57 protein-coding genes and 1 tRNA gene (1 of these 58 cut by a window edge) are annotated in these 55,315 nt (G+C 70.0%); 30 read left to right on the plus strand and 28 right to left on the minus strand.

Translation table 11 applies throughout. The annotated features are described in order from the left end of the window. Nucleotides 1-606: 606 nt before the first annotated feature. Nucleotides 607-683, minus strand: a tRNA-Pro gene (locus tag KLK06_RS44230). Nucleotides 684-774: 91 nt separating this feature from the next. Here KLK06_RS44230 and KLK06_RS44235 point away from each other — a divergent pair. The 4 genes from KLK06_RS44235 (at nt 775) to KLK06_RS44250 (ending at nt 2,864) form a co-directional block, all read left to right on the plus strand. After that, the gene (locus tag KLK06_RS44235) at nt 775-1,200 is read left to right on the plus strand and encodes a hypothetical protein (RefSeq protein WP_214641729.1); all 426 of its coding nucleotides are present in this window, start codon (nt 775-777) and stop codon (nt 1,198-1,200) included. Between the two features lie 69 nt (nt 1,201-1,269). Next, nucleotides 1,270-1,815 carry a hypothetical protein gene (locus KLK06_RS44240; protein ID WP_214641730.1) on the plus strand — a complete coding sequence of 182 codons (546 nt, stop codon included), beginning with the start codon at nt 1,270-1,272 and terminating at the stop codon, nt 1,813-1,815. Nucleotides 1,816-1,820: 5 nt separating this feature from the next. Then, nucleotides 1,821-2,663, plus strand: a complete 843-nt coding sequence (locus KLK06_RS44245) for a hypothetical protein (protein ID WP_214641731.1) — start codon at nt 1,821-1,823, stop codon at nt 2,661-2,663. A gap of 6 nt (nt 2,664-2,669) precedes the next feature. Further along, a complete protein-coding gene (locus KLK06_RS44250) occupies nt 2,670-2,864 on the plus strand; it encodes a hypothetical protein (RefSeq protein WP_214641732.1) in 195 nt (64 codons plus the stop codon). Between the two features lie 97 nt (nt 2,865-2,961). Here KLK06_RS44250 and KLK06_RS44255 read toward each other — a convergent pair whose 3' ends face one another. Further along, on the minus strand, nt 2,962-3,318 hold the full coding sequence (locus tag KLK06_RS44255) for an ATP-binding protein (protein ID WP_308168721.1): 357 nt from the start codon (nt 3,316-3,318) through the stop codon (nt 2,962-2,964). A 72-nt stretch (nt 3,319-3,390) separates the two neighbouring features. Further along, nucleotides 3,391-4,161 (minus strand): SigB/SigF/SigG family RNA polymerase sigma factor, encoded by a 771-nt coding sequence (locus tag KLK06_RS44260; RefSeq protein WP_214641734.1) that lies wholly within the window; start codon nt 4,159-4,161, stop codon nt 3,391-3,393. 176 nt (nt 4,162-4,337) lie between these two features. On the opposite strand from KLK06_RS44260, the gene KLK06_RS44265 reads away from it, so the two are divergent. After that, complete coding sequence (locus KLK06_RS44265; protein ID WP_214641899.1) at nt 4,338-4,694, plus strand: STAS domain-containing protein; 357 nt, start codon at nt 4,338-4,340, stop codon at nt 4,692-4,694. A gap of 13 nt (nt 4,695-4,707) precedes the next feature. On the opposite strand, the gene KLK06_RS44270 is transcribed toward KLK06_RS44265, so the two are convergent. Beyond that, a complete protein-coding gene (locus KLK06_RS44270) occupies nt 4,708-5,412 on the minus strand; it encodes a GAF and ANTAR domain-containing protein (protein ID WP_250906974.1) in 705 nt (234 codons plus the stop codon). Nucleotides 5,413-5,485: 73 nt separating this feature from the next. Here KLK06_RS44270 and KLK06_RS44275 point away from each other — a divergent pair, with 73 nt between their 5' ends. From KLK06_RS44275 to KLK06_RS44285, 3 genes are all read left to right on the plus strand, one after another. Next, the gene (locus KLK06_RS44275) at nt 5,486-7,318 is read left to right on the plus strand and encodes a SpoIIE family protein phosphatase (protein ID WP_250906975.1); all 1,833 of its coding nucleotides are present in this window, start codon (nt 5,486-5,488) and stop codon (nt 7,316-7,318) included. Between the two features lie 108 nt (nt 7,319-7,426). Beyond that, complete coding sequence (locus KLK06_RS44280; protein ID WP_214641736.1) at nt 7,427-8,530, plus strand: glycosyltransferase; 1,104 nt, start codon at nt 7,427-7,429, stop codon at nt 8,528-8,530. Between the two features lie 10 nt (nt 8,531-8,540). Further along, on the plus strand, nt 8,541-9,131 hold the full coding sequence (locus KLK06_RS44285) for an FMN-binding negative transcriptional regulator (RefSeq protein WP_214641737.1): 591 nt from the start codon (nt 8,541-8,543) through the stop codon (nt 9,129-9,131). Here KLK06_RS44285 and KLK06_RS44290 read toward each other — a convergent pair. Continuing rightward, on the minus strand, nt 9,118-10,185 hold the full coding sequence (locus KLK06_RS44290; RefSeq protein ID WP_214641738.1) for a CdaR family transcriptional regulator: 1,068 nt from the start codon (nt 10,183-10,185) through the stop codon (nt 9,118-9,120). The genes KLK06_RS44285 and KLK06_RS44290 overlap by 14 nt on opposite strands. A 76-nt stretch (nt 10,186-10,261) precedes the next feature. Between KLK06_RS44290 and KLK06_RS44295 the strand changes: the two genes are divergently transcribed. Both KLK06_RS44295 and pruA read left to right on the plus strand, forming a co-directional pair. Continuing rightward, nucleotides 10,262-11,179: a proline dehydrogenase family protein gene (locus KLK06_RS44295; protein WP_214641739.1), complete on the plus strand. Its 918-nt coding sequence runs from the start codon at nt 10,262-10,264 to the stop codon at nt 11,177-11,179. Further along, nucleotides 11,180-12,853 carry an L-glutamate gamma-semialdehyde dehydrogenase gene (gene pruA / locus KLK06_RS44300; RefSeq protein ID WP_214641740.1) on the plus strand — a complete coding sequence of 558 codons (1,674 nt, stop codon included), beginning with the start codon at nt 11,180-11,182 and terminating at the stop codon, nt 12,851-12,853. It abuts the gene before it with no gap. A gap of 58 nt (nt 12,854-12,911) precedes the next feature. On the opposite strand, the gene KLK06_RS44305 is transcribed toward pruA, so the two are convergent. Beyond that, nucleotides 12,912-13,826 carry a helix-turn-helix transcriptional regulator gene (locus KLK06_RS44305; RefSeq protein WP_214641741.1) on the minus strand — a complete coding sequence of 305 codons (915 nt, stop codon included), beginning with the start codon at nt 13,824-13,826 and terminating at the stop codon, nt 12,912-12,914. A gap of 335 nt (nt 13,827-14,161) precedes the next feature. Beyond that, nucleotides 14,162-14,755 carry a PadR family transcriptional regulator gene (locus tag KLK06_RS60655; protein ID WP_250906976.1) on the minus strand — a complete coding sequence of 198 codons (594 nt, stop codon included), beginning with the start codon at nt 14,753-14,755 and terminating at the stop codon, nt 14,162-14,164. A 65-nt stretch (nt 14,756-14,820) separates the two neighbouring features. Between KLK06_RS60655 and KLK06_RS44315 the strand changes: the two genes are divergently transcribed. From KLK06_RS44315 to KLK06_RS44355, 9 genes are all read left to right on the plus strand, one after another. Then, entirely contained in the window at nt 14,821-16,029 is a 1,209-nt protein-coding gene (locus KLK06_RS44315; RefSeq protein WP_214641743.1) for an NAD(P)/FAD-dependent oxidoreductase, read from the plus strand. A 98-nt stretch (nt 16,030-16,127) separates the two neighbouring features. Continuing rightward, nucleotides 16,128-17,645: a circularly permuted type 2 ATP-grasp protein gene (locus tag KLK06_RS44320; protein ID WP_214641744.1), complete on the plus strand. Its 1,518-nt coding sequence runs from the start codon at nt 16,128-16,130 to the stop codon at nt 17,643-17,645. Nucleotides 17,646-17,670: 25 nt separating this feature from the next. Beyond that, complete coding sequence (locus KLK06_RS44325) at nt 17,671-18,561, plus strand: alpha-E domain-containing protein (RefSeq protein ID WP_214641745.1); 891 nt, start codon at nt 17,671-17,673, stop codon at nt 18,559-18,561. Beyond that, nucleotides 18,546-19,358, plus strand: a complete 813-nt coding sequence (locus tag KLK06_RS44330) for a transglutaminase family protein (protein WP_214641746.1) — start codon at nt 18,546-18,548, stop codon at nt 19,356-19,358. Before KLK06_RS44325 ends, KLK06_RS44330 begins: the two co-directional genes overlap by 16 nt. Before the next feature lie 7 nt (nt 19,359-19,365). Next, nucleotides 19,366-19,791, plus strand: a complete 426-nt coding sequence (locus tag KLK06_RS44335; protein ID WP_214641747.1) for a nucleoside deaminase — start codon at nt 19,366-19,368, stop codon at nt 19,789-19,791. After that, nucleotides 19,788-20,696 (plus strand): isopenicillin N synthase family oxygenase, encoded by a 909-nt coding sequence (locus KLK06_RS44340; RefSeq protein ID WP_214641748.1) that lies wholly within the window; start codon nt 19,788-19,790, stop codon nt 20,694-20,696. The genes KLK06_RS44335 and KLK06_RS44340 overlap by 4 nt, the downstream gene beginning before the upstream one ends. Continuing rightward, nucleotides 20,693-22,051, plus strand: a complete 1,359-nt coding sequence (locus tag KLK06_RS44345) for a cytosine permease (RefSeq protein ID WP_214641749.1) — start codon at nt 20,693-20,695, stop codon at nt 22,049-22,051. Before KLK06_RS44340 ends, KLK06_RS44345 begins: the two co-directional genes overlap by 4 nt. A 58-nt stretch (nt 22,052-22,109) precedes the next feature. Beyond that, a complete protein-coding gene (locus KLK06_RS44350) occupies nt 22,110-22,604 on the plus strand; it encodes a hypothetical protein (protein WP_214641750.1) in 495 nt (164 codons plus the stop codon). 120 nt (nt 22,605-22,724) lie between these two features. Next, nucleotides 22,725-23,888: an FAD-binding oxidoreductase gene (locus KLK06_RS44355; protein WP_214641751.1), complete on the plus strand. Its 1,164-nt coding sequence runs from the start codon at nt 22,725-22,727 to the stop codon at nt 23,886-23,888. 9 nt (nt 23,889-23,897) lie between these two features. On the opposite strand, the gene KLK06_RS44360 is transcribed toward KLK06_RS44355, so the two are convergent. From KLK06_RS44360 to KLK06_RS44410, 11 genes are all read right to left on the minus strand, one after another. Beyond that, nucleotides 23,898-25,007 carry a LacI family DNA-binding transcriptional regulator gene (locus KLK06_RS44360; RefSeq protein WP_214641752.1) on the minus strand — a complete coding sequence of 370 codons (1,110 nt, stop codon included), beginning with the start codon at nt 25,005-25,007 and terminating at the stop codon, nt 23,898-23,900. 20 nt (nt 25,008-25,027) lie between these two features. Continuing rightward, nucleotides 25,028-25,999 carry an ornithine cyclodeaminase family protein gene (locus KLK06_RS44365; protein WP_214641753.1) on the minus strand — a complete coding sequence of 324 codons (972 nt, stop codon included), beginning with the start codon at nt 25,997-25,999 and terminating at the stop codon, nt 25,028-25,030. A gap of 1 nt (nt 26,000) precedes the next feature. After that, entirely contained in the window at nt 26,001-26,765 is a 765-nt protein-coding gene (locus tag KLK06_RS44370; protein ID WP_214641754.1) for an amino acid ABC transporter ATP-binding protein, read from the minus strand. Then, nucleotides 26,765-27,694, minus strand: a complete 930-nt coding sequence (locus KLK06_RS44375; protein ID WP_214641755.1) for an amino acid ABC transporter permease — start codon at nt 27,692-27,694, stop codon at nt 26,765-26,767. The genes KLK06_RS44370 and KLK06_RS44375 overlap by 1 nt, the downstream gene beginning before the upstream one ends. Before the next feature lie 33 nt (nt 27,695-27,727). Beyond that, nucleotides 27,728-28,612 (minus strand): transporter substrate-binding domain-containing protein, encoded by an 885-nt coding sequence (locus KLK06_RS44380; protein WP_214641756.1) that lies wholly within the window; start codon nt 28,610-28,612, stop codon nt 27,728-27,730. Next, nucleotides 28,609-29,454 carry a PfkB family carbohydrate kinase gene (locus KLK06_RS44385; RefSeq protein ID WP_214641757.1) on the minus strand — a complete coding sequence of 282 codons (846 nt, stop codon included), beginning with the start codon at nt 29,452-29,454 and terminating at the stop codon, nt 28,609-28,611. The genes KLK06_RS44380 and KLK06_RS44385 overlap by 4 nt, the downstream gene beginning before the upstream one ends. Further along, on the minus strand, nt 29,454-30,485 hold the full coding sequence (locus KLK06_RS44390; RefSeq protein ID WP_214641758.1) for an SIS domain-containing protein: 1,032 nt from the start codon (nt 30,483-30,485) through the stop codon (nt 29,454-29,456). Before KLK06_RS44390 ends, KLK06_RS44385 begins: the two co-directional genes overlap by 1 nt. Before the next feature lie 104 nt (nt 30,486-30,589). Beyond that, complete coding sequence (locus KLK06_RS44395; protein ID WP_308168722.1) at nt 30,590-31,309, minus strand: ATP-binding cassette domain-containing protein; 720 nt, start codon at nt 31,307-31,309, stop codon at nt 30,590-30,592. 2 nt (nt 31,310-31,311) lie between these two features. Continuing rightward, nucleotides 31,312-32,241: a branched-chain amino acid ABC transporter permease gene (locus tag KLK06_RS44400; protein WP_214641760.1), complete on the minus strand. Its 930-nt coding sequence runs from the start codon at nt 32,239-32,241 to the stop codon at nt 31,312-31,314. Continuing rightward, nucleotides 32,238-33,095 carry a branched-chain amino acid ABC transporter permease gene (locus KLK06_RS44405; protein ID WP_250906978.1) on the minus strand — a complete coding sequence of 286 codons (858 nt, stop codon included), beginning with the start codon at nt 33,093-33,095 and terminating at the stop codon, nt 32,238-32,240. The genes KLK06_RS44400 and KLK06_RS44405 overlap by 4 nt, the downstream gene beginning before the upstream one ends. Next, nucleotides 33,092-34,348 carry an ABC transporter substrate-binding protein gene (locus tag KLK06_RS44410; protein ID WP_214641761.1) on the minus strand — a complete coding sequence of 419 codons (1,257 nt, stop codon included), beginning with the start codon at nt 34,346-34,348 and terminating at the stop codon, nt 33,092-33,094. The genes KLK06_RS44405 and KLK06_RS44410 overlap by 4 nt, the downstream gene beginning before the upstream one ends. 119 nt (nt 34,349-34,467) lie before the next feature. Here KLK06_RS44410 and KLK06_RS44415 point away from each other — a divergent pair, with 119 nt between their 5' ends. From KLK06_RS44415 to KLK06_RS44435, 5 genes are read left to right on the plus strand one after another with little or no spacing between them, the layout of a single operon-like run. Beyond that, on the plus strand, nt 34,468-35,460 hold the full coding sequence (locus KLK06_RS44415; protein ID WP_214641762.1) for a helix-turn-helix domain-containing protein: 993 nt from the start codon (nt 34,468-34,470) through the stop codon (nt 35,458-35,460). A 10-nt stretch (nt 35,461-35,470) separates the two neighbouring features. Beyond that, nucleotides 35,471-36,220: an SDR family NAD(P)-dependent oxidoreductase gene (locus tag KLK06_RS44420; protein WP_214641763.1), complete on the plus strand. Its 750-nt coding sequence runs from the start codon at nt 35,471-35,473 to the stop codon at nt 36,218-36,220. A 41-nt stretch (nt 36,221-36,261) separates the two neighbouring features. Further along, complete coding sequence (locus KLK06_RS44425; protein ID WP_214641764.1) at nt 36,262-37,122, plus strand: NAD(+)/NADH kinase; 861 nt, start codon at nt 36,262-36,264, stop codon at nt 37,120-37,122. 43 nt (nt 37,123-37,165) lie between these two features. After that, nucleotides 37,166-37,879, plus strand: coding sequence for a DUF72 domain-containing protein (locus tag KLK06_RS44430; RefSeq protein ID WP_214641765.1), 714 nt, complete (start codon nt 37,166-37,168; stop codon nt 37,877-37,879). Next, on the plus strand, nt 37,879-38,847 hold the full coding sequence (locus KLK06_RS44435) for a magnesium transporter CorA family protein (protein WP_214641766.1): 969 nt from the start codon (nt 37,879-37,881) through the stop codon (nt 38,845-38,847). Before KLK06_RS44430 ends, KLK06_RS44435 begins: the two co-directional genes overlap by 1 nt. Nucleotides 38,848-38,854: 7 nt before the next feature. Here KLK06_RS44435 and KLK06_RS44440 read toward each other — a convergent pair whose 3' ends face one another. Beyond that, the gene (locus KLK06_RS44440; protein ID WP_214641767.1) at nt 38,855-39,802 is read right to left on the minus strand and encodes a TAXI family TRAP transporter solute-binding subunit; all 948 of its coding nucleotides are present in this window, start codon (nt 39,800-39,802) and stop codon (nt 38,855-38,857) included. Beyond that, nucleotides 39,799-41,727 (minus strand): TRAP transporter fused permease subunit, encoded by a 1,929-nt coding sequence (locus KLK06_RS44445; protein ID WP_214641768.1) that lies wholly within the window; start codon nt 41,725-41,727, stop codon nt 39,799-39,801. Before KLK06_RS44445 ends, KLK06_RS44440 begins: the two co-directional genes overlap by 4 nt. A 223-nt stretch (nt 41,728-41,950) precedes the next feature. Here KLK06_RS44445 and KLK06_RS44450 point away from each other — a divergent pair, with 223 nt between their 5' ends. Further along, complete coding sequence (locus KLK06_RS44450) at nt 41,951-42,922, plus strand: helix-turn-helix transcriptional regulator (RefSeq protein WP_214641769.1); 972 nt, start codon at nt 41,951-41,953, stop codon at nt 42,920-42,922. A gap of 5 nt (nt 42,923-42,927) precedes the next feature. On the opposite strand, the gene bla is transcribed toward KLK06_RS44450, so the two are convergent. Continuing rightward, nucleotides 42,928-43,881 (minus strand): class A beta-lactamase, encoded by a 954-nt coding sequence (bla, locus tag KLK06_RS44455; RefSeq protein WP_214641770.1) that lies wholly within the window; start codon nt 43,879-43,881, stop codon nt 42,928-42,930. A gap of 112 nt (nt 43,882-43,993) precedes the next feature. Beyond that, nucleotides 43,994-44,455, minus strand: coding sequence for an ATP-binding protein (locus KLK06_RS44460; RefSeq protein WP_308168723.1), 462 nt, complete (start codon nt 44,453-44,455; stop codon nt 43,994-43,996). 159 nt (nt 44,456-44,614) lie between these two features. On the opposite strand from KLK06_RS44460, the gene KLK06_RS44465 reads away from it, so the two are divergent. Genes KLK06_RS44465 through KLK06_RS44475 form a run of 3 tightly spaced genes read left to right on the plus strand, consistent with a single transcriptional unit; the run spans nt 44,615 to nt 46,507 of the window. Further along, nucleotides 44,615-45,082 (plus strand): adenylyltransferase/cytidyltransferase family protein, encoded by a 468-nt coding sequence (locus KLK06_RS44465; RefSeq protein ID WP_214641771.1) that lies wholly within the window; start codon nt 44,615-44,617, stop codon nt 45,080-45,082. A gap of 30 nt (nt 45,083-45,112) precedes the next feature. Then, on the plus strand, nt 45,113-45,700 hold the full coding sequence (locus KLK06_RS44470) for a hypothetical protein (RefSeq protein ID WP_214641772.1): 588 nt from the start codon (nt 45,113-45,115) through the stop codon (nt 45,698-45,700). A 51-nt stretch (nt 45,701-45,751) separates the two neighbouring features. Beyond that, nucleotides 45,752-46,507 carry a DUF427 domain-containing protein gene (locus KLK06_RS44475; RefSeq protein WP_250906980.1) on the plus strand — a complete coding sequence of 252 codons (756 nt, stop codon included), beginning with the start codon at nt 45,752-45,754 and terminating at the stop codon, nt 46,505-46,507. 7 nt (nt 46,508-46,514) lie between these two features. On the opposite strand, the gene KLK06_RS44480 is transcribed toward KLK06_RS44475, so the two are convergent. Beyond that, nucleotides 46,515-47,555 (minus strand): hypothetical protein, encoded by a 1,041-nt coding sequence (locus KLK06_RS44480; RefSeq protein WP_214641773.1) that lies wholly within the window; start codon nt 47,553-47,555, stop codon nt 46,515-46,517. Between the two features lie 136 nt (nt 47,556-47,691). Between KLK06_RS44480 and KLK06_RS44485 the strand changes: the two genes are divergently transcribed. Further along, a complete protein-coding gene (locus KLK06_RS44485) occupies nt 47,692-48,093 on the plus strand; it encodes a GntR family transcriptional regulator (protein ID WP_250906981.1) in 402 nt (133 codons plus the stop codon). 139 nt (nt 48,094-48,232) lie between these two features. On the opposite strand, the gene KLK06_RS44490 is transcribed toward KLK06_RS44485, so the two are convergent. Then, entirely contained in the window at nt 48,233-48,829 is a 597-nt protein-coding gene (locus KLK06_RS44490) for a TIGR03086 family metal-binding protein (protein WP_214641775.1), read from the minus strand. Nucleotides 48,830-48,868: 39 nt separating this feature from the next. Continuing rightward, complete coding sequence (locus tag KLK06_RS44495) at nt 48,869-49,519, minus strand: TetR/AcrR family transcriptional regulator (RefSeq protein WP_214641776.1); 651 nt, start codon at nt 49,517-49,519, stop codon at nt 48,869-48,871. Between the two features lie 94 nt (nt 49,520-49,613). On the opposite strand from KLK06_RS44495, the gene KLK06_RS44500 reads away from it, so the two are divergent. Then, nucleotides 49,614-51,095: an FAD-dependent monooxygenase gene (locus KLK06_RS44500; RefSeq protein ID WP_214641777.1), complete on the plus strand. Its 1,482-nt coding sequence runs from the start codon at nt 49,614-49,616 to the stop codon at nt 51,093-51,095. Here KLK06_RS44500 and KLK06_RS44505 read toward each other — a convergent pair. The 3 genes in view from KLK06_RS44505 to KLK06_RS44515 are tightly spaced (at most 3 nt apart) and all read right to left on the minus strand, a layout consistent with a single transcriptional unit that may run on beyond the window. Beyond that, nucleotides 51,088-52,350, minus strand: coding sequence for a M20/M25/M40 family metallo-hydrolase (locus tag KLK06_RS44505; protein WP_214641778.1), 1,263 nt, complete (start codon nt 52,348-52,350; stop codon nt 51,088-51,090). The two genes, KLK06_RS44500 and KLK06_RS44505, sit on opposite strands and share 8 nt — an antisense overlap. After that, nucleotides 52,347-54,272, minus strand: coding sequence for a prolyl oligopeptidase family serine peptidase (locus KLK06_RS44510; protein ID WP_214641779.1), 1,926 nt, complete (start codon nt 54,270-54,272; stop codon nt 52,347-52,349). The genes KLK06_RS44505 and KLK06_RS44510 overlap by 4 nt, the downstream gene beginning before the upstream one ends. A 3-nt stretch (nt 54,273-54,275) precedes the next feature. Then, nucleotides 54,276-55,315, minus strand: the 3' portion of a protein-coding gene (locus KLK06_RS44515) for a C39 family peptidase (RefSeq protein WP_214641780.1). Its footprint extends 13 nt past the window's final position; 1,040 of the gene's 1,053 nt are visible here — the last part of the coding sequence; its start codon lies beyond the right edge, outside the window — the gene reads right to left on this strand; its stop codon occupies nt 54,276-54,278.

Consider the following 55,315-nt stretch of genomic DNA (forward strand, 5'->3'; position numbering starts at 1 on the left):
ACTGCTCAGGGGCATGCCTGTCCCCAAGACACACCGGCGAGCACACGCGGGCGTGGGGACTTAAATCTGGCCACCAGTGGTGACCTCAACCCGGCCACCTGCGGCTACCTTTGCACGGCCACGGACATGCGCAATGGCCATTGCGGTCAGCAACTTGACTCTTGGCCTAGGAGGGCTGTCCTCCGATAAGGCTTCCATTCGGCATGATCAAGTGTGCCACGCGCCATCATCGCGGCACGACGAAAACTGCACCGATGTCCGATGAAGCCAAGAAGGTAGCCAAACGTCGTCGATGACGGCCTGGATCGGTAGCGGCACTGCTGCCGGAAGATCGTCAAGAACGCCGGGATGCCCGCGTACTAACTGGACCCCGCGCGAGATGCGCCACAGCTTCGTCTCGCTGCTGTCCGATTCCGCCGTCCCGCTGGAGGACATCGCCCGCCTGGTCGGCCACAGCGGTCACCGAAGCCGCCTACCGCAAGCAGACCCGCCCCGTACTCCTGCAAGGAGCTGCGGCGATGGACGGTCTCTTCACCCGCTGGTCACTCACCCATGCAAAAGGGTGCCACCCTAACGAGTGACACCCCGATCGACCAGTGAAAAACCTGGTCGGGACGACAGGATTTGAACCTGCGACCCCTTGACCCCCAGTCAAGTGCGCTACCAAGCTGCGCTACGTCCCGGTTGTGTCGATCACCCCCTGCGGGGCGAGACGTCATAACCTTAGCGCACATCAGAACCGCACGTGTACTCAGCAGGAGGCAGGAGGGGCTCGTGGGGCGCAGGCCGACCGTCGATCGGGGTGAGCTGGCCAGGCTCGTCGCCGAGGGGATGAGCGTGCACGAGTTGGCCGCGCATTTCGGGGTGAGTGAGTCCGGGGTGCTGCAGGCCAAGCGGGCCGCGGGCCTGGCCAAGCCGATGCTCGATCACAGCCGGGCCGTACCGTGGAAGCTGGAGCGCGGGCACGCGCAGTCCGGGCCCGCCACGAACCTGCGGAACCTGTCCGCCGCCGCGCAGGGGAAGCCGCCGGCGGCAGAGCGGTTGAACACCGCGCTGCGGTGGGCGCAGCGGCTTGTCGATGCCGGGCTGGATGTCGATTACGACAGTGTCAGTGGGTTCAGGGAGGTCGCTGCGGCCCCTGGCGGCTCTCACGTCGCAGCGGTGCTCGAAAGCGCCAGGAAAGCGCTGGAAGGCCGCTGAAGCCTGCGTTTCGGATGCTCGCAGGGGGGCAGTCGCTGGTCTCGACAATAGAGACCGGAGGCGAACATCATGTCCACCTTTATCTGGGTGGTCGTCGTCGTGGTCGCGGTGGTGGCCCTTGCCGCAGTCGGCTACGTGGTGTTGCAGCAGCAGCGCCGCAGCCGCCTCCGCGCGCGTTTCGGCCCTGAGTACGAACGTCTGATGGCTGAGCACGACAGCAAGCGCGACGCGGAGCAGGAGTTGCTCGCCCGTGAGCAGCGCCACTCCGAGCTGGACATCCGGCCCCTGCCGGAGGAGTCGCGTGACAGCTACGCCACTCGGTGGACCGAGGTGCAGGAGCGCTTCGTCGACGCCCCGGGGTTCTCGGTGACCGAAGCCGACCAGCTGGTCACGGCGGTCATGGCCGAGCGGGGCTACCCGACGGACGACTTCGAGCAGCGGCTGTCAGACCTGTCCGTCGGGCACGCGGCCACCCTGGACCACTACCGGACAGCCCACGAGATCAGCGGGCGCGCCGCCAGGAAGGAGGCCTCCACCGAGGACCTCCGCCAGGCGATGGTGCACTACCGCGCGCTCTTCGAGGAACTCCTGCAAGAGACCACGCGAGGACGGTGACAGATATGACGAGCGACAGCGACGAGCTCAAAGTGCCGTCGCAACGGGCGGACCATGCCAACGACGAGGACGAGCGTGAGGACAACCCTTCACGCGAGCACCTCGACGAGCGCGCCTCGAGCAGCGGGTACGGCCCGGCGGACGACTTCCGTACGGACGACCCTTCAGACCGAGACGACCTTTCGGACCGAGACGACCTTTCAGGCCGAGAAGATCTTTCAGAGCGGGACGACCGGGACGACCTCCGCGCGAACGACACCCCCACGGCCGACCTCACCAGAGACGACGAGAACGACGATAACGACGGCGCCCGCCACCACGAGCCGTACGCCCCGACGGGCGGCGACATGCTGGCGGACCCCGAGCCGAGCCTGGGCGCGGACCCGGCACACGCCGAGCCCGAGTCCGAGTACGGCGACGAACAGGACGACGTCCACGGGCTCGTGGCGGTGGAGGGCGCGCCGGCCCACGCGGCGCCTCCTGAGTCCGTCATCCTGTTCGACCAGGACCCGGCCGAGGTGCAGGCCCGCTGGCGCGAACTGCAGACCTCGTTCGTGGACGACCCCGGCGACGCCGTCCAGCGGGCCGAAGGGCTCGTTGACGAGGTTGTCGAGGCGCTGACCAGCAGCTTGACGGCCCGCACCGGCGAGCTGCGCGACCGCTGGAAGGGCGCCGGCGACACCGAGCAGCTACGGCTGGCTCTGCGCGAGTACCGAGTCGTGCTGGAGCGGCTGCTCACCCTCTCAGGCCCCGAATCGGCCCCCGAATCGGTCCACGCATCGACTCCCGACTCGGTCCACGAATCGGCTCACGCATCGGCCTTCGAATCTGGCCACGGAACGAGGTAACGGGACATGCTGGCGATAGTCGCGGCGATCATCTTCGGTCTGGGTTTCCTGCTCGACCTGCTGAACGTGAGCATCGGGTCGGGGATCTCAGGCACGACGTTCATGCTGCTCGGTCTCACGCTGCTGGCGCTGCACCAGGCCGGCATCGGTACGGCCACCATCAAGAGCAACGGCGGCTGGCGGGGCCGCACCCGTCGATAGTCAGACAGCCGAAGCACACCAGACAGGCGCGCGGCGCACTCGGTCACGAGGCGCCGCGCGTACACGTCACAAGCAGTCACGTCACAAGCAGTGCAGTTCAGGTCTTGCCGGGGAAACGCATGGTGACCGTGCTGCCCTCGCCGCCGACCCGCAGTGACAGGTCGGAGGAGAGCAGGCGGGCCACCCAGAGCCCCATCCCGCCCACGGAGCCGGGCATCGGCCCAGGCTTCCAGGTGCCTTCGTCGTGTACCTCGACCACCAGCTCGCCGTTGTGTACCCAAGTGCGGAGCTGTGCGTCGACCGTGCCGTGCGTGACGGCATTGGTGGCCACCTCGTTGACGGCGATGACGAAATCGCCCACCGCCTCCTCCGCCATGCCCACCCCCCGGGCCTCGGACGCGGCGAACTGCCGGACCCGTGGCAGGTCCGGCAGCCGGAAGCTCAGCTCTTTCACGGGCGCGCCAGGGGGCGGACTGATGGAGCCCGCCTGAGGATCAACATCCCCGTTCACCCGGTAACCGCCTTATCAGCCGACTAGCTCACTACGTAGCTGGTCCAGCACTTTACGGAGGATTCGCGATACATGCATCTGAGAGATGCCGAACTCTGCCGCTATTTCGGCTTGAGTCATGTTCCCAAAGAAGCGAAGGAGCAGGATGTGCTTCTCCCGGGACGGGAGAGCGTCGATCAGCGGCTTGACCGCCTCCCGATCGACCAACTTGCTCAACGTGTCGTCGTCCTCCGGGATGACGTCGCCGAGCGAGGCGGCGTCGTCGTCGGTCCCGAGCGGCGCGTCGAGCGACAGCGTGCTGTAGGCGGCGGAGGCGTCGAGCGTGAGCAGGACGTCCTCCTCGCTGATGTTCATCTTCGCGGCCAGCTCGGCCACGGTGGGGGAGCGGCCGAGGTCCTGGCTGAGGTCGGCGACGAGCCGGTTCAGCTCGGAGCGGCGCTCCTGGTAGAGGCGCGGCACCCGGATGGCCCAGGTGCGGTCGCGGAAGTGGCGCTTGACCTCGCCGGTCATCGTGACGACGGCGTACCCCCTGAAGGCGTGGCCGAGGGCGGGGTCGAAGCCGTTGATGGCCTTCATCAGGCCGACGTACGCGGCCTGCAGGAGATCCTCCATGGGCTCGCCGCGGTAGCGGTAGCGCCTGGCGATCTCCATGGCGAGCGAGCGGTGCATCTCGACGATGCGTTCGCGCAGGCGTTCCTGGTGGCTGTCGGGAGTGGCTTCGCTGACCATCTCGGCCAGCAGTTCTTCGGCGGTCAACTCCTCGAGGACGTATTCCTTTACAGCCATCGCTGCTCCTCATATGGGTCGCAGGGCGGCCTCCACCTGCAAAAAAAGCCCAAGCAGAGGCATGCCTCGCTCTACATCCGAGACGGAAGCCCTCTGCTGGACTTCGGATCCAGTGTCCCCCCTAACGGCGGAAGTATTCCTCCTTCGCGTGGTGACAGTAAGGTTGCCCCGTGACAATGCCGGAGAACGGCGAAGGGGCGGTGACGGCCCTGAGCCTTACGTCGTCGACCGTGGACGAGATCACGGTGATCAAGGTCGATGGCATACTCGACGCCACGACGCGCGAGCAGTTCGCCGACTACCTCTCCCTGGCGGGCTCCGAGCTGATCCTGGACCTGGCCGGGGTGACGTTCATGGACTCGCGCGCGCTCGGCCTGATCGTCCATCATTGGCAGACCAGCCTGGCGTCGGGGGCCAGGTTCGCGCTGGTCGGCGTGGAATATTCGAAGTCGAAGGTGATGTGGATCACCGGGCTCGCGCAGCGGCTGCCGCTGTACGACACGCTCGACGACGCCTTGGCCGCCATTGGCTGAGCGCGATCCGACATCACTTGCGGCGGGATTTCTTCTGGTGCTCCTCGACCAGGAGCCTGGCCAGATCCGCCACCTTGACCTGATGGTGCTGTGAGATCCGGCGCAGTTCCTCGAAGGCGGCCTCGGCCGAGCATCCGCTGGTCTTCATGATGATGCCCTTGGCCTGGTCGATCACCGATCGTCCGGCCAGGGCCTCATGGAGCTGGGCGGCGTCGGTACGCGCTTCCTCGAAGTCCCAGAGGTTGGCCATGGCCACGCCCACCTGCTCGGTCAGCATGTCGGCCAGCGCCTGTGCGGCCTGCGGGGAGAAGGCGGACGGCCGTACCGAATACAGGCCGATGATCAGCAGGGCGGGGTCGAGCCGGACCGGCACGGCCAGCACCGAGCGCACGCCCCAGCGGGCGGCGAGCGGGGCGTAGCGCGGCCAGCGCGAGTCGCTCAGCACATCCATCATGACCACGCGGCCGCCGGTCAGCCGGGCCTCGGTCGACGGGCCCTCGCCGAGGTCGCGCTCGCCTTCGACCAGCATGATCAGCTCGCTGTGCGAGCCCGACACCAGCACCCGCTGGTCGCGCCAGTGCTCGGCGGAGCCGCCCGAGCAACCGGGCACTCCGTCGGCGAGCGCGGTGGTCAGACCGCGCAGCACACTTTCCGTTGAGTTGTCTTCGCCCAACCGCCCGAGAGTCGCCAGGTTGCGGGCAAGTCCGGGGGTGATCATCGCCGTAGATTTCATAACGAGAACGCCCTACCCCTTATGGCTAGCATTATCCAGCGTGGCGTAGCGTCAGAGGATGACCATGCCCGGCCTCGAACATGCCCTGGACGCTCTGTCCGGACGTGTTTCCTCCCTGCGCGAGGCGCGGGCGGCCTACCCCTCAGACCTGGCGCCGACTCTAGACGCCGCGCTCGCGGAACTCGACACCGCCGCCGAGTTGCTCGCCGAGGCGCGCGAAGCACTCAAGAACGCGTCCAAGCGGCAGGGGGGCAAGAAGGACGGGACCCAGCGGGAGCTGAAGCTGCTGCGCCAGGTCTACCGGGCCTTCCCCGTGCCGGTGATCGTGCTCGACGGCGGCGGCGTCGTCAGGCGGATCAATCCCGAGACCTCGCGGATGCTGGGCAGCCCCGACGGCTACCTGGTCGGCCGGTCGTTCCCGCTGCTGGTGGACGTGTCGCGGCGGGCGGCGTTCCGCTCGCACCTGACGTCGGTGCTGCAGACCGGGCAGCCGGCGGCGTTCGAGTCGCGGCTGGCGCACCAGGGCAGGACCCACACGGTCCAGGTGGCGCTGACCCGCCTGACGATGCCCGGCGAGCCGCAGCAGATGGTGGCGGCCGTGGCGCTGCCGACCGAGGTGCAACTGCCCGAGCCGGGCGCGCGGCGGCCCGAGCAGTCGGACGGCGCGCTGCTGCTGGCGGCGGCCAAGCGCCAGGACCTGCTGGCCACGATGACCACGCTGCTGCTGGACGAGGAGGCACTGCGGCAGCCGGTGGCGCTGCCGAGGGCGACGCGGCTGCTGGCGGCCGGCTGGGCCGACTGGGTGATCGCCGACGTGGTGCGCGACGGGCTGACCCGCCGCGCGGCCGTGGTGGCGCCCAAGGACCACCCGCTGGGCGATCTGGTACGGCAGGTCGAGTCCGCCGCCCCGGCCGCGAGCCAGGTGGTGACCCAGGTGCTGGAGCGCGGCTCCGGCGTGGTGCACGAGATGGTCGACGACGAGACGCTGCTGGGCTTCTGCGCCGACGGGCCGCTGCTGACCGCGATGGGCGCGGGTTCGATGCTGTGCGTGCCCATCGGCCGGGCCGACGGCGTGCTGACGCTCGTCAGGGCGCACGACCGGCCCCCGTTCACGCTGGCCGACCTCGGGGTCATGCAGGAGGTCGGACTCCAGCTCGGGCTCGCGGTGCGTGCGCAGAGCAGCTTCCAGAGCCGTTCACGGGCCGCTGACGCGCTGTCGGCGACCGTCGCGCCGCGCAATCTGCCGGATGTGCCCGGGTACGAGGCCGCCGCGATCTACAACCCCGGCGCGTCGGTCGGCGCCGAGTTCTACGACGTGTTCCCCGTCGCGGACGGCTGGGCGTTCGCGCTCGGCGGCGCCGCGGGCAAGGGCGAGGAGGCGGCCTCGGTCAGCGCGATGGTCAGGGGCGGGGTGCGGGTGCTCAGCGTCTGGGAGTCCGATCCCGACGTGGTGCTGCGCAAGGTGAACGAGGCCCTGGTGTCGCAGGGGACCGGCATGTTCGTGATGGTCGTGGCCGGGTTCGTGCGGGGCCGCAGGATTCGCCTGTCGTCCGCGGGGCATCATCCGGCCGCGCTGCTGCTGCCCGACGGGAGCGTCCGGTTCGCCGCGGGTGGTGGCGTGCCGTTGGGCATCTCGCCGGAGGCCGAGACCGAGGCCGAGGAGCTCAACGTCGCGGTGGGTGAGACGCTGCTGCTCTACTCCGAGGGGCTGATCTCCTCCAGGAACGACGTCGGTGAGCCGTACGGCGAGGAGCGGCTGGCCGACGTGCTGGGCAGATGCGCGGGTCAGGCGCCGACGACGATCGTGAAGGCGGTCGAGGCGGACCGGCACGCGTTCTCCGGTGGGCAGGTTTGGGATGAGATCGTGGTGCTGGCTCTCCGTGGTGTCTGATCTGCGGGGGTTTGCGGATCAGCCATCTACGGGTAAGGTCATGTCCAGAGAACGACGTGCCTAAGACGCAGGCACACCTTGAAGGCTGTTTTAACGCTGAGGTGTGCCATGAATATCGCGATCGTCGCTTCCGCCGCAGGAAACAAGCGTCATCAGATTCTCTCCGTCGCACGTGAGCTGGGACGCGATCATCACGTCACGATCTACTCCCGCCGTGACAGCGCTGAAGGAAAGCCCAGAACGCGAGTGGCCCCGGGCGTCATGCTGGAGCACATCGATGTGGGCCCGCTCCGCGATCTCACCCCCACCGACGTCATGCCGTACCTCAAGGATGTCGGCCAGTACCTCAGCCGGCGGTGGAGCCAGGAACGGCCGGACGTGATCCACGCCCACTCCTGGACCGGCGGCCTCGCCGCCGTCAGCGGCGCCAAGGGCCTGCAGGTGCCGGTCACCCAGACCTTCCACTCGGTCGACACCACCCACCTGAAGCTTGAGCTCGCGCTTGGCCGGAACGCCAGAGCGGTCATCGTCGGCTCCGGTGACGAGGAGTCGGCGCTGATCCGGCTCGGCGTCCCGCGCCACAACATCGCCGTCGTGCCGTACGGCGTGGACACCGAGCGCTTCCACCGCCAGGGCCCGGTGGCCACGCGCGGCAGCCGCAAGCGCCTGCTGCACCTCGGCCCGCTCACTCCCGAGCGCGGCGCCCCCACGATCATCCGCGCGCTGCAGGGCCTCCAGGACGTCGAACTCGTGCTGGCCGGCGGCCCCGAGCCGGAGCTGCTCGACGAGGACCGGGAGGCGCGCCGCCTGCGCGCCCTGGCGGAGCAGCTCGGCGTGTCCGACCGCGTGACCCTGCTCGGCCAGGTCAAGCGGGCCGCGGTGCCCAAGCTCATGCGCAGCGCCGACGCCGTGGTGTCGCTGCCGCGCGAGGCCACGACGGGCGTCGTCGCGCTGGAGGCCATGGCCTGCGGCGTACCGGTCATCGCCTCGGCCGTCGGCGCGCACCTCGACTCGATCATCGACGGCGTCACCGGCCTGCTGGTGCCGCCGGACCGTCCCGCGCGGACCGCGCGCCTGGCCCGCGAGCTGCTGACGGACCCGACGCTGCGCACCGCGCTCGGTTACGCGGGCGCTGACCGCGCCCGTTCGCGCTACTCGTGGGAGCGGGTCAGCCAGGAGCTGGTGCGGGTGTACGAGCTCGCCTGCGCTTAAAGTTCCTTTTATGCTGATTCATCCTTGGGACGCCGGCACCGACGAGCAGTCCCTGGCGTACGTGAAGGACAACCAGTTCGGGCACCTCATAGCCGCGGGCCGCGGTCGTGAGGTGCCCGTCGTGGTGCCGACGCAGTTCCTGCTCGTGGACGACCGGACGATCGTGCTCCACCTGGCCAGGCCCAACCCCGTCTGGGCGGCGATCGGCGAGAACCCCAAGGTGGTCATGTCGGTGGCGGGGCCCTGGTCCTACATCCCCGGACAGTGGCGGGCCGAGCCCGGTGTCGAGCCCGAGCTCGGTGTGCCGACCACGTACTACTCCTCCGTCCAGCTCATCTGCCAGGCGGAGATCGTCACGGAGGTCGAGGGCAAGCTGGAGATCCTGCGTGAGCAGCTCGACGACCTCGAACCCGGACACGGCGATCCGGGCCGGATGCCGCGGCTGATGTCCGGCATCCAGGGGATCCGGCTGGCGATCGAGGAGATCCGCGGCAAGTTCAAGTACGACGGCCACAAGGACGCCGCCCACCGGGAGCGGGTCGCCAAGGGGCTGACCGAGCGCGCCGGGCCCGGTGACTCGTCAGCCCTCAGCCATCTGTGACCGGCAGGAGGCGGGCCGCCTTGAGGCCCAGGTGGACGGTCAGGCGGTCGTCGCCGTCCGACAGGTCCCGGTGCAGCACCCGCTCGGCCTTGCCCAGCCGGTAGTACAGCGTCTGGCGGTGGATGCCCAGCTCGGCGGCCGTCTTCTGGGCGTGGCCGCCGTGGTCCAGGTAGACCTCCACGGTGTGCGCCAGCTCGTGGTCGAGCGCCGCGGTCTCGGCCGCCAGCTCGCGCAGGTCGCTCTGGCCGAGCCGGGCCAGCAGCCGGTGCACGCCCAGGTCCTCCCACCGGGCGACGGGCGCGAAGCGGGGGAAGTGCTCGGCGACACGCAGCGCCTGCCGCGCCTCGCGCCAGCTCTGCCAGGCGTCCGCCGGGTCCACCCGCGGGGCGCCGAGGCCGGCCGCCGTGCCGTAGGCGCTCTGGAGGGTCTGGGCGACCTCGGCGGCCAGGTGCGCCGGGGCGAGCAGCGCGATGGGCGAACCGGCGCGGGCCAGGACGCCGCGCGGCAGCGTCCAGAGGGCGGCGACGCGCTCCTCCGACTCGCGCACGGCGATCGCGGCGACGGGCCCGCGCATCTCGATGGAGGCGCCGGCCCGCTCCTCCGGGTCCGCCGAGAGCAGCGCGCGCAGGCCGTGGCCGAGGTCCTGACGGCTTCTGGCCTCCTGGGCGAGTGCGGCGCCGGCCCTGGCGACCAGCGGGGCGGCCCGCAGCAGCACCTCGTCGGTGAGGCTGCCGGAGTCGAGCAGCCACAGGTAGCCGTAGGTGACCTCGCCGTGGCGCAGCGGCCAGCAGACCCTGGCCAGGACCTTGAGGTCGGCGTCCGCGGGGATCCGGACCGGGCCGTGCGCGCGGGCGATGCCGTAGCGTTCGAAGTAGTCGCGAACCTCGCCCGTGGCGCGCCTGCGCAGGATCGACTCCTGGCGGACGGTGTCGATGTCGCCGTGCTGCGCGCCGTACGCCAGCAGGCGGAACGAGCGGTCCTCCAGTGTCGCGGACGCCCCCAGCAGGCGGGCGAGCTCGTCGACGGTCTCCTGTAGATCTGCCGAATTGTGCATTTGTATGACAGCCTGCCACAACCACCGTTACGCGCGTCGATGGCCCCATAATGAGCTGCGGTTTTAGGCTGAGAACATGCTGGGTCAACTGCTCCTCACCACCTCCCGGAGCGCGCTGGTACGCCGCTCCGTGTCGGGCTTCCCGCTCACGCGCAAGGTCGTCGACAGGTTCGTCGCCGGTGAGAGCGTGGCGGAGGCCCGGACCGCCATCGAACGGCTGCGCGACGCCAATCTCGCGGTCACCGTCGACCATCTCGGCGAAGAGACCCGCGACGCCAAGGCGGCGGCGGCCACCGCCAAGGCGTACATCACGCTGCTCGACGCGCTGCGCCCGCTGGAGCTCGGCCGCCGGGGCGAGGTGTCGGTCAAGCTGTCGGCCCTCGGGCAGCGGCTCGACGACGCGATGGCGCTGGAGCACGCCCGCGAGATCTGCGCCGCCGCCGATGCGGGCGGCTCGACCGTGACGCTCGACATGGAGGACCACACCACCGTCGACTCGACCCTCGGGATCCTGCGCAAGCTGCGCGACGACTTCCCGTCGACCGGCGTGGCAATCCAGGCCTACCTGTTCCGCAGCGCGGACGACTGCCGCGAGCTGGCCGGCGAGGGCTCGCGGGTACGCCTGGTCAAGGGCGCCTACCGGGAGCCCGCCTCGGTCGCGCACCAGGGCAAGAGCGACGTCGACAAGGCGTACGTGCGATGCCTGCGGATCCTCATGGCGGGGCAGGGGTATCCCATGGTGGCGACGCACGACGACCGGATCATCTCGATCACCGAGCTGCTCGCCGACCGCTTCGGCCGCGGGCTCGGGTCCTACGAGTACCAGATGCTGTACGGGATCCGCACCGACCGGCAGGAGGACCTCGCCGGAGCGGGTCACACCGTCCGCGTCTACGTTCCCTATGGCGACGACTGGTACGGCTATTTCATGCGGCGCCTGGCCGAGCGCCCCGCCAACGTCGCCTTCTTCCTTCGTGCCCTTGGGGGTAAGTAAATGGATGCCATCAGCAACGTGCCCGTTCCCGCCAACGAGCGGGTGTACGGCTACGCGCCGGGCAGCCCGGAGCGTACGACGCTGGAGAACCGGATCAAGGAGCTGTCCGGCTCCTCGATCGACCTGACCATGACGATCGACGGCGCGCGGCGGCTCGGCGGCGGCGCTCCGATCGACGTGGTGCAGCCGCACAACACCGCCTCCGTCCTCGGCCGCACGCACGACGCCACGGCCCAGGACGTGCGGGCGGCCGTCGACAGCGCGCTGCGGGCCGCTCCGGCCTGGCGGGCGCTGTCGTTCGACGAGCGGGCGGCGATCTTCCTCAAGGCGGCCGACCTGCTGGCCGGACCGTGGCGGGCGACGCTGAACGCCGCGACCGTGCTCGGGCAGTCGAAGTCGGCGCAGCAGGCGGAGATCGACGCGGCCTGCGAGCTGATCGACTTCCTGCGGTTCAACGTGGCCTACGCGCGGCAGCTCTACGCCGACCAGCCGGTGTCCTCGCCCGGGGTGTGGAACCGGATGGAGTACCGGGCGCTCGAAGGCTTCGTCCTGGCGATCACCCCGTTCAACTTCACCGCCATCGCCGGAAATTTGCCGACGTCGGCGGCTTTGATGGGAAATGTCGTCGTTTGGAAGCCGTCGCCCACGCAGCAGTTCGCGGCGCACTTCACGATGCGCCTGCTGGAGGAGGCCGGTCTGCCGCCGGGTGTGATCAACATGGTCACCGGCAACGGCCAGGCGATCTCCGAGGTGGCACTCACGCACCCGGCGCTGGCGGGCATCCACTTCACCGGCTCGACCGCGACCTTCCAGCACCTGTGGGGCACGATCGGCGCGAACATCTCCACCTACCGCGGCTACCCGCGCATCGTCGGCGAGACCGGCGGCAAGGACTTCGTCCTGGCCCACCCGTCGGCCGACCCGGCCGTGCTCTCGACCGCGCTGGTCAGGGGCGCGTTCGAGTACCAGGGCCAGAAGTGCTCGGCGGCCTCGCGGGCGTACGTGCCGCGGTCGATCTGGTCGCGCATGCGTGACGACCTCGTGTCCGCGGCCGAGTCGCTGACCGTGGGCGACGTGGCGGCCGACCTGTCGACGTTCATGGGCGCGGTCATCGACGACCGGGCCTTCGCCAAGCACAAGGCGGCCATCGACCGGGCTCGCGACGCCTCGAACATCGACCTGCTCACCGGCTCCTACGACGACTCCTCCGGATATTTCGTGAAGCCGACCATCCTGGAGTGCGCCGACCCCACCGACGAGATCTTCGTCAAGGAGTACTTCGGGCCGATCCTGGGCGTACACGTCTATGAGGACGGCGACTTCGACGCGGTGCTCGACCAGATGGAGAGCGTCTCGCCCTACGCGCTGACCGGGTCGATCATCGCCCAGGACCGCTACGCGATCGCCGCGGCCTCGGAGCGGCTGCGCTTCGCGGCGGGCAACTTCTACATCAACGACAAGCCGACGGGCGCGGTCGTGGGCCAGCAGCCGTTCGGCGGCGCCCGCGCCTCGGGCACCAACGACAAGGCGGGCTCGATCTTCAACCTGATCCGCTGGGTGAACGCCCGGACGATCAAGGAGACCTTCGTCCCGCCGGTCATCACCGGCCCGTTCCGGGGCGACGTCCCGCAGTCGGGCTACGAGCAGCCCGATCTGAAGAAGCTGGGCTACTGAGGCCCGGCCGCCTGGCGGCTGAACAGACGAGCCATCCCCGGACCCGGGGGTGGCTCGTCTATTCCGGCGGCGGGGGCGCCGACCACAGCGTGCTGATGATCTGGTGGAGGATCTCCGGGGTCGCGGCCGCGGGCTGCGCGTAGACGCTCAGCTGATTCAGCAGATGCCGGTACGGCCGGACGTCGGCGTCCTTGGTGAGGTATTGGGCTTCGGCGGTCTGTTCCATATAGACCACATCGGGCAAATCCGCCTCGGCGAAGCGCAGGATCGTGAAGGGGTCCACGCCCTTACCGGGACCGAAGGAGAGCACCTGGAGGGTGATGTGCGGGAGGTCGACCATCTCTTGGAGATGCTCAAGCTGGGCGCGCATCGTCGCGCTGTCACCGACCTGCCGGCGCAGCACCGACTCATCCATGACCACCCATAATTTGCGTGGTTTGGGGGACAGCAGAAGCTGCTGGCGGTGCATCCGCAAGGCGACTCGGCGCTCGATCAGCTCGGTGTGGCGGTCTTCGTTCTGTGCGATGACCGCCTGGGCGTAGTCCTCGGTTTGGAGCAGGGCCGGGACGTGCTGGACCTCGTAGGTGCGGATGACCATCGCGTCCTGCTCCAGCCCGAGAAATGCCGCGAACTCGTCGGAGATCACGTCTCGGTAGTCCTGCCACCTGCCAGGGGCGTTGGCCTGCGCGGCCAAGGTGAGCACGACCTGGCGTTCGGCCTCGTCGACGCCGTACAGGCTGAGCAGATCGGCCACGTCGTCCAGTGGGAGGTCGGTACGTCCGCTCTCCACGTGGCTGATCGTGGAAGGCGGGCTTCCGATGGCGGACCCCGCGTCCGCGCGGGAAATCCCGCGTGACTCGCGCAGCCGGCGCAGACGTACGCCGACCAGCATCCGCAGCGCTGTCGGTCCGGACTGGCGCAATGTCTCGCCAGGGATTCCCGTCGAGTCGCCTCTACCGCGAGCAGTCGGCATTTATGCTCCCAATTCAGCAAATCGCCACTCTGCGATCGCTTACATCTTGCCACATAAGTAGCTGAGATATTATTCAATGTCGCGAACTGGCCACATCTGGCCCGGTCAATCGACGGCTCTCCGTCACTTCATCCAGAGATATCCAGTTTGTCGACATTCGTGGCATAGGACGCTTTTGTATGACCGCTGGGTTCAGTAAAGAATTCCCGGAAATCGTGAAGATCGTTCAACTGTATCGGCATCTGATGGAGAGTTTCCTCGATATCGGCACGGAGCTACCCACTGTGGATAACACCCACGAACTGGCTCAGCAAGCGGATCCGACCAGCCCGTGCCTATCGCGGATCGGCGAAGTCGGCCGGAGACCAGGTCAGCCGGCCGGAGCGGAGGTCGTCGATCAGGGCGGTCAGCCAGCGGTCCTCGGCGACGGCCACCGCGTGCAGGTATTCGAGTTCGAGCAGGCCGACCCGGTGCAGACCCCCCTCGGCCTGGCCGGTCAGCGCGGTCTCCAGTTCCGCCACCGACGCCGTGACGGCCGTCAGCCGCCGCTCCAGTAGGTCGGGGATCTCGTCGGGCGAAAGCAGCAGCAGGTGGGACAGCGCCGCTGGAAACTGGGGAAACTCCCGTTTCGGCACCGCGACCAGGTCCACCAGCCATTCACGGGCGGCCTCGCGGCCCGCGTCGGTGACCTCATAGACGGTCCGCTCGGGGTAGGCGTGGTCCCGCTCGGTGTCCAGCACCGCCACCAGCCCGGCCTCCGCGAGCCGGTCGATCGTCCGGTAGAGGCTCGTCCGCTGCTCGACGTTGACGACCAGATCCTTGCCCCAGTCCTTGATCAGCCGCTGGATCCCGTACGGATGCAGGGGCTTGTAGTGCAGCAGCGCCAGGACGGTGAGGGCCAGCGGCGAACCTCGGAACGCAGTACTCATGCCACCGACACTACTCCGAAACATACTAGTTGACGAGCTACTAGTTTCAATGCAACTATTCCACCATGGAACAGAACACCGCGATCGTGAAGACAGCGCTCGTCATCGGCGGCGGGATCGCCGGGCCGGTCACCGCGATGGCCCTGCGGAAGGCGGGCATCGACGCCGTCGTCTACGAGGCCTATGAGCAGGCCGCCGACGGGGTCGGCGGTGGCATGAGCCTCGCCCCCAACGGAGTCGACGCGCTGGACGCGATCGACTGCGCCGACCTGATCCAGCCGCTCGGCGCGCCGATGACCGGCATCGTGCTCCAGGACTGGAAGGGCAGTCCGCTCGCCGAGTTCGGCAACCCGCCCGGGATCCGGCCGATGCAGTTCGTCTGGCGCGACGAGCTCTACCGGGTGCTGCACGACGAGGCCGCGCGGCGCGGTGTCAGAATTGAGCACGGCAAGCGCCTCGTTCGCGCCGAGGAGACCGCGGACGGGGTGACCGCGCACTTCGCGGACGGCACCCGGGCCACCGCCGACATCCTCATCGGCTGCGACGGCATCCGCTCGACCGTCCGCTCCTTCATCGACCCGGCGGCGCCGGGGCCGCAGTACGCGGGTCTGATCAGCTTCGGCGCCCGCGTACGGGACCCGGGGGTCCCCTCGACCGCGGGCAAGATGCCGATGACCTTCGGCAAGCAGGCGTTCTTCGGCTACCAGGTCTTCGGCGCGGACGACGCCGTCTGGTTCGTGAACCTCCCGCATCCCGAGCCTATGACCGCCGCCGAAGTCCAGGCGACCCCGGCCGCCGAGTGGCTGCCGATCCTGGCGGAGAAGTTCGCCGGCGACGGCACTCCGGCGCGGGACCTGATCGAGCGGACCGACCCGTCGGACGTGGTGATCGTCGGCCCGATGGAGAACATGCCGCCCACGACCGTCACGTGGAGCCAGAGCCGGATCGTGCTGGTCGGCGACGCGGTGCACGCGCCGTCGTCCAGTTCGGGGCAGGGCGCGTCCCTGTCGATCGAGAGCGCGATCCAGCTCGCCCGCTGCCTGCGCGACCTCCCCTACGCTGAGGCGTTCGCCGCCTACGAGGCCGAGCGCCGTCCCCGGGTCGAGCGGGTCATCAAGGAGACGACCCGCAAGAACGCCGGCAAGGCGGCGGGGCCGGTCGGCCGCGTCGTGAACGCCTACGCGATCCGGATCTTCGGCAAGCTGGTCAAGCCCGAGAAGATGTCCTGGATCTTTGACTACCGGATCGACTGGGAAACCAAGGTGACCGGATGATCACAGAGGCTCATCATGGGCCGCTCCCGGCCCCTGAGAAGGCAGCCCTGTAACAGGCGAAGCGATTGCGCGAAACATACTCTCCTTAATCTCCGGACATGGCGGACATATTCGACGCTTACTCCCTCGGGTCCGAATCATGGGATGAGATGTTCGAGCGGCCGGGCATCCCCCGGCCGCAGTATCAGGCGCTTTTCGCCGCCCTCCAACCGCTCGGCGTGGACGAGCTGAGATCCAGAGCCGACCAGCTTGCCAGGATGTTCACCGATCGTGGCGTGACCTTCGACTACGCGGGCGAGGAACGGCCTTTCCCGCTCGACCTGATCCCGCGGGTGATCGACGCGGCCGAATGGGATCTCGTGGTGCGCGGCGTCCGGCAACGGATCCGCGCACTCGAGGCGTTCCTGGACGATGTGTACGGCCCGCGCCAGGTCTTCCGTGACGGCGTGATGCCCTGGCAGTTGCTGCACTCCAGCCCCCACTACCACCGGGTCGCACACGGCTGGCGCCCGCCCAACGGCGTACGCGTGCACGTCGGCGGCATCGACCTCATCCGCGACGAGCAGGGCGCCCTGTGCGTGCTCGAAGACAACGTCCGCACCCCCAGCGGGGTCAGCTACGTGCTGGAGAACCGCCTGGCCATGGCCCGGACGCTACCGTCGCTGTTCGCCGAGCAGTTCGTCCGCCCGGTCGAGGAGTACCCGGCCCGGCTGCTGGCCGCGTTGCGCAAGGCGGCCCCCGCCGGAGTCACCGACCCGACCGTCGTCGTGCTCACGCCCGGCGTCTACAACGCCGCCTACTTCGAGCACGCGCTGCTCGCCCGCCTCATGGGGGTGGAGCTGGTCGAGGGGCGCGACCTCATCTGTGAGGGCAACCGCATCTCGATGATCACCACGTACGGCAGGCGGCCCGTCCACGTGGTCTACCGGCGGATCGACGACGACTACCTCGACCCCCTGCACTTCCGCGGCGACTCGGTGCTGGGCTGCCCCGGCCTGGTCAACGCCGCCCGCGCCGGCAACGTCACGATCTCCAACGGCGTCGGCAACGGGGTCGCCGACGACAAGCTCGTCTACACCTACGTGCCCGAGCTGATCGGCTACTACCTCGGTGAGGAGCCCCTCCTGCGCAACGTGGAAACCTACCGGCTGGACAATCCCGACATGCGGGACTGGGCGCTGGAGTCGGCGGCCGAGCTCGTGCTCAAACCGGTGGACGGTGCGGGCGGCAAGGGGATCGTGATCGGTCCGATGGCCACCGCGGGCCAGCTCGCCTCCGTACGGCAGGCCGTACGGGACCATCCGCGAGGCTGGATCGCCCAGCGGCCGGTGATGCTGTCCACCTCGCCCACCTGGATCGGCGAGCGGCCGGTGCCGCGCCATATCGACCTGCGGCCCTTCGCGGTCAACGACGGCGACGACGTGTGGCTGCTGCCCGGCGGCCTGACCCGCGTCGCGCTGCCGGAGGGCGAACTGGTGGTCAACTCCAGCCGGGGCGGCGGCTCCAAGGACACGTGGGTGCTCGGCAACACGCACGCTCCGATGGCCTCGGTCACCGCTCCGCCTGTCGCCCAGTGGAGCCCGAGCAGGGTCGCGGCGGGGACCGAGGAACAATGACCCGCCCGTACGAGGAGGACCCGCGATGACTCGCCCGCTGCTCAGCCGCATCGCCGAGACCCTGTACTGGATCGGCCGCTACATCGAACGCGCCGACGACACCGCCCGGATCCTCGACGTGTCCGCGCACCGCATGCTGGACGAGCCCGAGACGTGCCGCTCCATCTGCGCCACTCTCGGCATCCTGCAGCCTGAGCCGTTGAGCGCCACCATGATGATCCGGCGGCTCGCCTACGACCTGGACGAACCCGCCTCGATCGCCGCGTCGGTCAGAGCGGCCAGGGACAGCGCCCGTGGCGTGCGAGAGGTGATCTCCAGCGAGGCGTGGGAATGTCTCAACGTCACCTGGCACCAGCTCCGCCGTCTCCCGACGGTCGCACCGCACGGCTACCTGGCATTCGTCCGCGAGCGGGCCGCGCTGTTCTTCGGACTGGCCGACGCGACGATGAGCAGGGACGACTGCTGGCGGTTCATCGTGCTGGGCCGGAGTCTGGAGCGGGTGGACATGACGACCAGGCTGCTGGCCGTACACCTGCCCGGAGACAGGCGGCTGCTGCTGCAGGCCAGCGGCGCCGATGAGTCCTTCACCCGCACGCACGGCGCCCACGCCGACCATGCCCTCGAGTTCCTGCTGCTGGACAACCTGTTCCCGCGCTCGGTCCTCTACTCGCTGCTGACGGCGGAGAAATGCTTGCAGGCGCTGACGCCCGCCAGGGTCAGAGCCGGGGTCGCCGATCCCGCGCTGGCCGCGATCGGCCGGGTACGCACCGGTCTGCAGTACACGGATCTCGCCCAGTTGCAGGACCGGGTGCCCGAGCTGCTCGTCACCCTGCAGGAGGCGTGCGCGTCCGCTTGTGAGGCGATCGGCGAGCGGTTCTTCCAGCAGAGGGAGGAGCTGGCATGGGTTGGCGCCTGATGGTCCGCCACCTGACGCTGATGGAGTACGCCGACGAGGCGCGGTCCTCCTTCAACGAGGTGCGGATGACGCCGGCGACCGGTGTGCTGTCGAGCCGCATCGTCGTGCAGCCCGCCGCCCACATCTACACCTACCAGGACTACTGGGGCACGACGGTGAGTGCCTTCGACGTGTCCCATCCGCACCGTTCGCTGTCGGTCGAGGCGGTCAGCCGGGTGGAGACGACCGGGCCCCGCAGGCCCCGGTCCGTCGCCGGGACGCCCGATCCGTCCATGAGCGAGCTGCTCGGGCCTACCCCCGCGACCTCCGTCAGCGACGAGCTGGCAGAGCTCGCCACGGTACAGGCGAGCGGGCGCGACCCGCATGAGGGCGCCGAGGCGATCTGCGCGGTGGTCGCCGCCCGCGTGGCCTATATGCCGGGCTCGACCGGCGTGCGGACCTCCGGGCAGGAGGCGTGGGACCAGGGCAAGGGCGTCTGCCAGGACATGGCCCACCTGACCGTCGGCATGCTCCGCGCCGCCGGCCTGCCCGCCCGCTATGTCTCCGGCTACCTCCATCCCAAGCCCGACGCCGAGATCGGCGAGCCGGTGGAGGGGCAGAGCCACGCCTGGGTGGAGTACTGGGCGGGGGAGTGGCTTCCCCTCGACCCCACGAACGGCTCCCCGGTCGGCGAGGCCCACGTCGTGGTGGCCCGCGGCCGCGACTACTCCGACGTCCCTCCCCTGAAGGGCGTCTATCAGGGCCCGCGGGAAAGCCGTCAGGAAATCACGGTGACCGTCACCCGCCTGAGGGGATAGTCGGAACATGCTGGAAGTAGCGCTGGAAGAGGCAAGAAAGGGATTCGCCGAAGGCGGTGTCCCGGTGGGAGCGGCGTTGTTCGCGGCGGACGGCACGCTGCTGGGCCGTGGACGCAACCGCAGGGTCCAGGACGGCGACCCGTCGGTGCACGGGGAGACCGCGGCGTTCCGCGACGCCGGCCGGCAGCCCACCTACCGGGGCACGACCATGGTGACCACACTGTCGCCCTGCTGGTACTGCAGCGGGCTGATCCGTCAGTTCGGCATCTCGCATCTCGTCGTGGGGGAGTGCCGGACCTTCATGGGCCAGCACGAGTGGCTCGCCCGGCACGGCGTGGACGTCGTGGTGCTCGACTCCCAGGAATGCGTCGACCTCATGACCGCCTTCATCGCCGCCAACCCCACGCTGTGGAATGAGGACATCGGCAAATGATCCCCGTCATCGACCTTCAAGGCGAGTCCGTGCCGGAGCGGGTGGACGCCGCCCTCCGCGAGTTCGGATTCCTGCTGATCACCGGCCACGGCGTCCCCGCCGAACTCCGCTCCGACGTCCGGCGGGCGGCCAAGCGCTTCTTCGCCCTCCCGGGCGAGGTCAAGGAGCGGTACGCGGCCACCGTGGGGGAGCGGGGCTGGCTGCCACCAGGCGTGGAGGCCAACGGCTACGCCGAGGGCACGCCCACACCACCCGATCTGAAGGAGACCTTCGCCGTCGGAGCCGACCAGCCGATCGGCCATCCCCGCATCGATCGCGAATGGTTCCTCCAGAACGTGTGGCCCCCCGAGGTGCCCGAGCTGGAGTCGCTGGTCACCGCGTACCTGACCCAGATGCGCGCGCTCGCCGACCGGCTGCTGCTGATCTGCGCGCAGGCCCTCGGCGTCGAGGTGGACTTCTTCACCTCAAGGGCCGACCACCCGACCTTCACCATGAACATCAACCGCTACCCCCCGCTGTCGCAGATCGGGCCGCCCGAGCCGGGCCAGTTCAGGATCGGCCCGCATACCGACTTCGGCACCGTCACGATCCTGGACCGTCAGCTGGGCGTCGGCGGCCTCCAGGTCTTCACCCTCGACGGCGAGTGGATCGACGCCCCCTACGTGCCGGACGCCCTCACGATCAACATCGGCGACCTGCTGGCCCGCTGGACCGGTGAGCGCTGGCGCTCGACCCGCCACCGCGTCCTGCCCCCCGACCCGTCGGCCCCCGATGAGGAGCTGGTGTCGCTCATCTACTTCTACGAGTGCAACCCCCTCACCGAGGTGGTGCCGCTCACCGGTGACGCCGAGCCCGTCATCGCATCCGACTACCTCATGGAGAAGCTGAGGGCGATCACGATATGACCGTTGTACGCGAAGGCACCTACGGCGACAAAGTCGCCGCGATCGAGCCGGGCGGTTTGGAGTTCATCCCCCTGTCGGAGCGGCACGGCAAGCCTTCGGGCCTGTTATGGACCTGGATGTCGCCGAACCTGGAGTTCGCCACGATCTTCCTCGGCGTGCTCGCCGTGGCGGCCTTCAAGCTCAGCTTCTGGCAGGCGGTCCTGGCCTGCGCCGTGGGCAGCGGCCTCGGCGCGATCACGCACGGCATCCTGTCGGCCCAGGGACCTGCCTCCGGAGTGCCGCAGATGGTGCTCGGACGGCTGCCCTTCGGCTACTGGGGCAACATCCTGCCTGCCGCGTTCAACTCGGTGGCCGCCGGGATCGGCTGGTTCGCGGTCAACAGCGTCAGCGCCGCGCTCGCCCTCAACACGCTGACCGGACTGCCCGCCTGGCTCTGCCTGGCCATCGCCGTGACGGCCATGGTGGCGCTCGGCTTCTTCGGCCACAACCTCGTCCAGGCCTTCGAACGCTTCGCCTTCCCCGTGCTCGCGGTGATCCTGCTCGTCACCTCGGCCATCATCGTGTCCCAGGCCGACCTGGGCTACGCGGGCGAGGGCGGCGGGATGGGCGGCTTCCTGCTGGCCGTCGGCGCCTCCTTCGGCTACGCCGCCGGCTGGAACCCGTACGCCGCCGACTACACCCGCTACCTGCCGCCCGACTCCTCCCGCCGGGCGGTCGGCCTCTCGGCCGGGCTCGGCGTGTTCATCTCCTGCGTGATCCTGCAGACCGTCGGCGCGGCGTCCGTGACCATCGCCGGAGGTGACCCGCTCGGCCAGCCCACCAGCGCGTTCACCCAGCACCTGCCCGGCCCGGTGGCCGCGCTGACGCTGCTCGCGATCGCCCTCGGCGCGGTCGCGGCCAACGCGCTCAACGTCTACTCGGGCGCGATGTCGCTGCTCGCGCTGGGGGTACGGCTTCCGCTGCACCTCCGCAGAGCCATCATGGCCCTGGCCTGCGGGGCGATCAGCTTCACCGTGGCGCTGTCCGGGCTGGACGACGCCGGGCACAAGTACGAGGCGTTCCTCCTGGTCATCGCCTACTGGATCGGCCCGTGGCTGGGCGTGGTGCTGACGGATCTGTTCCTGCGCCGCGGCGGGGAGCCGCCTCCGGTGCTGTTCGACAGGCGGCACACCAACTGGGCGGGCCCGATCGCGATGATCGTCGGGGTCGTCGTGTCGGTCTGGCTCTTCTCCAACCAGCAGCAGTACGTCGGCCTGATCCCCAAGCAGGTCCCCGCGGTCGGCGACATCGCCTTCGAGGTCGGCTTCCTCATCTCGGCCGGCCTCTACCTGGCGCTGAAACGCAGGACTTCATGACAGGCTTGCCGCTATGGGATTCGGGGTTCGTCAGTTCGAGCTGACCTTGATGCATCGGATGCGTGATCTCAACGCCGAGCGGGTGGAGGATGCGCTCATAGACATGGGCGCGTCCCGGGCCGAGCTTCGCGCCGCCCACACCCAATGGACGAAAATGTCCCACTCCGTGCGGACGTCGAAGGGGCTGGCCGGGTTGCGGACGGTGCTCGGCCCGCCGTCATACCAGGGCAAGGCCACGATCGGGAGCCTGACCTGCGACGTGGCTCGCTGGGCGCTGCCGTCCTGGCCGGACCTGGAGTTCGAGGTGCTGCTCGGGCCTGAGGGCGCGGTGTGGAACCAGTGGTTCGTCCGTCCGCACGGCGACAAGGCGCTGGCCTTCGCGGACCTGATTCCGTGGGGGTGCGTGGTCGCCGACGTCGCTGCGAGCTTCCCCGGGGCCGCCCAGGGCGAGGGTTCGGCTCCGCACCACTGGGTGGTCGACTTCGCCCACGAAGGTACGGACTATCGGGCTCGTTTCGTATACGGCCTGTACCAGCGTCTCGACCGCGCCTGAGGGGGCGGACTCAAAGCGTAAGAACCTCTTCGGCTACGCCCACAGATGACCGTGCTCGACCGCTTCCTCCCACTCCGGGCGTTCCGCGATCCTAGAGGTATCAAGGGAGGGAACTGGTCGATGAACGAAACCGGACGCGAGCTGCCCGCGCGGGCCTCAGCGGTCATCATCGGGGGCGGCGCAATGGGCGTCAGCTCGGCCTACGCGCTGGCCGCGGCCGGAGTCACCGACGTGGTCCTGGTCGACAAGGGGCCGCTGGGCTCCGGCTCGACCTCGAAGGCCGCCGGGGGAGTGCGCGCGCAGTTCTCCGACCGGGTCAACATCGAGCTCGCCGCCCGCAGCCTCGAGACGTTCGAGACCTTCGCCGGCCGCTTCGGGCAGGAGATCGACCTGCACCAGGTGGGCTACCTGTTCCTGCTCGACTCGCCCGAGTCCGTCGCGGAGTTCGCGAAGAACGTCGCGATCCAGAACGACCTGGGCGTGCCCAGCCGGATGATCTCGGTGCGCGAGGCCGCGGAGCTGTCGCCGCTGATCGACACCGACGGGCTGCTCGCCGCCGCCTACTCGCCCACCGACGGCCACTGCACGCCCGAATCCGTGGTGCTCGGCTACGCGGGCGCGGCCCGCCGGCTCGGCGCCCGGCTGCTGCCCAACTGCGCCGCGACCGGCATCGAGACGGTGGACGGCCGCATCGTCGCCGTCCACACCGACGGCGGCCGGATCGAGACCGACACCGTGATCTGCGCGGCCGGCGCCTGGTCGAGCCCCATCGGCGCGTGGGTGGGCGTCGACCTGCCGGTAAGCCCGCTGCGCAGGCAGATCCTGATCACCGAGCCGGTCCCCGATCTGCCGCCCATGACGTTCACCATCGACTTCGGCACCACGTTCTACTTCCACCGGGAAGGCCCCGGCCTGCTGCTGGGCATGTCCGATCCGGACGAGACGCCGGGGTTCAAGCTCGACCGGTCCGACGCCTGGCTGCCGAGGCTGGGCGAGGCCATGGCCCACCGCGCCCCGGCGCTGATGGAGACCGGCATCGCCACCGGATGGGCCGGCCTGTACGAAGTGACGCCGGACCACAACGCGCTCATCGGGACCGCCCCGAACGTCGACAGGTTCATCTACGCCACCGGCTTCTCCGGCCACGGCTTCCTGATGAGCCCGGCCGTCGGGGAGGTGGTCCGCGACCTCTACCTGGAACGGACACCGTTCGTCGACGTCACCGGTCTCGACGCGAGCCGCTTCGTCCTGGCCGGGGCCAGGCCCGAGCTCAACATCGTCTGACGGGACCGGCTATCCGAGGGAGCGCACGCTGTCCCGGCCGAGGAAACGGGCCGGGATGACGGTGCGCTGGCCTCGTACGGCACCCGAAGAGCCGGAGATCTGGGCGAACAGCCGGTCGGCGGCGGCACGTCCCATGTCGTAGGCGGACTGCACCACGACCGAGATCTGGGGGCGCACCAGCGTGGTCCACTCCAGGTCGTCGAACCCGAGTAACGACATCTGCTCGGGAATGGGGATGTCCCGCTTGGAGAGCAGCGAGAACGCGCTCTTCGTCATGTAGCTGTCGGCCGTGAACAGCGCGCTCGGCGGGTGCTCGAGCGCGAGCATCGCGGCCACCGCGTCCAGCCGGCGCTCCGGCTCGCCGTGCGGTACGAGGGCGATGAGACCGCGGTCCACCGGGAGTCCCGCCGCGGTCAGTGCCCGGAGATAGCCCCGCACGCGGTCGAGTGACGGCCGGGAGGGGCCGACGACACTGGCCCGGACCTTGCCGATCCGAAGCGCGGGCGGCTCCTCGCGCTGTACGGAACCGAGGAAGGCGATCCGCCGGTGCCCCTGGCTGATGAGGTGGTCGATCGCGGCCGCGGTCGCCGCTTCGTTGTCCGCCACGACGCTGTCGATGCCGATGTCGCTGAGCTGCCGGTCGAGCGAGACGACCGGAACCTCGGCTCCGGTCAGGGCGTCGATGTGGCCGTGCTCGCGGACCGAGACCGGGGTGATGATGATGCCGTCGACCTTGTGCGACAGCAGGACCCGGGTGGCTTGCTGTTCCTGGCTCAGCTGGTCGTCGGTGTTCATGGCGATGACCTGGGAGCCCTCGCGCAGCGCGACATCGCAGATGCCCCGCATGGCGCTGGAGAAGAAGGCGTCGGAGATGTCGGCACAGACGAATCCGATGACGTCGGACTTGCCGCTGCGCATCGTACGGGCGATCCGGTCCGGCTCGTATCCGAGCTCCCGGACCGCCTCGGTCACCCGATCGACGATCTCCTGGCTGGAGTAGCCGTAGCCGCCGAGTACGCGCGAGGCGCTGGCCCGTGAGACCCCCGCGCGGGCCGCGACATCTTTGAGACTGGGCCGCGACCGCTTGGAGCTTCCCGATGATCCGGGTTCAGTCGCCACGATCAGTTTCCTCTTCCAGCTCAAAAGGAGATGCGGGTGCCGACGCCGCTCGCGCGAGCGTGAGTGTACGCACGCCAGGCCAGCGTCGCATCCTGGATGCCGAGGCCGTTGCTGTGGAACACTACAGTTTCTCCGCTTCCGGTGCGTCCCGGATGATCACCTCGCAGCACGTCGGCGAGCGGTCGTACCGCGTCCTCACCGAGCACCCCTGCCTTGACCGCCTCCACTACCGGGCCGTTCGACCGCAGTGCCTGCTCGGGCAGGTCGGTGAAGATCAGCTCGGCCCGTTCGGAGCAGGCGAGGTCGAGTTCGCGCCGGTCCGGAGCGTACGAGCCCATCGTCAGCACGGTGGTGCCCGGCCGCAGCCAGGCTCCCTCGACCACCGGCGTGCGACTGAGCGTGCAGGTGGCGATGGTACGGCTCCGCTCGCACAGGTCCTGGGGCGACGCGGCCACCTCGACCGGCAGGCCGGACAGGCGCTCGCCGAGTCCGCGGCGATGGAGGCTCGGGCTCCACATCAGGAAGCGCTCGACCGGCATCAGCTCGCTGATCAGCCGCACGAACTCGGTGGCCTGCACTCCGGCGCCCAGGACGCCGACCGTGTGCGGCCGCTCGGGAGAAAGGGTGCGCGCCGCGGAGACCAGGCCGCCGGCGGTGCGCAGCGTGGTGATCGTCGTGCCGTTCAGCACCCCGACGGTCTGGCCGGACTCGGGGTCGTGCACGGTGACCGTCGCGTGTACCGTCGGCAGGCCTCGTTCCCCGTTCCGGGGATGCTGGGTGCCGGTCTTGAACACGACGCCGGTGTCACCACCAGCGATGGCGCTGTGCGCGAACGCGATGCTGTCCGGTGCGAAGGTCGCGTAGTGCGTGTGCGCCGACCGTACGTGTCCGCTCGTGGTGGCCAGGAGGAAGGCGTGGTCCTGCGAGTCCACCACGTCCGCGGCGCCGAGCACGGCGCGGATGTCCGCGTCCGACAGAACGAGAGTGTCCATGTCAGAGCACCCTGGACAGGAAGGAGCGGGTGCGCTCATGCTCGGGCGCGGCGAAGATCTGCTCCGGTGGGCCGGCCTCGACGAGGCAGCCGCCGTCCATGAAGACCACGTGGTCGGCGACGTCGCGGGCGAAGGCCATCTCGTGGGTGACCACGACCATGGTCATCCCCTCGTAGGCCAGGTCCTTCATGACGTCGAGGACATCACCGACGAGCTCAGGGTCGAGCGCGGAGGTGGGCTCGTCGAAGAGCATGAGCTTGGGCCGCATGGCCAGCGAGCGGGCGATCGCGACCCGCTGCATCTGGCCTCCGGACAGCGACTCGGGGAAGGCGTCGGCCTTCTCGGCCAGGCCCACCTTGGAGAGCAGGTCCATCGCCTGTTCGCGGGCGCTCTTGCGGTCCAGGCCGTTGACGATGATCGGGCCCTCGGTCACGTTCTCGATGACCCGGCGGTGCGGGAAGAGATGGAAGCCCTGGAAGACCATGCCCATCTGACGGCGCTGCACCGCCAGTTGGGCCGAGGTCATCTCGTGCAGGCTCGCGCCCTTCCAGCGGAAGCCGATCGGCTCTCCCTCCAGGTAGACGTGCCCGCTGTCCGGGACCTCCAGCCAGTTGACGCAGCGCAGGAGGGTGCTCTTTCCGGAGCCGGACGGGCCGATGACGCACTGCACCTGACCGGCGTGCACGTCCAAGGACACATCGCGCAGCACGTGGTTCCTGCCGAACGACTTGTTGACCTGCTCGATCCGCAGGAGGGGAAGGTTCATCACGCTTTTCCGAACGAGGGGAGGAATCGCAGCCGTCTGGTGTTTCCCGCCGGGCCCGCCGTGGCGCGGGTCAGCGTCAGCCGCTTCTCGAAGTGCTGCTGGGCCACGGTGAGCAGCGTGGTCAGCACCAGATACCAGATGGTCGCCACGAGCAGGAGCGGGATCGTCTTGTAGTTGCGGGAGTAGATCATCTGGGCGCTGTACAGCAGATCCGGGGTGGCCAGGACACTCACCAGCGAGGTGAACTTCAGCATCGAGATGAGGTCGTTGCCGATCGGCGGGATGACGATGCGCAGCGCCTGCGGGAGCACGATCCGCCGCATCACCTGGGATGTGGACATTCCGATCACCAGCGCGGCCTCCGTCTGTCCCTTGGAGACCGCTTGGATTCCGGCGCGGATCATCTCCGCGGCGTACGCGCTCTCGGTCAGGGCGAGGCCGAGAATGGCCGCCGAGAACGACGAGATGACGGTGTTGGTGTCCCACGACCTCAGCACGGGACCGAAGGGGATGCCCAGCTTGAGCTCCGGGATCAGCGTGGCCAGGTTGAACCAGAACACCATCTGCACCAGGGGCGGCACACCGCGGAAGAACCACAACCACAGCCAGCTCACCGACCTGAACAACGGGTTGGCGGAGAGCCGCATCATCGCCAGCAGGATGCCGAGGGCCAGCCCGAACACCATGGCGAGCACGGTCAGCTCGAGGGTCGTGACGAGACCGCCGAGGATCTCGGCGTCGAAGAGATACTCGAGCACCACCGACCAGCGCATGTTCTCGTTCGTGACCAGCAGGTGCACGAACATCGCGATCAGCAGGAGGAGCACAACCCCTCCCACCCACCACCACGGATGCCGGAGCGGCACTTTTCGCACGCCCTGGGCGCTGCGGAACGTACCGCCCTCTGCCGGGTCGCTGGCAACCGTCATCGTCGGCTCCTTCACGGGGTGGGGTAGGGCGGGTCAGCCTTCGGGGTTGGCCTTGGTGATGAGGACGGCGGTCTTGAGGTCGCCCTGGCTGGTCACGCCCCAGCCGGAACGGATCTTGGCGTACGTGCCGTCGTCGATGACCGCTTGGAGCGCCGCCTTGAGCGCCGGGCCCAGCGGGCTGTCCTTCTTCACGCCCAGGCCGTTGTAGACGGCGTTCACGAGCAGATCTGAGGTTTCGAGCTGGCCGGTCTGCTTCGCGCTGTACTTCAGCTTGCCGGAGCCGGCGGCGACCAGCTGGACCCGGCCCGAGGTGACGGCCAGCTCAGCGGAGGGCTGGTCCTTGAACTGCTGGATCTTCATGGGGTTCGAGCCGCAGGTCTTGGCGTTGTTCTCGGTGAGGTACTTGTACTCCCACGCCCCGGTGAGCACCGCCACGGTCTTGCCGCACGTGTCCTGGATCGCCTTGATGTTCAGCCCAGACCCCTTCTTCCAGCCGAAGGCGGTCCCCTCCTTCTGGAGGGGGACGAAGTCCAGGCTCTCCAAACGCTCGGAGGTCACCCCGAGGGAGGCCACGGCCACGTCGTACCGGCCGTTGTCCAGCCCGGGGATGATCATGTCGAAGCCGGTCGCCGTGTACGTGAAGGCCACGCCCATCTTGGCCGACAGCGCCTTGGCCAGCTCCACGCTCCAGCCCTTGATCTGGCCGCTCTCGACGTACTCCTCAGGTGCCCAGTCTCCGAAGACCGCGACCTTGGCGTTGGTGAGGTCCTTGGGGACGAGCTTGGCGATCGCCGGATCTCCGGCCGGCTGCTTCGCCGGCGCGGTCGCGGCCCCCACTGTGCTCGGGGAGGTGCCGCCACAGGCCGAGAGGAGGAGTGCCGCGCACAACGGCAGCGCGATCTTGCAGATACCGGTCATGTCCATTCCTTTGCTGCTAAGGCGGTTAGGTGGGTCAGATCCGAGGACATCGGCGAGGGGTGCCCGAAGGCGCCGAGGGAGGTGCAGACCTGGGCGGCGTGCGCGGACGCGCGCCGGAGGGCCGCCCGCTTGCCCAGGCCGGAGGTCAGGCCGGTCAGGACATGCGCGATGAAGGTGTCTCCGGCCCCCAGCGTGTCGACCACGTCGACCCGCACGGCCGGCTCCGCGAGCAGCTCGCGGCCGTCGAACAGCAGCGCGCCCGCCGCTCCCCGGGTCGCCACGGCGACTCGGGCGCCCTCGCCGCAGGCCCAGCGCAGGAGGTCGCCGGTCTCCGCCTCGCTCAGCTGCGAGGCCGAGAAGAAGGCATAGCTGACCTGCGGGATCACCTTGGCCGCGTAGTCGTCGCCGGTGTGCGCGTCGAAGTCGAACGAGAGGGGCACGCGCTCCGCGATGGCCGTGAGCTGCTCGTCCAGGTGCGCCGAGTAGCTGGAGTGCGCGAGCTCGTGGGTCGCGATGAAGTCCAGCTCCTCGTCCTCGAGCCGGAACCGGGCCACCCCCCGGTCGTACGGGCCGAAGGTGCGCTCGCCGCCGACATTGATGACCGTGGCGTATCCCGTCGGCCCGGCCGGCCGGCGCAGGTGCGAGACGTCGACCCCTTCCGCCCGCAGGGCCTCGGCGAGCTGATCGCCGCGCTGGTCCTGCCCGGCCGCGCCGATGTAGGAAGCGCGCGCGCCGGAACGCGCCGCGTGAACGGCCACGTTCACGCAGTTGCCGCCCGGATACATGCGCGCCGCCTCCGGGTAGCAGTCGGTGATGTTGTCGCCAACAGCGGCGAGCCGCATCAGTACTCGACCCTCCACATGTAGCGGCGCTCGTTCAGCGGACGGCCGGAGAACGCCTCGAAGTGCTGGGCCAGCCGGGCGGTCACGCAGCTCGCCATGACGAACGCGCCGATGGTGCCGCGCTGCCGCGCCGGCACCCCGGGCAGCGACAGCGCGGCGCTGTCGATGACGTGGTTGCGGGTGTTGTACCGCTCCAGGAAGCGGATGGCCCGCTGTCCCATCGGTCGGGTGGCGTCCTCGCCGAGCAGCACGATCACCGGTACGTCGCCGTCGACGACCTCGAAGGCGCCGTGCAGGAATTCACCCGAGCCCGTGGCGACCGCGTGCTTGGTCTGCATCTCCTGCAGGTAGCAGGCGGCGAAGGTCTGGGCCGCGCCCTCCAGGGGGCCGGAGCCGAGGACGTACACGCAGGCCTCGTCCGTACACGCGGCCGCGATGTCGCGCAGGTGGTCGTCCAACTCGTGCACCGAGGTCTCGAAGGCCGCCGAGCAGTTGCGGAAGGCGGACACGGCCTCGTCGTAGTCGTCGGCGACGCCCTGCGCCTTGAGCAGGGCGTACGCGATGAATCCCTGGAGTACCTGCTTGGCCTCCACGCTGCGGTGGAGCACCACGTCGGCCGCCTCCTTGGCGACGATGCTCTCCGGGTCCTTCGTGACGAGCAGCACCGGCGCCCCGGCCTCCCGGGCGAAACGGACGGCCCGCGCCGTCTCGGGGGTGCCGCCGTTGGTGCTGCCGGCGATCACGATCGAGTCAGGGCCGAGAGCGGCGGGCTTGCGCAGCAGGAACTCGTCCGCGTTGAGGGCAAGGGCCGGGATCGGGGAGCGTTCCAGGAGGAAGCGCATGGCGCCGAACATGAACAGCGATCCGCCACAGCCCACCAGGTAGATGGCACGAGTCGTCGGCCTGAGCGCCTTCTCCACGAAACCGGTCACCTGGGCCTCGATCTCCGGCGTCACCGCCTGATCGAGGTCGGCGCGGAAAGTCTCGGGAATCCGCCCCAAAGGACGGAGGGGCTGGCGGACCTGGCTCATCGGGCGCTCCCATGTGAGATCGATCTCAGAATGAGGTAGATGATGCCGGTCCGTGAACAGGCGCGTCAAGGCTGACCGACGGGAATCCGCTGCCCCGGCCCTGATCATCTGGGGTCGGTACCCAGGAAGACCTCTCGCACTGCCGGGGCGGCCAGCACCTCCTCGGGGCGGCCGTCGCCGATGATGCGGCCGGCCGCCAGGCAGAGCAGGCGGTCCACCGTGCCGGTCAGCGCCCGTACGACGTGCTCGATCCAGATCACGGCCAGCCCGTCCCGCGCGCGGGCCGTCGCGATGATCTCCACCAGCTCCGTCACCTCGGGGTCAGTCAGGCCGCCGGCCACCTCGTCCAGGAGCAGCAGCTTCGGGCGGGTCGAGAGGGCGCGGGCGAGTTCGAGGCGTTTGCGGTGGAGCAGGCCTAGCCGCTCGGCGGGGCGGTCGGCCAGCTCCGTCAGGCCGGTCTCCGCCAGCACCCGAATGGCGAGCGAGAGGCCGGCCCGGCCGCGTGCCCCGGCGCCCTGCTCCGCCGCGACCAGCAGGTTCTCCAGTACGGTCATGCCCTCGAAGGGCCGCGGGACCTGATACGTACGGCCGATGCCGAGGCGGCACCGCGCTGAGGCATCGAGCCGCGTCACCGGGCGGCCGTCGAAGCGGACCTCGCCCGCGTCCGGCGCCAGGTCGCCGGAGATGATCCCGAACAGGCTCGTCTTGCCCGCGCCGTTCGGCCCGACGACGCCGACCGCCTCGCCCGGCCGTACGGCGAGCGACAACGAGTCGGCGACCGTCACGCGGCCGAACCGCTTGGTGATCCGGTCGAGCTCCAGCACGTTCACTCCAGCCGATAGCCGATGGGAAAGACGGGCCGCCCCAGCCGTCCCCAGAGGCCGCGCGGGGCGAAGAGGGTGACGGCGATGGCCACGGCGCCGAGCAGGACCAGGTACCACGGGCCGTACCCGGACAGGGCCTGTTGCAGGCCGAAGAAGATCAGCGCGCCGGCCACGGGACCCTCGATCGTGCCGATGCCGCCGATGAGGACCATGAACATCATCGAGACGCTGTACTGCACTCCAAAGATCGACCCGGGCTGGACGTACAGGGTGTACACGAAGAGCAGCGCCCCGACCGCGCCGGTTCCGGACGCGGCCAGGCAGTACGCCCACCGCCGCGTGCGGTCCACCCGGACGCCGGAGCTCGCCGCCGCCACCGGGTCGCTCTGTACGGCGCGCGCTCGCAGCCCGAACCCGCCGCGGGCCAGGAGCCAGACGCCGAGCACCGAGCAGGCGGCCAGGCCGAGCGCCCACCAGTAGGTGACCGCCTGGCGTACCAGAGGCTCGTAGCCGCCGAGCCCCGGCAGGGCGACGCCGGTGTTGCCGCCGAGTGCGGGCGACAGCGTGACGGCCAGCCGGAAGATCTCCGCCAGGACCCAGGTCGCCACCGCGAAGTGGCCGCCGGACAGCCGCAGGACGGGGAAGGAGACCGGCACCGCGACCGCGCCCGCGACCAGGGCCGCGAGCGGGATGCCGAGGAACGGGTCGAGCCCGCGGGCGGCGAGCAGGTAGAGGGCGTAGGCGCCGATGCCGAGGTAGGCCTGCTGCCCGAACGAGGTCAGACCGGCGAAGCCGGCCAGCAGGTTCCACAGCGTGGCCAGGGCCACCAGGGAGAACAAGCCGATCAGCGGCTGCTCGGCCACCGGGCCCAGGGTGTACGGCACGGCCGCCAGCGCCAGTAGCAGGACGGTCGCCGCGATGACCCGCGTCATGAGAGCAGCCCGCGCGGCCGTACGACGAGCACGGTGAAGAACAGCACGTGTACGGCGAGGACGGCGAAGCGGACGTCCCACAGGCCCACGAGCTGCTGCGTCACCCCGAGCACGATGCCGCCGAGCAGCGTCCCCCACAGCGAGCCGAGCCCGCCGACGACGACCGCCTCGAAGGCGAAGATCAGCGTCAGACCGCCCGCGTAGGGGTCGAAGGTGGCGGTCAGCCCGATGTACACCCCGGCCAGTACGGCCGTGGCCACGGCGATGCCCGCCACGCAGGCGAACACCGGCCGCACCCGGATGCCGACCAGCCGGGCCGTCTCCAGATCGTCGGCCGTGGCGCGGATCCGCCGCCCGAACGCCGTGCGCCTCAGCAGCAGGTGCAGCGTGCCGAGCACCGCCACGGCCAGCAGGAACCCGATCACCCGCAGCCAGGACAGCGTCAGGTCGCCGATCGTGAACCCGGCCATCGCCAGGCGCCCGCCGTCCAGCGAACGCGGATCGGCCGACGCGCCTGTGACCAGCAGGTTCTGGATCATGACCGACAGCCCGAACGTCACCAGCACCGGAGCGAGCACCCCGCCCCGCAGCGCCCGCTGGAACAGCACCAGTTGCAGCAGCACACCGGCCGCGAAGGCGATGGGCAGGATCAGCGGCAGCGTGACCGCCACCGGGACGCCGAGACCTGTCGCCAGCACCAGCGCGAGATAGGCGCCGCACACCGCCAGGTCGCCATGGGCGATGTTGACCAGCCGCATGACGCCGAATGCGAGCGACAGCCCGCAGGCGATGAGTGCGTACGCCCCGCCCAGCAGCACGCCCTGCACGATCCCCGTGACCAACCCCATGATCATCGCAGCGGCTTGACCTCGCCCTGGGCGGGGATCGCCGGATCCAGTGAATTGTCCACGATGACCAGCTCGTACTTCCCCGAGCCGGCCTTCCGCCACTGGCCGAGCAGGTCGGGCGCCAGCGAGACGTTCTTCGACGGGCCCGCGGTGAAGTCGTACTTGCCGCTGATCGCCTGTCCCTTCAGTGTGCCGATCGCCGCCGCGAGCGCCGAACGGTCCTTCGGGTCGGCCGCGGCCTTGAAGGCGGCGACCGCGATCTCGAACAGCGCGTGGTTGAAGCCCATCGGCGGCGTCCACTGCCGCCCGGTGCCGCTGACATAGCCGTCGGCGAACGCCTGGGCGGTGGTGCCGTCCAGCGACGAGCGGTAGGGGAAGCCGGACGACCACCAGACGGGCGCGACGATGTTCTCCGCCAGCTCGCCGAGGGTCTCGGCGACGCTGGGGAACAGCATGGCCTTCGCCACGGACACGACCTTCGGCCGGAACCGGTTCTGCGCGGCCTGCCGCCAGAACGTCACCCAGTCCGGCGGGATCGGCGCCGCCTGGAGGATCTCCACATCCCCCTTCTTGAAGGCCGAGATGATCGAGGTGTAGTCCTGCGCGCCGTCCTCGTAGGCGCCGGAGCCGACCAGCTTCCAGCCCAGCTCCTTGGACTTGGCCGTCACGAACTTCCGGTACAGCTCGCCGTCGGTGTCGTTCGGCCACAGGCCGCCGACCACGTGGTTGGTGCCGAGTCCGGCCCACAGCTCGGCGAACACGCCGACCTCCTGCTGTGTGCCGATGAAGTGCAGGTAGGAGTAGGTCGGCGCGGCCCGCCCGGTGGCCCAGATCTCCCACGGGCAGATCGTCGCCACGCAGGGGACCTGCGCGGCCTCGCACTGGTCCGACACCGGGTTCGTGGTGTCCGGCGTGGAGGTGGCCAGCACGATGTCCACCTTGTCCTGCTGGATGAGCTCGGCCGCGACCTGGGCGGCGCGGGCGGCGTTCGACTGCGTGTCCTTGGTGACGATCTCGACGGGGTACGTCTTCCCGCCGATGGACAGGCCCTTGGCCAGGGCTGTGCGGACCTTGCCGAGCACGTAGTCGTTCGACTCGCCGAAGACCGCCAGCGGGCCGGTCTGCGGGCTGACATAGCCGATCTTCAGGCTCTGGCTCGTCCCGGCCGGACTCTCCTTGAGCCCCGACGAGCAACCGGCGAGGGCCGCCGTACCGAGCACGCCGAGAAACGCGCGCCGTGTCGGCTTGATGGTGTCCACTGGCCGCCTCCGCTCCACGACAGGGCGTCCGAAACATTCTGAAATTTCCTGCCATGCGGGGTCTTGTTCGACAGGGAACATCGCTTGACTGCCAGTGCATGGCTTCTCAAGCTGATCCCATGCCCTACCTCGCGCGAACCGGTGACGTACCTCAGGCCGAACGCCGGGACTACTGGCAGCACGTCGTCTCCGACGCCTTCGTCCCCCTGGAGGTGTCGTTCCCCCGCGCGGACGGCGCGTTCGACGGACTGCTGCGCGGCGCCACCATGGGCGCGCTGAGCATCTGCGACGTCGACACCGGCGCGCACGCCGCCCGTCGCACCCCCAAGCTCGTCACGACCTCACCCGCCGGGTGCTACAAGCTGGGCCTCATGGTCCGGGGCAGCGGTGTGCTCTGCCAGGACGGCCGCGAAGCGGCGCTGGCCCCGGGGGAGTTCGCCGTGTACGACACCGACCGCCCGTACACGCTGGCCTTCACGGAGGCGTCCCGGCTGCTCGTGCTGATCTTCCCACGCGCGATGCTCGGGCTGCCGCCCGACCGGATCGCGCGGGTGACCGCCACCACGCTCTCCGGACAGCACGGCCTCGGGGCGCTGCTCGGCCCGTTCCTGCTGGGGATCGGCGGGCTGCTCGGCGAGGTCGACGATCGCAGCGGTGTACGGCTGGCGGGCAACGTCGTGGACCTGGTCGCCACGACCCTGGCCGACCGCCTCGAGCTCACCGTGGCCGACTCCGACGGCGGCAGGCACGCCCTGTTCCTGCGGATCACCTCGTTCATCGAGGTACGGCTCGGCGACGCCGATCTCGGCCCCGGCGACATCGCGGCCGCGCATCACATCTCGACCCGCTACCTGCACAAGCTGTTCCACGCCGAGGGCACCACGGTGTCGACCTGGATCAGGGAACGTCGCCTGGAGCGATGCGGCCGCGACCTGCGCGATCCCCTGCAGAATGCCCGGCCGGTGAGCGCGATCGGCACCAGATGGGGATATGCCGACGCCGCCCACTTCAGCCGGATCTTCAAAGCGGCGTTCGGGACCTCGCCGCGAGAGTACCGCCACGGTCAAGCGGTGTGCGCTCGGCGGCAAGACAGGGATTCGCCCCTGGCCTGACCATGAGTCCATGGGACGTCTGGACGGCAAGGTGGCGCTGATCACCGGTGGCGAGGGCAGCCTGGGGATGGCCACCGCGCGGCTGTTCACGGCCGAGGGGGCGCAGGTCATGCTGGCCGGCATCGACGAGGAGCGGCTGCGTGCCGGCGGCGCCGAACTCGGCTGCGCCTGGACGGTCGCCGACGTGTCCGACTCCGGGCAGGTTCAGGCCGCGGTGCGGGCGGTGATCGAGCGGTTCGCCCGGCTGGACGTGGTCGTCAGCAACGCCGGGGTCTTCGGCGTGGTCGCGCCGGTCGTCGACTACCCCGACGACGTCTTCGACCGCGTGCTCGCCGTACACGTGCGGGGGACGTTCCTCGTCTGCAAGCACGCGCTGCCGGTGATGAGCGATGGCGGCAGCGTCATCATCACCTCCAGCGTGGTCGGACTGACCTCGGACGCGGGCGTCGGCGCCTACGCGACGGCCAAACACGCGCTGGTCGGGCTCATGCGTACCGTCGCCAAGGAGGTGGCGCCGCGGGGGATCAGGGTCAACACGATCCATCCCGGCCCCGTGGACAACGACTTCCAGCGGGCCGTCGAGACGGCCGCGACGGGAGCCCCCGCCGAGGAGGCGGCCGCGCTCTTCAACGCGCACATCCCCCTCGCCAGGCACGCGATCCCGGAGGAGGTCGGCCGGGTGATCCTCTTCCTCGCCGGCGACGACAGCTCCTTCGTGACCGGCAGCCCGATCCCGGTCGACGGAGGGATGAGCATCTGACCGGCGTACGGCGGACGTGAGAGCACCCATAAGCTGGCCACATGGGCATGGTCGGTACGGTCGGGCTGGTGTTGCATCCCAGGCGCGACTCCAAAGAGGCGATCGACACCATCCTGAGCTGGGCCGCCGGCAAGGGAGTCACCGTCATGGGGCTGCCCGAGGAGGTCGGCCGCATCGACTGCAGCGCCGTGGCGGTCGACGTCGACATGCTGGTCGAGCGGGCCGATCTGCTGGTGAGCCTCGGCGGTGACGGGACGATGCTGCGCACCATGCGGCTCATCGCCGGCCGGAAGACGCCGGTGCTCGGGGTGAACCTGGGGCGGCTGGGGTTCCTGGCCGAGATCGACGTCGAGGAGTTGCCCGCCACCCTGTCCGCCATCGACGGCCACCGCTACACCGTCGAGCCGCGCATGGCCGTGCGGACCAAGATCGACGGGAACGCGGAGCTGATCGCGTTCAACGACATCGCGCTGGTGCGCATCCCGGGCGACGGCATGGCCGCTGTGAGCGTCATGCCGGGTGGTGATCCGTTCGTGCGCTACGCGGCCGACGCCGTGATCGTGGCCACGACCACCGGGTCCACCGCCTACAGCTTCGCCGCGGGCGGGCCGATCGTGTCGCCGCGGGTGGAAGGGCTGCTCGTCGTGCCCGCCGCCGCCCACTCCTCGTTCAACCGGGCGCTGGTCCTGCCCGCCGACGAGGACGTGACGCTGGAGCTGCTGCCGTCGAGCGGGCGGCTGGCGGTGGAGGTGGACGGGGCGGTGCTGGGGCATCTGTGTCCCGGTGACCGCATCACGGTGTCAGCCTTGCCGGGCGCGGCCAAGGTGGTGCGGCTGGGGACGACGTTCTACGAGCGGGCCCGGCGCAAGCTGCGGGTGGACGGCAGCGCCGAGGTCGACTGAGCCCAGAAGATAGGGGCGCCTTCCACGGGGTAGGCGCACGGGCATGGCGACGCTGGTGGGCACGTCCGGGTGGCAGTACAAAGACTGGCGCGGCATCTTCTATCCGCAGGAGGTCCCGCAGCGCCTCTGGCTGGAGACCTACGCTGAGACGTTCCGCACCGTCGAGAGCAACAACGCCTTCTACCGCCTGCCCTCACCCGAGTCCTTCGCCGCCTGGCGGGACCGCACGCCCGACGGGTTCGTGATGGCCGTCAAGGCGAGCAGGTTCCTCACCCACATCAAGCGGCTGGCCGATCCGGCGGAGCCGGTGGAGCGGCTGATGAACGCCGCCTCGGCGCTCAAGGACAAGCTCGGCCCGATCCTCGTCCAGCTCCCGCCGACCCTGAAGGCCGATCCGGACCGGCTCGCCCGCTGCCTGGACTGCTTCCCGAAGCACGTGCGCGTCGCGGTCGAGCCCAGGCATCCGTCGTGGTGGACGGAGGAGGTCCGCGAGATCCTGGCGGCCCGCGACGCCGCCCTGTGCTGGGCCGACCGCCTCGGCAGGCCGCAGAACCCGTTCTGGCGCACCGCCGGCTGGGGATACGTGCGGCTGCACGAGGGCCGGGCCACCCCCGGTCCGTCGTACGGTGACACGTCGCTGAAGACCTGGGCCAGGCGGGTGGGGGAAGCCGATTGGCGCGATGCCTATGTCTACTTCAACAACGATCTCGGGGGAGCGGCTGTGCGTAACGCGCTGCGCTTTGCCAGACTCGTCTAGTGCATACCCGCCTGTATAGGAACGGTGTCCTGGAGAAGGAGGGCTTCCCGGTCGAGGAAGTCTCCGACTACGTGGACGACGAGGCCAACACCGTCTGGTTCGACCTGTGCTCGCCGACGCCGGAGGACCTCGCCGTCGTCGGTGAGGAGCTCGGCTTGCACGAGCTCGCGGTCGAGGACGTGCTGACCGACCACCAACGCCCTAAAGTGGACATCTACCAGAATCACCTGTTCATCACCGTGTACGGGGTGCACTTCGACGACGGCCGGCTCGACCCGGTCGAGGTCAACGCCTTCGTGACGAAGAACGCCCTGGTCACCGTCCGCGAGAGCGATCACTTCGACATCGGCGAGGTGGTCAAGCGCTGGGACGCCAACAAACGGATGGCCGAGCACGGCGTGGCGTTCCTGCTGCACGCCCTGCTCGACTATGTGGTCGACGAGCAGTTCGACCTCGTCCAGGAGTTCGACGGCAAGGTGGAGAACCTGGAGGACCTGCTGTTCGAGGAGGCCCCGATCGACGGCAGGCAACTGCAGCGCACCATGTACGACCTGCGGAAGAACATGGCGAGCTTCCGCAAGATCACCATGCCGATGCGCGAGGTGGTCGGCGGCCTGCTCCGCCGTGACCAGGAGCTGATCGCCGACCCGGTCATGGCGCCCTACTACGAGGACGTCTACGACCACGTGGTGCGCGTGACTGAGCTGACGGAGTCGCTGCGCGACCTGCTGGCCAACATGCGGGAGACCCGCCTCGCCCAGCAGGGGTTCCGGCTGAACGAGATCATGAAGCGGGTCACCAGCTGGGCGGCGATCATCGCGGTGCCGACCGCGATCACCGGCTTCTACGGCATGAACGTGCCCTTCCCGGGCGAAGGTCAGCCCTGGGGCGTCTGGTTGTCGTCGACGCTGGTGGCCGTGGCCTCCGTCGCGCTGTACGTGGTGTTCAAGAAGAAGGACTGGCTATAGGCGGGGATCAGCCCTTCTCCTTGTAGTAGCGGGCCGCGCCCGGGTGCAGGGCGACCGGGTCCACCTGCTGGCCGATCTTGAGGTCGAGCTTGGCCGCCTCGGGGTGCACGGCGGCGAGCTGGGCCTTCTTCTCGAACAGCGTCTTGGTGATGTCGTACGCGAGCTGTTCGTCCATCTTGTCCGGCACGAGCAGCACGTTGGCCACCCCGACCGTCTTGATGGTGCCGGGCAGCTTGTACAGGGACATGTCGATGTCGAGCCCGACGTACTCCTTGCCGTACGTGGCCTGCATCCGCGCGAGCACGTCGGCGGTGTCGAGCAGCTTGATGTCCGGTTTGCTGGTGGCCAGGTCCACGATGCCGGCCGTGGGCAGCCCGCCGACCCAGATGAAGGCGTCGATCGTGCCGTCCTTGACGGCCTGCACCGACTCGTTGATGGACAACTGCTGCTTGGAGATGCCGGAGTCGGGGTTCAGTCCGGCCGCCTCCAGCAGGCGCCTGGCCAGGACCTGGGTGCCCGAGTTGGGCGGGCCGATCGAGACCCGCTTGCCCGCCAGATCGGCGACCTTGCTCGCGTTGAGGCCGGGGGCGATGACGACATGGGCGTAGTTGTCGTAGATGCGGGCGATGGCCTTGATCGGCTGCTTGGCGGTGAAGGACCCGGTCCCGTTGACGGCGTCGGTGGCGGTGTCGGTCTGCGAGAAGCCGATGTCCGCTTTGCCACTGGCCAGCAGCTTGATGTTCTCGACGGAGCCCGAGGTGACGGACGCGGTGGCCTGGGTGTTGGCGATGTTGCCGGTCAACTGTTTGGCCAGGCCCCCGCCGTACACGTAATAGACGCCGGTCGTGCCGCCCGTGGCGATCGACAGCCGGTGGCCCGAGCCGCTCACGCTGCCACAGGCGGCCACCCCGGCGGCCAGTGCCGTCGCGGCGAGTACCGCAAGAATCCGCTTCACGCTGGGACTCTCCTTCTCCTGATGAGGTGCACGGCCGCCGCGACGGCCAGGACGGCCAGGCCCGCGACGATGGGGATGGGTTCGAGGAACAGCAGCAACACGGCGGCCGCGGCGGCCAGCAGCCGTTCGGGCCACCCGGTCATCCCGCCGGTGGCCATGGCCAGGGCGGCCACCGCGACGGCCGAGACCGCGGTCATCAGCAGCACGGTGCCGAAGGGTCCCTGCCCGAGCAGTGCCTGGCCGTTGGGCGTGAGCACGAACGCGAACGGCACCAGGAACGCGGGCAGCGTGTAGCGCCAGGTCATCATCATCGTCTTGTAGGTGTTGCCGCCGGTGATCGCGGCCGCCGCGACGGCCGACAGCGCGGTCGGCGGGCTCACCTCGGACAGCACCGCGTAATAGAAGACGAACATGTACGCCTCGGCGGGCGTGACGCCGAGCGTGGTGAGCGCCGGGCCGATGATCACCGCCGCGATGATGAAGCTCGCGGTCACCGGTACGGCCAGGCCGAGCAGCATGACCGCGACCCCGGACATGACCGTCGTCAGGATGAGGTTGCCCGCGGCGACGTCCACGATGATCCCGCTGAGGTTGAGCCCGAGCCCGGTCTGGGTGATGACGCCGACGATGATGCCCGCCGCCGCGCACACCGCCGTCACCGGCAGCACCTCCAGCGTGCCCTTGGCCAGCGCCTGCGCGGTCCGCTTCGGCCCCATCCGGTGCTCGGGGTCGAGGAACGACAGCGCGAACGCGACGGCGGTGGCGATCACCACCGACTGGAACGCCGACCGGTCCAGCGCCATCAGCACGATGATGAGGACGAGCGAGCTGAAGTGGTAGCCGAAGCGCAGCAGCAGCTTGCCCGCCTTCGGCGCGTCCACCGGGACGGCGTGGGTGCCGAAGCGGCGCGAGTCGATCTCGATGGCCAGGAAGATGCCCAGGTAGTACAGGATCGTGGGGATCGTCGCGTAGATGAGCACCTCGAGGTAGCTGACCTTGAGATACTCGGCGATGATGAACGCCGCCGCGCCGAGCGTGGGCGGCGAGAGGATCGCGCCGATGCCGCCCGAGGCGAGGATGCCGCCGGCCGCCTCCTTGGGGTAGCCGGCCCGCCGGAGCACCGGCCAGGCGACGCTGCCGAGGCTGACCGTGGTGGCCACGCCCGAGCCGGAGACGGTGCCGAGCAGGAAGCCCGCGGTGGTGACCGTGCGGCCGGGCGCGGCGCGGGACTTGCGGAAGGCGGCGAAGCTCAGGTCGATGAAGAACTTACTCGCACCCGAATAATCCAGCACAGCACCATAAATCGTGAAAAGGATGATGTAGCTGGCGGCGACCTGCATGGGGACGCCGAAGAAGCCCTCGGTGCCCGTGTAGAGCTGCGACACGACCTGCCCGAGATCAAAGCCTCGATGACCGATCGCCCAGCCAATCGGCAGATACGCCCCAAAATAGGCATAAATCAGGAAAAGTAGGCAGATGATGGTGAGTGACCAGCCGACCGTGCGGCGGACCGCCTCCAGGAGCAGCACGGTCAGCACCAGGCCGGCCACGATGTCGAGCTCGGTCAGCGCCGAACCCGAGCCCCGGTCGCGGAACGCGTCGATGTCGAGCAGCGGATAGACGAGCACCGCGAGCGAGGCCGCCGCCAGCGCCCAGTCACCCACCCCGGGCCGATCGACGGCTGCGCGACGCGAGGAGATCCCCGAGCGATAGCAGAGGAACACCAGCGGCAGCGCCACCGCCAGGAACGTCAGCCGATGCTCCAGCGCCTCGATGGGCCGGAACACCACCACCAGCGAGTAGACGGACAGCAGCCCGCCGACGATCCACACGCCGAGCCGCAGCGCTCCGGTCAACTGCCGGGCCGGACGCTCTTGCTCGTGGGCCGACACCAGCTCCGCGTCGCGATCGCTCAGCTCGGTCAAATGGTCCTCCCTGACAGGGCGCTTGGGGGGACTTTACGAGCCCTTTACACGGCTGGGGAAGACCCACCGCGACGTCCGGTCAGAATTTCGGCCGACATCGAGCGGCCAGCTCGGAGACGGGCCGCACGACGGCCTGCACCGGCGGCGCTCGGCTGTTGTTCCGGAGCGCCGGGGTGCGGTCGGCGGTCTCAGTGCGCAAGTTCGCGCACTGATATAAAGAACCGTGGCCGAGATCACTCTGAACGTCCGCCAGTTGCAGGCGTTCGCCGAGGTCGGCTACCAGGCGGCGGGCGGCGGTGGCGCGCGCGGCGCGATGGCCGCACTGCGCCGGGTGGTCCCGGTGGACGCCTACGAGTTCGTCGCGTTCGACCCGGCCAGTGGGCGGCACCACAGTGTCGTCTCCGACGGCCACCGGCGCATCGACGGCGACGCCGCGGAGGAGTACGCCGGGCTCGACGCCTACCGCACGGCGATGGCCACGCGGGCGCCGGTGCCGATGCCCGAGCCGGGCACCGAGCGCTATTTCCGCCGCCATCTCGCCCCTTACGGCTGGCGCGCCGGGCTGACCGCGCCGCTGTTCCTGGCCGACGGCCGTTACACGGGCCTGCTGCATCTGGCGGCCAGGGAGGCGTTCCCCGAGCTCACCGGCCCGCTGGTGGCGGCCGTGGCACCCATGCTGGCGCACGTCACAGACCTGACCCGGTGCGTGATCGATCCGGTGGGGCTGCCGCCGGGGTTCCTCGCGGCCGCCTACGACCGGCTGGGCGTCCGGCGCGAGGTCCCCGGCGTCGCGAGGTCCGCCGTCCTATGGGACGAACCGGCCATCGCGCGGCTCGCCCGTGCCTTCATCGACTCGCGCGAGCTGAGCCGCCGCGGCCTCTGGCTCGACCGCGGCGGCCGCTGGCACGAGGTGCGGGTGGTGCGGGCCGGCGTCGGCTTCCAGGGCTCGATCCAGGGCGCGGTGGTGGCCGAACGCCCGTGCTCCCTGCCGTACGAGCTGACCGGCAGGGAGGTGGACGTGCTCACCCGCGTCGCGGCCGGCGACTCCAACCCGCAGATCGCCGCCGCCCTGGTGCTCAGTGTCCGCACCGTGACGACCCACCTGGAGCACATCTTCGCCAAGCTGGGCTGCGACAGCCGTACCCGCCTCACGACCAAGGCCCTCGCCGAGGGCCTGTGCCGTCTCGACGTCTGACCGCGTTACGGGATTTTGCCCAGGCCACGGGCGAGGATGGCAGCGGTGTCGGCGATCACCTTGTCGTCGCGGGCGGCGTCGGCGGCCGGGCGGTTGGTGTAGATCGCCATGATGATGGGGGCGGCACCCTTGGCGGGCCAGATGACCGCGATGTCGTTGGCCGTCCCGTACGTCGAGCCGCTGCCGGTCTTGTCGCCGATCGTCCAGGTCTTGGGCAGGCCGGCGCGGATGCGGGCGCCACCGGTGGTGTTGGCCATCAGCCAGCCGTTCAGGGTCGCCCGGTCCTTGGCGACGAGCGCGTCACCGGCCGTGACCTTCCGGAGGTCGCGGGCGATGGACGTGGGAGTGGTGGTGTCCCGCCGCTCCTCGGGGGTCCAGTCGTTGAGCTCGACCTCCCAGCGGTCCAGGCGGGAGATCGGATCCTTCAGCGTACGGAAGTACCGGGTCAGGCCCGCCGGCCCGCCGATCTGCTTCAGCACCATGTTGCCGGCGGTGTTGTCGCTGTAGGTGATCGCGGCCGCGCACAACTCGGCGACGGTCAGCCCGTCCGCCACGTGCTTCTCGGTCACCGGGGAATTCGGCTTCAGGTCGTCGGCCGTCCAGTGGATGACCCGCTCCATCAGTCCCGGGTCCGAGGTACGGGCCTTGTGCAGCGCGGCGGCGGAGGCCATCGCCTTGAAGGTGGACAGCAGCGGGAAGCGCTCACCCGCGCGGTAGGCGATCGTCTTCCCCGTGGCCGTGTCCAGGGCGTACGCGCCGATGCGGCCCTGGAAAGACGTCTCAAGCGCGCGCAGCTCCTTGTGGGCGCTTGAGGTTTCCCGCAGGCCGCTCACCGCCTTCGAGGGCGCGGTCGCCGCCGAGGCGGTACCTGTTCCATAGACGCCACCCCCAAGGAGGGAGATCGTCAACGCGGCCGCTCGCAGCGCGGCCGGGAAGCGGCGGGCGCGGGGGTTTCGCATGCCATGTCCTTGCTCTCGTCCAACAGAGGAGAGGAGCACAGCAGATCGGATCGGTTGATGTCTAATATCGATATCGAGAACGGCTCCATATCGGTTCGCGCATGATCGCAGGTCAGACAGCCTCCGCCGACCGTTGCGCGGGGATCGTCACCAGTCGTAACTCGAACCACACGGCCGTCGCGCCGCTCTCGCGGACGACCCCCCACCGGTGGCTGAGCGCCTCGATCAGCGGCAGTCCGCGCCCGCTGGTCGCCTGCGGCCCGGTACGGCACGCGCACGGCGCCCCGCTCGACCCCCCGTCCTTCACCAGCACCCGCACCAGGGCCCCCGCGCAGTGCACCGACACCGTGAACCAGCCGCCTTCGCCGGAGCGGGAGTGCAGGACCGCGTTCGTGGCCAGCTCGCTGGTGAGCAGCACGCAGTCGTCGTACAGCGGATGGTCGCGGCCGAGCGCCGCCGTCACCAGCCCCCTCGCCCTCGCCACCTGGGACGGAGTCCCCGGGAACCGGACGACGAGCGTACCGTTGCCGGGCTCCTCGCCCCCTTCGACGCTGTGAAAGTCCGGCGGTGCCACGGCGACCTCCCCGATGACGGTGACGTCATGAGACGCGTCAGACGGGTGCGAGAGGTTATCGCGAAAAGGTAGGAATGCCCTTTCCCGCGATCGCTTGCGCGCCTGTTCCGGCCGACCGAGTACGCTGCGATCGACGAGTCGACTAGGAGGGGTGCCTGCGTGAGCAGCCTGGAGGCCGTCTGGGTGCAGCCATACGACCACCCGGGGGCAGTGTTCGTGACCGGAGTCTTCGACATCCTGCACGTCGGGCACGTGCGTTACCTGGGTGACGTGGCCGGGCGCGGGCTGCCGCTGGTGGTCGGCGTGGAGGACGATCCACGCGTACGCGCGTGGAAGGGACCGACACGCCCGGTCAACCCGGCCGCCGAGCGCGCCGAGGTGATGGCCGCGCTCCGCTTCGTGAGCGGGGTGTTCATCGTGACCGGGCCCTCGGAGGCGCACGGCCCGGAGGACTACATCGACCTGTTCGCCCCCATGCGGCCCGGAGCGCTCGCGCACACCGCGGGCGACCCGCACGCGGGCGGCCGCTGCGCCGCCGCCGCGCTGCTGGGCGCCGAATGCTGGGAGCTGGAGGCCATCCCCGGCCGCTCGACCACCCGGATCGTCAACGCGGCGGGCATGGGCTGAGCTCTTCATGATCGCGTAGTCTTTGCTGTCATGACGGCGGACCTCGTAGCGAAGCGGGTGACCGACCTGCTGGCCCCGCAAGTGCTGGTGATCACCATGCCCCCGGCCGTGGGTCTGATCGCCCATGGCTGGAGCGGTGGCGCGTGGGGCCTGGCGGCCTCGGCGCTGTGCGGCGGCGTGCCCGCCGGGGTGATCGCGCTGGGTGTCCGGTCGGGGCGGCTCGACTCCCACCACATCGTCGACCGGGCCCGCCGCACCGGGCCGCTGCTGGCCGCCGTCGCCGCCGTGCTGGTCGCCCTGGTGCTGCTCGTCGCGCTGGGCGCGCCGACCCTGCTGGTGGCCACGGTGACCGCGATGCTCGTCGCCCTGGCCGTCACCGTGCCGGTCACGATGCGCTGGAAGATCTCCTTCCACGCCGCCGTCTGCGCGGGGACCGTGGTGGTGCTGGCCCACGTCCTGCCCGTGCTGCCGACCGCGCTCGCCGGGGCGGCCGTCGTGGTGCTGGTGTGCTGGGCGCGGGTACGACTGGCCCATCACACGTGGGCGCAGGTGGTGGCCGGGGCGCTGGTGGGCACGGCGGCGACCTGGGTGACGCTGGCGGCTTTCGGCCTGCCATAAGGAGGTTCGCGCGCGTGGAATAGCGGTGACCGGTTGGCGGTTGCGCCGAGCATGGAAGTGAGCAAGGAAGCCACGAGCCGCGGCCGGGTGCGTGTCGAGCGCTCCGCCAAGCGGATCAGGACCTACCTCGGCGGCCGGGTGGTGGCCGACACCACCCACGCCCTCCTGGTGTGGGAGGTCCCCTACTACCCGACGTACTACTTCCCGCCGGCGGACGTCGAGGAGTCGGCGCTCAAGCAGGCGGGCACGACCAAGCACTCGCCCAGCAGGGGCGACGGCGTCGTCTACACGGTCACGTCGGGAGGCGCGGAGGCCCCGGAGGCGGCCCTGGCGTACCCGGAGTCGCCGCTGGAGGACATCCGCGGGCACATCCGCTTCGAGTGGGACGCCATGGACGCCTGGTTCGAGGAGGACGAGGAGGTCTTCTTCCACCCGCGCGACCCGTACACCAGGGTCGACATCCTGCCGAGCTCGCGGCACGTACGCATCGAGGTCGACGGCGTGACGGTGGCCGACTCGCGCAGCCCCCGCATCCTCTTCGAGACGGGCCTGCCCACCCGCTACTACCTGCCCAAGGTGGATGTCCGGTTCGACCTGCTCGAACACACCGACACCGCCACCCACTGCCCGTACAAGGGCACGGCTGAATACTGGACGGTCAACGGCCGCAAGGACCTCGCCTGGTCGTACCGGACGCCGCTGCCGGAGAGCGAGCGGGTCGCGGGGCTGGTCGCGTTCTACAACGAGAAGCTCGACATCTACCTCGACGGCGAACTCCAGGAACGGCCGAAGACCAAGTTCAGCTAACGCCGGGTCAGCGGCCGCTGCCGGCAGTCAGGCCGGAGTAGCCGGCCACCACCTCGACCTGGGCGGGGTTCCCGTCGTTGGGCGGGATGTGCGCCGCCACCTGGATCAGCTCGGTCATCTTCATGGAGTTGTAGTAGTGGCCACGCAGCAGGCCGCTGTCCTTCTGGAAGACGTAGTTGCGCTGCGGGCCCTTCCGCACGTCGTAACGCCGGTCCCGCTGGAACGTGGTGAAGGCCAGCGCGCCGCCGTCGGCGGTACGCAGCGCGTACGACGGGTAGCGGGTGGCGGGTCGGACCGTCTCGGTGAGCTTCGCGTACTGGGCCATCTTCGCGCGATTCGACGCCGCGCCGGTGGAGATGTCGTCGGCGGCGAAGAGGGTCTTGTCGGCCGCGGTGCCCTTGCCGCTCAGGTGGGCCGCGTAGCGCCGGGCGAAGTCGGCGGGCGACATGAGCAGCCCCTTGCCGTCCGCCTGGGCCACCGCTGCGGCGGAGCCCGTGCCGTCGGTCTTGAGGTCCGGCAGCTTGCCGGCCGCGTCCTCGTAGGAGTCGGGGGAGTACACCTGCCGCCAGCCGGCCGCCTCCCGCGCGAACAGCAGGTACGTCACCTCCTTGGCCGTCTCCTTGCCGCGCTGCCAGTGCGCGGTGGTGAGGAACCAGGCCGCGTCGCCGGCGGGCGGCGCGTAGAAGGTGGGCTTGGTGTAGACGAAGGGCTTGTAGGTGTAGGCGGCCTGCTTGGTCAGCAGCCGGCTGGAGGTGTAGGCGGCCTTGTCGATGGCGAAGCTCGACCCGCTCTCGAACCCGGCCAGCAGCTTCTCGCTCCTGGCCCGGTTGGCGGCGTTGTTGCGTTTGATGTAGTCGGCGATGATCGTGCCGCCTTCTTCGTCCGACACCGAGCGGCCGGCCCCCGGCGAGGCGGCGGCGGAGGAGGGGGTCGGCGCCGCCTTCGGCTCCGCCGCCTTGCCGAGCCCTGGCAGGCTGGGCAGGGCGGAGCAACCCGCCAGCAGGCATCCCGCCGTCACGCTACCGATCACTGTGCCGAACCGCCGCACCCCTGCACCTCACCCTACATAGACGGACTAAAGCGCATAAAGCTAGCAGTAATGACGGAAGGGGATGTCGCCGCGGTGTCCGGTTGACAAGGAGCGTTCCCGTCCAACACCCTTTCCCTATTGAATTAGGGAAAGGATGCTTTTGGTGATCGAGTTCTCCCTGGACCGCGGCTCGGGGGTGTCGACGTACCTGCAGCTCGTCCACCAGGTCAAGCAGGCGCTCCGGCTCGGGACGCTGCGGCCGGGCGACCAGTTGCCCACCGCGCGCGAGGTCGTCGAAAAGCTGGCGATCAATCCCAACACCGTGCTCAAGGCCTACCGCGAGCTCGAACGCGAAGGGCTGGTCGAGGGGCGGCCCGGGCAGGGGACGTTCGTGCTCCGGTCGATCCCCGGGGCGGCGCTCGCCGACCACACCCGGCTGCGCCGGAGCCTGGAGGGGTGGGTGCGGGAGGCGCGGGGCGCGGGGCTCGATCTGGATGATCTGCGGGCGCTGTTCAACGTCGTCGTGACCGATGCGATGAAGGAGGGGGTGGCGTGAGGCCCGTGCTGGAGGCGACGGGCCTGGGCGTCCGTTAGGCGGCGGGGATTCTGACGGTGGCCTCGGTGGCGATGTTCGGCCTGGTCGTGCGGCGGACCGTGCGCGGCAAGTTCCGCTGACGCGCACGGTCCCGGGCGCTTCAGGCGGTCCAGGCCGGGTTGCGGCCCAGGTAGCGGAGGAGCTCCGCGACCTCGTCGTCGCCCGGCTCGGCGGGCACCACCGCGGCGTAGGCGCCCCACTGGCGCAGCGGCTCGACGATGCTCTTCGCCACCGGCAGCAGCTCCCTGGCCAGCTCCGGGGTCAGCGGCGAGGGCTGCCCGGTGGCCAGGGCGATGTCCCAGGCGTGCACCGCCGCGTCGAGCGCGCAGGCGCCCGCGCCGAGCGAGGGCGCCATCTTGTTCGGCGGCACCGGGACGGGCACCTCTTCGGCGTTCTTGTCGACCCCGGCCCAGGCCCGGGCCGAGCGCTCGAGCGCGGCCTCCGTGTAGGCCTGGGGGTCCTCGGCCAGCTCGCCCGACGGCTCGAACGGGTTCTCGGCGGGCCCCGGCTCGCCGGTGAGGAAGGCGGCGAAGCCCACCTGGTCGCCCGCGGCGTGCTGGAGCACCTGGGTGACGTTCCACTGCTCGCAGGGCGTCGGGAGGTCCCAGCCGCCGGCCGGGACGCCGCGGACGGCCTCGCGGAGCGCCTGGTGCGAAGCGTCGATGACGTCCCAGCCGGCCGTGATGTTCTCGCTCATGAGAGGTCCTTCCGTTCGTTCAGTTATGTCTCCATAGTATCAGAACGGAATGCTTTGTTCCAGTCCTAGGATGAGCATGTCCAGGGCCCGCTCGAAGTCCTTGGCCGGACCGGTCCGCGGGATGTTCCGCAGCAGCCTGCTGAAATGGGGGAGCTGCGCCGGGTCCATCTCCCGGATGTAGACGCCGACCTGCTGCCGTCCCGCGTGGTCGGCGAAGTCGCCGCTGAACCCTCCTGTGGACAGCAGCAGCGACCCGAAGAGCAGGCCGTTCACCGCGCTGAGCGCGCGCCACACCCCCGCGTCGTCGAAACCGGCCTCGTACAGGGTGCCGACCAGGCTGTCGAGCGGAGTCAGCGCCCGTACGGTGGTCGGGTTCGCCTGGTCGGTCACCAGGGCTGTCGGCACCACCGGGGAGCGGCCGAACGCCTCGTACATGCTCAGCGTCAGGGCCCGGAGCCGCTGCTGCCACGGCAGTGCCGGGTCGGGCAGCTCCACCTGGCTGAAGGCGCGCTCCGCCAGGCCGTTCAGGATGTCGGCCTTGTTGGAGACGTGGTTGTAGAGCGACATCGCCTCGACGCCGAGGGTCTTCGCCAGTCGCCGCATGGACAGCCCCTCGAGGCCCTCTTCCGCGGCCAATTCCAGGGCCGCGTCCAGGATCTTCTCCCTGTTCAGCGGCTCGCGCCGGGCCATTGTCGCTCCTCTTGCCGTAGATCTCCGGTTGACAGAGCTTACGGTGTATGTTTCTACTTACGGCGTAAGCATACACCGTAAGTAGGGAGATGCCGTGGACGCGGACGTACTGATTGTCGGCGGTGGGCCGGTCGGCCTGCTGCTGGCCTGCGAGCTGAAGCTGGCGGGCGTGGACCCGCTGGTGCTGGAGGCGGCCACCGGCCGGGAACGGATCACGCGCAGCCTCGGGATGCGCTCGCTCAACGGGCGCACCATGCACACGCTGGGGCTGCGCGGGCTGGTGGAGCCGCTGGCCGAGGCGCAGTGGGCGCTGTTCGACGAACTGGCGACCGGTCAGGAGCCGGCGGAGGGGGACATGGTCGCCGGGCTCGTGTACATGCTCCGGCAGGGCATGAGCGGCGGGCACTTCAGCGGCCTGCCGCTGATCGGCGAGGCCGGCAACAGAACGCCCGAGATGCTCCTGCTCAAGCAGCACCAGTTGGAGCAGGTCCTGGCCGACCGGGCGGCCGAGCTCGGCGTCGCCGTCCGTTCCGGATGCCGGGTCGTCGAGCTCGCCGACGAGGGCACCGGCGTGGTCGCCACGCTCGCGGACGGCGGGACCGTACGGGGCGGGTACCTGGTGGGCTGCGACGGCGGCCGGAGCCTCGTGCGCAAGCGGTCCGGCATCCCGTTCTCGGGCACAGCCGCGACCATGACCGGGCGCACCGCGGTGGCCGAGCTGGCCGACCCCGGCGCGATCACCTCGTCCCTGCGCAGCCCCGGTGGCCTGGTGAACCTGTCGCTGGTGCCGGGGGAGATCGCCACCATCGAGTTCGACGGCGGTCCCGCCGAGCGGGACCTGCCGGTCACCGCGGAGGAGATGCAGGAGAGCATCCGGCGGGTCAGCGGCACGGACGCGGTCGTCACCAGCCTGGAGGCCGGCATCCGCTACAGCGACAACACCCGCCACGCCGATACGTACCGCCGGGGCCGCATCCTGCTCGCCGGGGACGCGGCGCACGTCCACTCGCCGATCGGCGGCCAGGGACTCAACCTCGGCCTCCAGGACGCGGCCAACCTGGGCTGGAAGCTCGCCCTGGTGGTCCGCGGCCAGGCGCCCGAACGGCTCCTGGACACCTACACCACCGAACGGCACCCGGTGGCGGCCCGCGTCCTGCGCAACACCCGGGCCCAGGTCGCCCTGATGCGGCCGGGGCCGCAGGTCGACGCGCTACGCGGGGTGCTGTCCGAGGCGCTGGCGATCCCCGAGGCCAAGCAGCACTTCGTGGCCATGGTCAACGGCACGGACATCGACTATGCGCCGGACGCGCCGCATCCGCTGGCCGGGCGGTTCGTGCCGGACTGGGAGATCGAGGGCGCCGGCTGGCTCAGGGAACTGCTGGGGGACGGCCGCGGCCTGCTGACGGGCCCGCCCGAAACCCGCGCGGCCGCCAAGGGCCGCGAAGACCACCTCCGCGTGCTGGAAGGCGCGCCGGACCAAGCCGCCCTGCTGGTACGCCCGGACGGCTACGTCGCCTGGGCCGGTGCGGAAGCCGGTCTCGCCGAGGCCCTCGACACCTGGTTCGGCCCTAGGTGAGCAGCCGGGTCAGCACGCGGGTGCCGAACTCCAGCCCCTCCACCGGCACCCGCTCGTCCTTCCCGTGGAACATCCCGAAGTAGTCCAGATCGGGCCGCAGCATGAGCGGCGCGAAGCCGTACCCCTTGATGCCGATGTCGGCGAACGACTTGGCGTCGGTGCCGCCGCTCATGACGTACGGCACCGGCCGGGCGAGCGGGTCCTCGGCCACGAGCGCGCCCGCGAGCGAGTCGAAGAACGGCGAGGGGTACGGCGCGGCCGGCGCGTCCTCCAGATTGACGAACTCCCTGGTGATCTTCGGCCCGAGCAGCTCGTCCATGGTCGACAGGAACTCCTCCTGGAGCCCCGGCAGGTAGCGGCCGTCCACGTGCGCGTGGGCCGTGGACGGCACGACGTTGACCTTGTAGCCCGCGTCGAGCATCGTCGGGTTGGCCGAGTTGCGGATCTGCGCCCTGAACAGGTGGCCGAGCGGTCCCAGCCGGGCCGCCTCCTCGTCGAGGCGGTCAAGGTCGATGGACTGGCCGGTGATCTCCGACAGGCTCTGGAGCAGCGCCGCGACCGATGGCGTCAGGCGTACCGGCCACTGGTGGGCGGCCACCCGCGACAGGGCGTGCACCAGCGTCGCGACCGGGTTGTCCACCGCGGGCCTGGAGCCGTGGCCGGCCACGCCGTGGGCGGTGAGCTTCATCCAGGCCGTGCCGCGCTCGCCCACGGCGATCGGGTAGACGCGGTGGTCGCCGTCGGCGACGCTGAAGCCGCCCGACTCGCTGATCGCCTCCGTCACGCCGTCGAACAGCTCCCGGTGCTCGGCGACGGCGTGCCGCGAGCCGTAGTCGCCCGTCGCCTCCTCGTCCGCCAGGAACGCCAGCACCAGGTCGCGCTTGGGACGCAGGCCGCTCGCCGCCATGCCGAGCACGGTCGAGAGCGTCATCGCGCACGACCCCTTCATGTCGACCGCGCCCCTGCCGTAGACGCAGCCGTCGGTGATCTCACCCGAGAACGGGTGCATCCGCCACTCGGCCGGGTCGGCGGGCACCACGTCGAGATGGCCGTGGATGAGCAGCGCGTCGCGGGAGTCGCCGTCGATCCTGGCGACCACGGTCGTCCGCTTCGGCGCCGACTCGAACACCACCGGCTCCAGACCGGCGTCGGCCAGCAAGGTGGCCACGTATTCGGCCGCCGGGCGCTCGCCGGACCCCGGGTTGCTGGTGTCGAACCTGATCAGGTCCGAGCAGATCTCGCCGACGCTCTTCACGGCCGTCCCTTCAACTTGAGCGGTGCCACCTCGGGCGTCTCGAACCCGAAGATCAGTCCATAGAAGGCCAGCTCGGCCTCCAGCACGGCCACGATAGTCTCCTCCCGGCGCCAGCCGTGCTGCTCACCGGCGAAGGTGAGCAGGGCCCACTGCTTGCCGTGCCGGTCCAGCTCGGCGACGAACCGCTCGGCCTGGCCCACGTCCACGATCGCGTCCTCCAGGCCGTGCAGCATCAGGCACGGCCCAGACGTCCGCGCGGCGTGCAGCAGCGGCGAGCGGTCGGTGTAGCGCCGGCGGGTCTCGGGCAGCGGCCCGATCAGGCCGTCGAGGTAACGCGACTCGAAGTCGTGCGTCTCGGCCGCCCAGCTCTCCGGGTCGGTGATCGCGTAGTGCGCGACGCCGCCCGCGAACACGTCGCTGTGCACCAGCGCCGCCACCGTGGTCCAGCCACCGGCGCTGCCGCCGCGGATCGCGATCCTGGCCGCGTCGGCCCGGCCCAGCTCGACCAGCCCGCGCGCCACCCTGGCGCAGTCGTCCACGTCGACCACGCCCCACTCGTGCCGCAGCCGCTCGCGGTAGGCGCGGCCGTAGCCGGTGGAGCCGCCGTAGTTCACCATGGCCACGCCGAGGCCCCGGCTGGTGAAGTAGGCGGCCTCGAGGTCGAGCGTCATCGTGTAGCTGCCGGTGGGCCCGCCGTGCGCGAAGACCACGTACGGCGCGGGACCCTCGACGCCGGTCGGGTGGTACAGGTGCGCGTGCACGCCCTCGATCGTCACCGTCTCCGGCGTCGGCAGCAGCGCCCGGTCGGGCAGCGGCTTCGGCGCCGACACCACTTCGTGCGCGCCGCCGTCGAGATCGACCACGGTCACCTCGGCGGGCGTGTACGGCGTGGCGGACACCGACACGGCCCTGCCCGCCGCGGCCGAGATCGTCGGAGCCCAGTACGTCGCCTCGCCGCCGATCTCGCGCAGGTCGCCCGTTTCCGGGTCCAGGACGCTCAGGAGGCGGCGGTCGGGGGTGCCGCGCACGAGCGCCAGGCGGTCGCCGGTGATCGCGAAGAAGGTGTTGCCGGGCTTCCAGGGCGCGGTGCCGACCTCGGACTCCATCGGGGTGAGGTTGCGGGCGCCCGAGCCGTCGCGGGCGATGAGGTGGATGTTCCACCAGCCGGTCGGGTCGGTGACCGCGTACAGGGCGTGCTCGTCGCGCCATTCGGCCTGGATGACGGACTCCTCCGGGCCGCCCGCGATCACCTGGTACGGTCCGGCGGTGCCGTCCTGGCCGAGGGGGGCGACGCACAGCTCGGTGCCGTCCCAGGGCATGTTCGGGTGGTCCCAGCCGATCCAGGCGACATATCCGCCGTCGGGGGATATGCGGGGGTTCATCAGGAAATGTTGGGCTTTGGTGATCACTCTGAGCGGGCCGCCGCCGAGGGGCACCGCGACCAGGTCGCGCACGTCGTCCTGCTCGCGCATGGCCCACACCTCGTCCCGGCCGGGCGGCAGGTAGAGGTCGGCGTAGCGCGCCGACCCCTCAGGCGTGAGCGCCACGGGCTCACCGGCCGCAGGCTGTCCGGCCTCGGGCTCGCCGTCCGCGTCTCCGGCCGTGGTCGCCTCGCCCGGCGCGGGCGGGCCGTCCAGGCGGTAGACGCGCTGGTCGGCCCAGTTGGTGAAGACCAGGCCGCCGCCGGGCAGCGGGCGCCAGGACCGGCCGCCGTACTCGACCACGCGGTTGCGCGCGTTCCACCCCTGGGGCAGGGCGTCGACCCGCGAGCCGCCCGGCAGGCGGCGCACCACGCAGCGCCGGCCGCCCTCGTGCGGGCGCGGCTCGTCCCACCAGACCTCCAGCCCGGCGGGCGTGGCGACGGCCTCCACCCACTGGGGGCCGCCGTCGGTCCGGGCCACATCGATCGGTCGAATGCTCATATGTCACCAATTGCCGAGGGACGGGGGCAAGGAATGCTCGGGCGGGTGGATGACGTACACGATGCCGCCGCTGCCCGAGCTCCTGAGCCAGACGTTCTCGAACGCGGCCCGCGGATAGACCCGGCGCACGTCGGCGTCGCTCGGCGCGGCCGGGTCGTTGACGACGACGTCGCCCTCGGCGGTGAAACCGGTGACGACCAGGATGTGCCCGCCCGAGGAGTAGCCGGACCCCGGCAGCTCGTGCGCCTTGAACGACAGCGACACGACCACCGGGATCCCCGCCCGGACGAACAGATCCAGCTCGGTCGCCGACCGCAGCCTGGTCACGAACCCGGCCAGCCCGAAACGGCCCGCGTAGGCCACGTTGAACGGCCAGTTGCCGGTGCCCTGATAGCTGTGGTCGAAGGTGCCGAGCGCGGCGTGGTCGACCACGGGACTCGGGTCGCCGGCCACCACCCAGACCAGCTCCTCAGGGCCGGGACCGCGGTCCCAGAAGCCGAGGACCATCGCCACCGAGGCGGGGCTGCACCAGTTGACGCCCCCGCCGTCCAACTCCGGATGGTGACCGGCGTGGGTGTGCTGCGAGTGCCGGGGCACCGCCAGCTCGACCGCCTCGGCCCTGCCGGGACGGCTCGGAACGGGCGGACGCTGGGAGAGGGCGGAGGCCATCACGCCCAGGCAGTCCACGCGGGCGCCCGCACCGTGTTGCGTGACCCGCACCCGATAGGCCGTGACCGGCCGCCGCGCCACGAACGTGTCGACGGCCACGTCGCCGTCCTCGTCGCCCTGGCCGGGAAACGAGGTGCGGACCTCGCCGTGCTCGGCCCAGCGGCCCATGACATACCACTTCGACAGCTCGCCCGTCGAGACCCTGACCTGCAGCTCCACCTCGATCCAGGTGCCGGGCGGGGTCAGCGCGGTCCACGAGGGGACGAGCTGGGTGGCGGTGAAGCCGATCCGGTGTTCCGGGCTGGTCCAGGAGGTGAAAGGGGTGGCCGGCATGGCGAAGCGGGCGAAGGCGACGCGGGCCGGGTCCACGGTGA

Origin of the sequence: Nonomuraea sp. NEAU-A123 (assembly GCF_018603905.1) — a bacterium.
In the GTDB taxonomy this organism is placed as follows: domain Bacteria; phylum Actinomycetota; class Actinomycetes; order Streptosporangiales; family Streptosporangiaceae; genus Nonomuraea.

Bases quoted from the DNA above. Each gene is read 5' to 3' on its own strand.
- KLK06_RS44240 (WP_214641730.1), top strand. From the start codon at position 1,270: ATGTCCACCTTTATCTGGGTGGTCGTCGTCGTGGTCGCGGTGGTGGCC.
- KLK06_RS44245 (WP_214641731.1), top strand. From the start codon at position 1,821: ATGACGAGCGACAGCGACGAGCTCAAAGTGCCGTCGCAACGGGCGGAC.
- KLK06_RS44250 (WP_214641732.1), top strand. From the start codon at position 2,670: ATGCTGGCGATAGTCGCGGCGATCATCTTCGGTCTGGGTTTCCTGCTC.
- KLK06_RS44260 (WP_214641734.1), bottom strand. From the start codon at position 4,161: ATGGCTGTAAAGGAATACGTCCTCGAGGAGTTGACCGCCGAAGAACTG.
- KLK06_RS44265 (WP_214641899.1), top strand. From the start codon at position 4,338: ATGCCGGAGAACGGCGAAGGGGCGGTGACGGCCCTGAGCCTTACGTCG.
- KLK06_RS44270 (WP_250906974.1), bottom strand. From the start codon at position 5,412: ATGATCACCCCCGGACTTGCCCGCAACCTGGCGACTCTCGGGCGGTTG.
- KLK06_RS44275 (WP_250906975.1), top strand. From the start codon at position 5,486: ATGACCATGCCCGGCCTCGAACATGCCCTGGACGCTCTGTCCGGACGT.
- KLK06_RS44280 (WP_214641736.1), top strand. From the start codon at position 7,427: ATGAATATCGCGATCGTCGCTTCCGCCGCAGGAAACAAGCGTCATCAG.
- KLK06_RS44285 (WP_214641737.1), top strand. From the start codon at position 8,541: ATGCTGATTCATCCTTGGGACGCCGGCACCGACGAGCAGTCCCTGGCG.
- KLK06_RS44290 (WP_214641738.1), bottom strand. From the start codon at position 10,185: ATGCACAATTCGGCAGATCTACAGGAGACCGTCGACGAGCTCGCCCGC.
- KLK06_RS44295 (WP_214641739.1), top strand. From the start codon at position 10,262: ATGCTGGGTCAACTGCTCCTCACCACCTCCCGGAGCGCGCTGGTACGC.
- pruA (WP_214641740.1), top strand. From the start codon at position 11,180: ATGGATGCCATCAGCAACGTGCCCGTTCCCGCCAACGAGCGGGTGTAC.
- KLK06_RS44305 (WP_214641741.1), bottom strand. From the start codon at position 13,826: ATGCCGACTGCTCGCGGTAGAGGCGACTCGACGGGAATCCCTGGCGAG.
- KLK06_RS60655 (WP_250906976.1), bottom strand. From the start codon at position 14,755: ATGAGTACTGCGTTCCGAGGTTCGCCGCTGGCCCTCACCGTCCTGGCG.
- KLK06_RS44315 (WP_214641743.1), top strand. From the start codon at position 14,821: ATGGAACAGAACACCGCGATCGTGAAGACAGCGCTCGTCATCGGCGGC.
- KLK06_RS44320 (WP_214641744.1), top strand. From the start codon at position 16,128: ATGGCGGACATATTCGACGCTTACTCCCTCGGGTCCGAATCATGGGAT.
- KLK06_RS44325 (WP_214641745.1), top strand. From the start codon at position 17,671: ATGACTCGCCCGCTGCTCAGCCGCATCGCCGAGACCCTGTACTGGATC.
- KLK06_RS44330 (WP_214641746.1), top strand. From the start codon at position 18,546: ATGGGTTGGCGCCTGATGGTCCGCCACCTGACGCTGATGGAGTACGCC.
- KLK06_RS44335 (WP_214641747.1), top strand. From the start codon at position 19,366: ATGCTGGAAGTAGCGCTGGAAGAGGCAAGAAAGGGATTCGCCGAAGGC.
- KLK06_RS44340 (WP_214641748.1), top strand. From the start codon at position 19,788: ATGATCCCCGTCATCGACCTTCAAGGCGAGTCCGTGCCGGAGCGGGTG.
- KLK06_RS44345 (WP_214641749.1), top strand. From the start codon at position 20,693: ATGACCGTTGTACGCGAAGGCACCTACGGCGACAAAGTCGCCGCGATC.
- KLK06_RS44350 (WP_214641750.1), top strand. From the start codon at position 22,110: ATGCGTGATCTCAACGCCGAGCGGGTGGAGGATGCGCTCATAGACATG.
- KLK06_RS44355 (WP_214641751.1), top strand. From the start codon at position 22,725: ATGAACGAAACCGGACGCGAGCTGCCCGCGCGGGCCTCAGCGGTCATC.
- KLK06_RS44365 (WP_214641753.1), bottom strand. From the start codon at position 25,999: ATGGACACTCTCGTTCTGTCGGACGCGGACATCCGCGCCGTGCTCGGC.
- KLK06_RS44370 (WP_214641754.1), bottom strand. From the start codon at position 26,765: ATGAACCTTCCCCTCCTGCGGATCGAGCAGGTCAACAAGTCGTTCGGC.
- KLK06_RS44375 (WP_214641755.1), bottom strand. From the start codon at position 27,694: ATGACGGTTGCCAGCGACCCGGCAGAGGGCGGTACGTTCCGCAGCGCC.
- KLK06_RS44380 (WP_214641756.1), bottom strand. From the start codon at position 28,612: ATGACCGGTATCTGCAAGATCGCGCTGCCGTTGTGCGCGGCACTCCTC.
- KLK06_RS44385 (WP_214641757.1), bottom strand. From the start codon at position 29,454: ATGCGGCTCGCCGCTGTTGGCGACAACATCACCGACTGCTACCCGGAG.
- KLK06_RS44390 (WP_214641758.1), bottom strand. From the start codon at position 30,485: ATGAGCCAGGTCCGCCAGCCCCTCCGTCCTTTGGGGCGGATTCCCGAG.
- KLK06_RS44400 (WP_214641760.1), bottom strand. From the start codon at position 32,241: ATGACGCGGGTCATCGCGGCGACCGTCCTGCTACTGGCGCTGGCGGCC.
- KLK06_RS44405 (WP_250906978.1), bottom strand. From the start codon at position 33,095: ATGATCATGGGGTTGGTCACGGGGATCGTGCAGGGCGTGCTGCTGGGC.
- KLK06_RS44415 (WP_214641762.1), top strand. From the start codon at position 34,468: ATGCCCTACCTCGCGCGAACCGGTGACGTACCTCAGGCCGAACGCCGG.
- KLK06_RS44420 (WP_214641763.1), top strand. From the start codon at position 35,471: ATGGGACGTCTGGACGGCAAGGTGGCGCTGATCACCGGTGGCGAGGGC.
- KLK06_RS44425 (WP_214641764.1), top strand. From the start codon at position 36,262: ATGGGCATGGTCGGTACGGTCGGGCTGGTGTTGCATCCCAGGCGCGAC.
- KLK06_RS44430 (WP_214641765.1), top strand. From the start codon at position 37,166: ATGGCGACGCTGGTGGGCACGTCCGGGTGGCAGTACAAAGACTGGCGC.
- bla (WP_214641770.1), bottom strand. From the start codon at position 43,881: ATGCGAAACCCCCGCGCCCGCCGCTTCCCGGCCGCGCTGCGAGCGGCC.
- KLK06_RS44470 (WP_214641772.1), top strand. From the start codon at position 45,113: ATGACGGCGGACCTCGTAGCGAAGCGGGTGACCGACCTGCTGGCCCCG.
- KLK06_RS44475 (WP_250906980.1), top strand. From the start codon at position 45,752: ATGGAAGTGAGCAAGGAAGCCACGAGCCGCGGCCGGGTGCGTGTCGAG.
- KLK06_RS44485 (WP_250906981.1), top strand. From the start codon at position 47,692: ATGCTTTTGGTGATCGAGTTCTCCCTGGACCGCGGCTCGGGGGTGTCG.
- KLK06_RS44490 (WP_214641775.1), bottom strand. From the start codon at position 48,829: ATGAGCGAGAACATCACGGCCGGCTGGGACGTCATCGACGCTTCGCAC.
- KLK06_RS44495 (WP_214641776.1), bottom strand. From the start codon at position 49,519: ATGGCCCGGCGCGAGCCGCTGAACAGGGAGAAGATCCTGGACGCGGCC.
- KLK06_RS44510 (WP_214641779.1), bottom strand. From the start codon at position 54,272: ATGAGCATTCGACCGATCGATGTGGCCCGGACCGACGGCGGCCCCCAG.